Source organism: Escherichia sp. KCJ4928, assembly GCF_004352695.1.
GTDB lineage: Bacteria > Pseudomonadota > Gammaproteobacteria > Enterobacterales > Enterobacteriaceae > ECMA0423.
In genome coordinates this window covers 1-56,833 of record NZ_SJWV01000007.1, presented here as the reverse complement: position 1 = coordinate 56,833, position 56,833 = coordinate 1, and the positions used below count along the sequence as shown (strand labels likewise).

The 56,833-nt window shown below is 51.6% G+C and carries 59 protein-coding genes; 40 read left to right on the top strand and 19 right to left on the bottom strand.

Translation table 11 applies throughout. The features are described from left to right. Positions 1–318 precede the first annotated feature (318 nt). The 3 genes from mdoG (at position 319) to E0D98_RS02380 (ending at position 4,790) form a co-directional block, all read left to right on the top strand. A complete protein-coding gene (mdoG, locus tag E0D98_RS02390; protein ID WP_001300662.1) occupies positions 319–1,854 on the top strand; it encodes a glucans biosynthesis protein MdoG in 1,536 nt (511 codons plus the stop codon). Next, a complete protein-coding gene (gene mdoH / locus E0D98_RS02385; protein WP_001295445.1) occupies positions 1,847–4,390 on the top strand; it encodes a glucans biosynthesis glucosyltransferase MdoH in 2,544 nt (847 codons plus the stop codon). The genes mdoG and mdoH overlap by 8 nt, the downstream gene beginning before the upstream one ends. Positions 4,391–4,562: 172 nt before the next feature. Next, positions 4,563–4,790 (top strand): YceK/YidQ family lipoprotein, encoded by a 228-nt coding sequence (locus E0D98_RS02380; RefSeq protein ID WP_001237206.1) that lies wholly within the window; start codon positions 4,563–4,565, stop codon positions 4,788–4,790. On the opposite strand, the gene E0D98_RS02375 is transcribed toward E0D98_RS02380, so the two are convergent. From E0D98_RS02375 to lpxL, 3 genes are all read right to left on the bottom strand, one after another. Further along, entirely contained in the window at positions 4,791–5,165 is a 375-nt protein-coding gene (locus tag E0D98_RS02375; protein ID WP_000180056.1) for an acidic protein MsyB, read from the bottom strand. It abuts the gene before it with no gap. A gap of 82 nt (positions 5,166–5,247) precedes the next feature. After that, a complete protein-coding gene (gene mdtG, locus E0D98_RS02370) occupies positions 5,248–6,474 on the bottom strand; it encodes a multidrug efflux MFS transporter MdtG (RefSeq protein WP_000074172.1) in 1,227 nt (408 codons plus the stop codon). Between the two features lie 171 nt (positions 6,475–6,645). Next, positions 6,646–7,566 (bottom strand): kdo(2)-lipid IV(A) lauroyltransferase, encoded by a 921-nt coding sequence (gene lpxL / locus E0D98_RS02365; RefSeq protein ID WP_050877173.1) that lies wholly within the window; start codon positions 7,564–7,566, stop codon positions 6,646–6,648. Between the two features lie 224 nt (positions 7,567–7,790). On the opposite strand from lpxL, the gene E0D98_RS02360 reads away from it, so the two are divergent. Beyond that, on the top strand, positions 7,791–8,843 hold the full coding sequence (locus tag E0D98_RS02360; protein WP_001144616.1) for a rhodanese-related sulfurtransferase: 1,053 nt from the start codon (positions 7,791–7,793) through the stop codon (positions 8,841–8,843). Positions 8,844–8,884: 41 nt separating this feature from the next. On the opposite strand, the gene E0D98_RS02355 is transcribed toward E0D98_RS02360, so the two are convergent. The 10 genes from E0D98_RS02355 to mdtH all read right to left on the bottom strand — a co-directional run bounded on the left by E0D98_RS02355 (position 8,885) and on the right by mdtH (position 16,313). Beyond that, positions 8,885–9,460, bottom strand: a complete 576-nt coding sequence (locus E0D98_RS02355; protein ID WP_000749261.1) for a YceI family protein — start codon at positions 9,458–9,460, stop codon at positions 8,885–8,887. A gap of 3 nt (positions 9,461–9,463) precedes the next feature. Further along, positions 9,464–10,030 carry a cytochrome b gene (locus tag E0D98_RS02350; protein WP_000011108.1) on the bottom strand — a complete coding sequence of 189 codons (567 nt, stop codon included), beginning with the start codon at positions 10,028–10,030 and terminating at the stop codon, positions 9,464–9,466. A 260-nt stretch (positions 10,031–10,290) separates the two neighbouring features. Beyond that, positions 10,291–10,404: a YceO family protein gene (locus tag E0D98_RS02345; protein ID WP_001253418.1), complete on the bottom strand. Its 114-nt coding sequence runs from the start codon at positions 10,402–10,404 to the stop codon at positions 10,291–10,293. A 47-nt stretch (positions 10,405–10,451) separates the two neighbouring features. Beyond that, positions 10,452–11,570 (bottom strand): N-methyl-L-tryptophan oxidase, encoded by a 1,119-nt coding sequence (solA, locus tag E0D98_RS02340; RefSeq protein ID WP_000872815.1) that lies wholly within the window; start codon positions 11,568–11,570, stop codon positions 10,452–10,454. Positions 11,571–11,684: 114 nt separating this feature from the next. Next, positions 11,685–11,939 (bottom strand): biofilm formation regulator BssS, encoded by a 255-nt coding sequence (bssS, locus tag E0D98_RS02335; RefSeq protein WP_000414437.1) that lies wholly within the window; start codon positions 11,937–11,939, stop codon positions 11,685–11,687. Between the two features lie 289 nt (positions 11,940–12,228). After that, positions 12,229–12,474 carry a DNA damage-inducible protein I gene (gene dinI / locus E0D98_RS02330; protein ID WP_001217754.1) on the bottom strand — a complete coding sequence of 82 codons (246 nt, stop codon included), beginning with the start codon at positions 12,472–12,474 and terminating at the stop codon, positions 12,229–12,231. 73 nt (positions 12,475–12,547) lie between these two features. After that, complete coding sequence (pyrC, locus tag E0D98_RS02325) at positions 12,548–13,594, bottom strand: dihydroorotase (protein ID WP_000126567.1); 1,047 nt, start codon at positions 13,592–13,594, stop codon at positions 12,548–12,550. A gap of 105 nt (positions 13,595–13,699) precedes the next feature. Beyond that, a complete protein-coding gene (locus E0D98_RS02320; protein ID WP_001295443.1) occupies positions 13,700–14,260 on the bottom strand; it encodes a lipoprotein in 561 nt (186 codons plus the stop codon). A gap of 133 nt (positions 14,261–14,393) precedes the next feature. Beyond that, the gene (gene grxB / locus E0D98_RS02315) at positions 14,394–15,041 is read right to left on the bottom strand and encodes a glutaredoxin 2 (protein WP_000780919.1); all 648 of its coding nucleotides are present in this window, start codon (positions 15,039–15,041) and stop codon (positions 14,394–14,396) included. Positions 15,042–15,104: 63 nt separating this feature from the next. After that, on the bottom strand, positions 15,105–16,313 hold the full coding sequence (gene mdtH, locus E0D98_RS02310) for a multidrug efflux MFS transporter MdtH (RefSeq protein WP_000092194.1): 1,209 nt from the start codon (positions 16,311–16,313) through the stop codon (positions 15,105–15,107). A 235-nt stretch (positions 16,314–16,548) separates the two neighbouring features. On the opposite strand from mdtH, the gene rimJ reads away from it, so the two are divergent. The 4 genes from rimJ to murJ all read left to right on the top strand — a co-directional run bounded on the left by rimJ (position 16,549) and on the right by murJ (position 20,361). Beyond that, entirely contained in the window at positions 16,549–17,133 is a 585-nt protein-coding gene (gene rimJ, locus E0D98_RS02305; RefSeq protein ID WP_000468186.1) for a ribosomal protein S5-alanine N-acetyltransferase, read from the top strand. Positions 17,134–17,143: 10 nt separating this feature from the next. Next, on the top strand, positions 17,144–17,791 hold the full coding sequence (locus E0D98_RS02300; protein ID WP_000877116.1) for a YceH family protein: 648 nt from the start codon (positions 17,144–17,146) through the stop codon (positions 17,789–17,791). Position 17,792: 1 nt separating this feature from the next. Continuing rightward, positions 17,793–18,716, top strand: a complete 924-nt coding sequence (locus E0D98_RS02295; protein ID WP_000736158.1) for a Gfo/Idh/MocA family oxidoreductase — start codon at positions 17,793–17,795, stop codon at positions 18,714–18,716. A gap of 109 nt (positions 18,717–18,825) precedes the next feature. Beyond that, positions 18,826–20,361, top strand: coding sequence for a murein biosynthesis integral membrane protein MurJ (gene murJ, locus E0D98_RS02290; protein WP_001050672.1), 1,536 nt, complete (start codon positions 18,826–18,828; stop codon positions 20,359–20,361). A gap of 39 nt (positions 20,362–20,400) precedes the next feature. Here the strand turns inward: murJ and flgN are convergent, their stop codons facing one another. The 3 genes from flgN to flgA all read right to left on the bottom strand — a co-directional run bounded on the left by flgN (position 20,401) and on the right by flgA (position 21,850). After that, positions 20,401–20,817 carry a flagella biosynthesis chaperone FlgN gene (gene flgN, locus E0D98_RS02285; protein WP_000197369.1) on the bottom strand — a complete coding sequence of 139 codons (417 nt, stop codon included), beginning with the start codon at positions 20,815–20,817 and terminating at the stop codon, positions 20,401–20,403. A 4-nt stretch (positions 20,818–20,821) separates the two neighbouring features. Beyond that, complete coding sequence (gene flgM / locus E0D98_RS02280) at positions 20,822–21,115, bottom strand: flagellar biosynthesis anti-sigma factor FlgM (protein ID WP_000020880.1); 294 nt, start codon at positions 21,113–21,115, stop codon at positions 20,822–20,824. Between the two features lie 75 nt (positions 21,116–21,190). Further along, positions 21,191–21,850 (bottom strand): flagellar basal body P-ring formation chaperone FlgA, encoded by a 660-nt coding sequence (gene flgA, locus E0D98_RS02275; RefSeq protein WP_000955720.1) that lies wholly within the window; start codon positions 21,848–21,850, stop codon positions 21,191–21,193. A gap of 154 nt (positions 21,851–22,004) precedes the next feature. Between flgA and flgB the strand changes: the two genes are divergently transcribed. From flgB to flgL, 11 genes are all read left to right on the top strand, one after another. Further along, entirely contained in the window at positions 22,005–22,421 is a 417-nt protein-coding gene (gene flgB / locus E0D98_RS02270) for a flagellar basal body rod protein FlgB (protein WP_000884702.1), read from the top strand. Between the two features lie 3 nt (positions 22,422–22,424). Beyond that, positions 22,425–22,829, top strand: coding sequence for a flagellar basal body rod protein FlgC (gene flgC / locus E0D98_RS02265; RefSeq protein WP_001196460.1), 405 nt, complete (start codon positions 22,425–22,427; stop codon positions 22,827–22,829). 11 nt (positions 22,830–22,840) lie between these two features. Further along, positions 22,841–23,536, top strand: coding sequence for a flagellar hook assembly protein FlgD (flgD, locus tag E0D98_RS27495; RefSeq protein ID WP_000020486.1), 696 nt, complete (start codon positions 22,841–22,843; stop codon positions 23,534–23,536). A gap of 24 nt (positions 23,537–23,560) precedes the next feature. Beyond that, positions 23,561–24,766 carry a flagellar hook protein FlgE gene (gene flgE, locus E0D98_RS27490; protein ID WP_047086633.1) on the top strand — a complete coding sequence of 402 codons (1,206 nt, stop codon included), beginning with the start codon at positions 23,561–23,563 and terminating at the stop codon, positions 24,764–24,766. A 19-nt stretch (positions 24,767–24,785) separates the two neighbouring features. Continuing rightward, positions 24,786–25,541, top strand: a complete 756-nt coding sequence (gene flgF / locus E0D98_RS02250; RefSeq protein ID WP_000349309.1) for a flagellar basal-body rod protein FlgF — start codon at positions 24,786–24,788, stop codon at positions 25,539–25,541. Between the two features lie 137 nt (positions 25,542–25,678). Beyond that, on the top strand, positions 25,679–26,461 hold the full coding sequence (gene flgG / locus E0D98_RS02245; protein WP_000625837.1) for a flagellar basal-body rod protein FlgG: 783 nt from the start codon (positions 25,679–25,681) through the stop codon (positions 26,459–26,461). 52 nt (positions 26,462–26,513) lie between these two features. Beyond that, a complete protein-coding gene (flgH, locus tag E0D98_RS02240) occupies positions 26,514–27,212 on the top strand; it encodes a flagellar basal body L-ring protein FlgH (RefSeq protein ID WP_001295442.1) in 699 nt (232 codons plus the stop codon). A gap of 11 nt (positions 27,213–27,223) precedes the next feature. After that, the gene (gene flgI, locus E0D98_RS02235; RefSeq protein ID WP_000589326.1) at positions 27,224–28,321 is read left to right on the top strand and encodes a flagellar basal body P-ring protein FlgI; all 1,098 of its coding nucleotides are present in this window, start codon (positions 27,224–27,226) and stop codon (positions 28,319–28,321) included. Then, the gene (gene flgJ, locus E0D98_RS02230) at positions 28,321–29,262 is read left to right on the top strand and encodes a flagellar assembly peptidoglycan hydrolase FlgJ (protein WP_001295441.1); all 942 of its coding nucleotides are present in this window, start codon (positions 28,321–28,323) and stop codon (positions 29,260–29,262) included. Before flgI ends, flgJ begins: the two co-directional genes overlap by 1 nt. A 65-nt stretch (positions 29,263–29,327) precedes the next feature. After that, positions 29,328–30,971 carry a flagellar hook-associated protein FlgK gene (flgK, locus tag E0D98_RS02225; protein WP_000096464.1) on the top strand — a complete coding sequence of 548 codons (1,644 nt, stop codon included), beginning with the start codon at positions 29,328–29,330 and terminating at the stop codon, positions 30,969–30,971. A gap of 11 nt (positions 30,972–30,982) precedes the next feature. Next, positions 30,983–31,936, top strand: a complete 954-nt coding sequence (gene flgL / locus E0D98_RS02220) for a flagellar hook-associated protein FlgL (RefSeq protein WP_001212781.1) — start codon at positions 30,983–30,985, stop codon at positions 31,934–31,936. 195 nt (positions 31,937–32,131) lie between these two features. Here the strand turns inward: flgL and rne are convergent, their stop codons facing one another. Next, on the bottom strand, positions 32,132–35,317 hold the full coding sequence (gene rne / locus E0D98_RS02215; RefSeq protein ID WP_000827387.1) for a ribonuclease E: 3,186 nt from the start codon (positions 35,315–35,317) through the stop codon (positions 32,132–32,134). Positions 35,318–35,889: 572 nt separating this feature from the next. On the opposite strand from rne, the gene rluC reads away from it, so the two are divergent. After that, complete coding sequence (gene rluC / locus E0D98_RS02205; protein WP_000846343.1) at positions 35,890–36,849, top strand: 23S rRNA pseudouridine(955/2504/2580) synthase RluC; 960 nt, start codon at positions 35,890–35,892, stop codon at positions 36,847–36,849. Positions 36,850–36,960: 111 nt separating this feature from the next. On the opposite strand, the gene yceF is transcribed toward rluC, so the two are convergent. After that, positions 36,961–37,545, bottom strand: a complete 585-nt coding sequence (gene yceF, locus E0D98_RS02200; RefSeq protein WP_001125202.1) for a 7-methyl-GTP pyrophosphatase — start codon at positions 37,543–37,545, stop codon at positions 36,961–36,963. Positions 37,546–37,743: 198 nt separating this feature from the next. On the opposite strand from yceF, the gene yceD reads away from it, so the two are divergent. The 14 genes from yceD (at position 37,744) to ptsG (ending at position 50,252) form a co-directional block, all read left to right on the top strand. Next, positions 37,744–38,265, top strand: a complete 522-nt coding sequence (yceD, locus tag E0D98_RS02195) for a 23S rRNA accumulation protein YceD (RefSeq protein WP_001174481.1) — start codon at positions 37,744–37,746, stop codon at positions 38,263–38,265. Positions 38,266–38,316: 51 nt separating this feature from the next. Then, positions 38,317–38,490 (top strand): 50S ribosomal protein L32, encoded by a 174-nt coding sequence (gene rpmF / locus E0D98_RS02190; protein WP_000290727.1) that lies wholly within the window; start codon positions 38,317–38,319, stop codon positions 38,488–38,490. A gap of 80 nt (positions 38,491–38,570) precedes the next feature. Continuing rightward, entirely contained in the window at positions 38,571–39,641 is a 1,071-nt protein-coding gene (gene plsX, locus E0D98_RS02185; protein WP_000197585.1) for a phosphate acyltransferase PlsX, read from the top strand. A gap of 67 nt (positions 39,642–39,708) precedes the next feature. Then, entirely contained in the window at positions 39,709–40,662 is a 954-nt protein-coding gene (gene fabH / locus E0D98_RS02180; protein WP_000288132.1) for a beta-ketoacyl-ACP synthase III, read from the top strand. A 15-nt stretch (positions 40,663–40,677) separates the two neighbouring features. After that, positions 40,678–41,607, top strand: coding sequence for an ACP S-malonyltransferase (gene fabD / locus E0D98_RS02175; protein WP_000191372.1), 930 nt, complete (start codon positions 40,678–40,680; stop codon positions 41,605–41,607). A gap of 12 nt (positions 41,608–41,619) precedes the next feature. Next, on the top strand, positions 41,620–42,354 hold the full coding sequence (fabG, locus tag E0D98_RS02170) for a 3-oxoacyl-ACP reductase FabG (protein WP_001008535.1): 735 nt from the start codon (positions 41,620–41,622) through the stop codon (positions 42,352–42,354). 210 nt (positions 42,355–42,564) lie between these two features. Further along, positions 42,565–42,801: an acyl carrier protein gene (gene acpP / locus E0D98_RS02165; protein WP_000103754.1), complete on the top strand. Its 237-nt coding sequence runs from the start codon at positions 42,565–42,567 to the stop codon at positions 42,799–42,801. 87 nt (positions 42,802–42,888) lie between these two features. Continuing rightward, positions 42,889–44,130 carry a beta-ketoacyl-ACP synthase II gene (gene fabF, locus E0D98_RS02160; RefSeq protein ID WP_000044679.1) on the top strand — a complete coding sequence of 414 codons (1,242 nt, stop codon included), beginning with the start codon at positions 42,889–42,891 and terminating at the stop codon, positions 44,128–44,130. 119 nt (positions 44,131–44,249) lie between these two features. Next, positions 44,250–45,059: an aminodeoxychorismate lyase gene (gene pabC / locus E0D98_RS02155; RefSeq protein ID WP_000478703.1), complete on the top strand. Its 810-nt coding sequence runs from the start codon at positions 44,250–44,252 to the stop codon at positions 45,057–45,059. 2 nt (positions 45,060–45,061) lie between these two features. After that, positions 45,062–46,084 carry a cell division protein YceG gene (gene yceG, locus E0D98_RS02150; RefSeq protein WP_097412134.1) on the top strand — a complete coding sequence of 341 codons (1,023 nt, stop codon included), beginning with the start codon at positions 45,062–45,064 and terminating at the stop codon, positions 46,082–46,084. Next, complete coding sequence (gene tmk, locus E0D98_RS02145) at positions 46,074–46,715, top strand: dTMP kinase (protein ID WP_001257000.1); 642 nt, start codon at positions 46,074–46,076, stop codon at positions 46,713–46,715. Before yceG ends, tmk begins: the two co-directional genes overlap by 11 nt. Further along, positions 46,712–47,716: a DNA polymerase III subunit delta' gene (gene holB / locus E0D98_RS02140; RefSeq protein ID WP_131890480.1), complete on the top strand. Its 1,005-nt coding sequence runs from the start codon at positions 46,712–46,714 to the stop codon at positions 47,714–47,716. The genes tmk and holB overlap by 4 nt, the downstream gene beginning before the upstream one ends. 10 nt (positions 47,717–47,726) lie before the next feature. Next, positions 47,727–48,524, top strand: coding sequence for a metal-dependent hydrolase (locus E0D98_RS02135; protein ID WP_000480245.1), 798 nt, complete (start codon positions 47,727–47,729; stop codon positions 48,522–48,524). A gap of 294 nt (positions 48,525–48,818) precedes the next feature. After that, positions 48,819–50,252, top strand: coding sequence for a PTS glucose transporter subunit IIBC (gene ptsG / locus E0D98_RS02130; RefSeq protein ID WP_000475719.1), 1,434 nt, complete (start codon positions 48,819–48,821; stop codon positions 50,250–50,252). A 59-nt stretch (positions 50,253–50,311) separates the two neighbouring features. Here the strand turns inward: ptsG and fhuE are convergent, their stop codons facing one another. Further along, on the bottom strand, positions 50,312–52,501 hold the full coding sequence (gene fhuE, locus E0D98_RS02125; RefSeq protein WP_000953489.1) for a ferric-rhodotorulic acid/ferric-coprogen receptor FhuE: 2,190 nt from the start codon (positions 52,499–52,501) through the stop codon (positions 50,312–50,314). Between the two features lie 333 nt (positions 52,502–52,834). On the opposite strand from fhuE, the gene hinT reads away from it, so the two are divergent. The 6 genes from hinT to ycfP are packed head-to-tail and all read left to right on the top strand — an operon-like array spanning position 52,835 to position 56,635. Further along, entirely contained in the window at positions 52,835–53,194 is a 360-nt protein-coding gene (gene hinT, locus E0D98_RS02120) for a purine nucleoside phosphoramidase (protein WP_000807125.1), read from the top strand. Between the two features lie 2 nt (positions 53,195–53,196). Then, on the top strand, positions 53,197–53,574 hold the full coding sequence (locus E0D98_RS02115; RefSeq protein WP_001225281.1) for a YcfL family protein: 378 nt from the start codon (positions 53,197–53,199) through the stop codon (positions 53,572–53,574). A gap of 13 nt (positions 53,575–53,587) precedes the next feature. Next, positions 53,588–54,229, top strand: a complete 642-nt coding sequence (lpoB, locus tag E0D98_RS02110; protein ID WP_000164439.1) for a penicillin-binding protein activator LpoB — start codon at positions 53,588–53,590, stop codon at positions 54,227–54,229. After that, the gene (thiK, locus tag E0D98_RS02105; protein WP_001116556.1) at positions 54,210–55,034 is read left to right on the top strand and encodes a thiamine kinase; all 825 of its coding nucleotides are present in this window, start codon (positions 54,210–54,212) and stop codon (positions 55,032–55,034) included. The genes lpoB and thiK overlap by 20 nt, the downstream gene beginning before the upstream one ends. Positions 55,035–55,044: 10 nt before the next feature. Next, positions 55,045–56,070, top strand: coding sequence for a beta-N-acetylhexosaminidase (gene nagZ, locus E0D98_RS02100; RefSeq protein WP_000529316.1), 1,026 nt, complete (start codon positions 55,045–55,047; stop codon positions 56,068–56,070). 22 nt (positions 56,071–56,092) lie between these two features. Then, complete coding sequence (gene ycfP, locus E0D98_RS02095; RefSeq protein WP_000587930.1) at positions 56,093–56,635, top strand: alpha/beta hydrolase YcfP; 543 nt, start codon at positions 56,093–56,095, stop codon at positions 56,633–56,635. Positions 56,636–56,833 lie beyond the last annotated feature (198 nt).

Here is a 56,833-nt window from a genome sequence, read left to right as displayed (position 1 = left end):
CCGACCTGACCGCGCCAGGCGCAGGCTTCAAGGTTTTTATGCATAGCATCATCGCTACCACTAACCAGAATGGAAGCGTCTGTAAGACGGTTGATAAATAAAATTGCTGGCAAACCCTACACGAAGTCGATGCTTCTGTCTTTAGGAGAAGCACGGAAAGTGAAAACGGTTGCAATCAGGTGCTTAATCCATGAGCCAGCGTGCTGAACGATACCGGGATTCTGTTGTCGGAATGGCTGGTTATCCATTAAAATAGATCGGATCGATATAAGCACACAAAGGGGGAAGTGCTTACTAATTATGAAACATAAACTACAAATGATGAAAATGCGTTGGTTGAGTGCTGCAGTAATGTTAACCCTGTATACATCTTCAAGCTGGGCTTTCAGTATTGATGATGTCGCAAAGCAAGCTCAATCCTTAGCCGGGAAAGGCTATGAGGCGCCCAAAAGCAACTTGCCCTCCGTTTTCCGCGATATGAAATACGCGGACTATCAGCAGATCCAGTTTAATCATGACAAAGCGTACTGGAACAATCTGAAGACCCCATTCAAACTCGAGTTCTACCATCAGGGTATGTACTTCGATACCCCGGTCAAAATAAATGAAGTGACTGCCACCGCAGTCAAACGAATCAAATACAGCCCGGATTATTTCACTTTCGGCGATGTTCAGCATGACAAAGACACGGTAAAAGACCTTGGTTTTGCCGGTTTTAAAGTGCTTTACCCGATCAACAGCAAAGATAAAAACGATGAAATCGTCAGCATGCTCGGGGCCAGCTATTTCCGCGTGATTGGTGCAGGTCAGGTTTATGGCCTTTCTGCCCGCGGCCTGGCAATTGATACCGCCTTGCCATCGGGTGAAGAATTTCCACGCTTCAAAGAGTTCTGGATCGAGCGTCCAAAACCGACTGATAAACGTTTAACCATTTATGCATTGCTTGACTCGCCGCGCGCGACAGGTGCTTACAAATTCGTGGTTATGCCAGGGCGTGACACGGTTGTGGATGTGCAGTCGAAAATCTATCTGCGCGATAAAGTCGGCAAACTGGGGGTTGCACCGTTAACCAGTATGTTCCTGTTTGGGCCGAACCAACCGTCGCCTGCAAATAACTATCGTCCGGAGTTGCACGACTCTAACGGTCTGTCTATCCATGCCGGTAATGGCGAATGGATCTGGCGTCCGTTGAATAACCCGAAACATTTAGCGGTCAGCAGCTTCTCGATGGAGAACCCGCAAGGCTTCGGTCTGTTGCAGCGCGGTCGTGATTTCTCCCGCTTTGAAGATCTCGATGATCGTTACGATCTTCGTCCAAGCGCATGGGTGACTCCGAAAGGGGAGTGGGGTAAAGGCAGCGTTGAGCTGGTGGAAATTCCAACCAACGATGAAACCAACGATAACATCGTCGCTTACTGGACGCCGGATCAGCTGCCGGAGCCGGGTAAAGAGATGAACTTTAAATACACCATCACCTTCAGCCGTGATGAAGACAAACTGCATGCGCCAGATAACGCATGGGTGCAACAAACGCGTCGTTCAACGGGGGATGTGAAGCAGTCGAACCTGATTCGCCAGCCTGACGGTACTATCGCCTTTGTGGTCGATTTTACCGGCGCAGAGATGAAAAAACTGCCAGAGGATACCCCGGTCACAGCGCAAACCAGCATTGGTGATAATGGTGAGATAGTTGAAAGCACGGTGCGCTATAACCCGGTTACCAAAGGCTGGCGTCTGGTGATGCGTGTGAAAGTGAAAGATGCCAAGAAAACCACTGAAATGCGTGCTGCGCTGGTGAATGCCGATCAGACGTTGAGTGAAACCTGGAGCTACCAGTTACCTGCCAATGAATAAGACAACTGAGTACATTGACGCAATGCCCATCGCCGCAAGCGAGAAAGCGGCATTGCCGAAGACTGATATCCGCGCCGTTCATCAGGCGCTGGATGCCGAACACCGCACCTGGGCGCGGGAGGATGATTCCCCGCAAGGCTCGGTAAAGGCGCGTCTGGAACAAGCCTGGCCAGATTCACTTGCTGATGGACAGTTAATTAAAGACGACGAAGGGCGCGATCAGCTGAAGGCGATGCCAGAAGCAAAACGCTCCTCGATGTTTCCCGACCCGTGGCGTACCAACCCGGTAGGCCGTTTCTGGGATCGCCTGCGTGGACGCGATGTCACGCCGCGCTATCTGGCTCGTTTGACCAAAGAAGAGCAGGAGAGCGAGCAAAAGTGGCGTACCGTCGGTACCATCCGCCGTTACATTCTGTTGATCCTGACGCTCGCGCAAACTGTCGTCGCGACCTGGTATATGAAGACCATTCTTCCTTATCAGGGTTGGGCGCTGATTAATCCTATGGATATGGTTGGTCAGGATTTGTGGGTTTCCTTTATGCAGCTTCTGCCTTATATGCTGCAAACCGGTATCCTGATCCTCTTTGCGGTACTGTTCTGTTGGGTGTCCGCCGGATTCTGGACGGCGTTAATGGGCTTCCTGCAACTGCTTATTGGTCGCGATAAATACAGTATATCTGCGTCAACAGTTGGCGATGAACCATTAAACCCGGAGCATCGCACGGCGTTGATCATGCCTATCTGTAACGAAGACGTGAACCGTGTTTTTGCTGGCCTGCGTGCAACGTGGGAATCAGTAAAAGCCACCGGGAATGCCAAACACTTTGATGTCTACATTCTTAGTGACAGTTATAACCCGGATATCTGCGTCGCAGAGCAAAAAGCCTGGATGGAGCTTATCGCTGAAGTCGGTGGCGAAGGTCAGATTTTCTATCGCCGCCGCCGTCGCCGCGTGAAGCGTAAAAGCGGTAATATCGATGACTTCTGCCGTCGCTGGGGCAGCCAGTACAGCTACATGGTGGTGCTGGATGCTGACTCGGTAATGACCGGTGATTGTTTGTGCGGGCTGGTGCGCCTGATGGAAGCCAACCCGAACGCCGGGATCATTCAGTCGTCGCCGAAAGCGTCCGGTATGGATACGCTGTATGCGCGCTGTCAGCAGTTCGCGACCCGCGTGTATGGGCCACTGTTTACAGCCGGTTTGCACTTCTGGCAACTTGGCGAGTCGCACTATTGGGGACATAACGCGATTATCCGCGTGAAACCGTTTATCGAGCACTGCGCACTGGCTCCGCTGCCGGGCGAAGGTTCCTTTGCCGGTTCAATCCTGTCACATGACTTTGTAGAAGCGGCGTTGATGCGCCGTGCAGGTTGGGGGGTCTGGATTGCTTACGATCTCCCGGGTTCTTATGAAGAATTACCGCCTAACTTGCTTGATGAGCTAAAACGTGACCGCCGCTGGTGCCACGGTAACCTGATGAACTTCCGTCTGTTCCTGGTTAAGGGTATGCACCCGGTTCACCGTGCGGTGTTCCTGACGGGCGTGATGTCTTATCTCTCCGCTCCGCTGTGGTTTATGTTCCTCGCGCTCTCTACTGCATTGCAGGTAGTACATGCGTTGACCGAACCGCAATACTTCCTGCAACCACGGCAGTTGTTCCCGGTGTGGCCGCAGTGGCGTCCTGAGCTGGCGATTGCACTTTTTGCTTCGACTATGGTGCTGTTGTTCCTGCCGAAGTTATTGAGCATTTTGCTTATCTGGTGCAAAGGAACGAAAGAATACGGCGGCTTCTGGCGCGTTACATTATCGTTGCTGCTGGAAGTGCTTTTTTCCGTGCTGCTGGCTCCGGTACGCATGCTGTTCCATACGGTCTTCGTTGTCAGCGCGTTCCTTGGCTGGGAAGTGGTGTGGAATTCACCGCAGCGTGATGATGACTCCACTTCCTGGGGTGAAGCGTTCAAACGCCACGGCTCACAGCTGCTGTTAGGGTTAGTGTGGGCTGTTGGGATGGCGTGGCTGGATCTGCGTTTCCTGTTCTGGCTGGCACCGATTGTCTTCTCGTTGATCCTGTCACCGTTTGTTTCGGTGATTTCCAGCCGTGCCACCGTTGGTCTGCGCACCAAACGCTGGAAATTGTTCCTGATCCCGGAAGAGTATTCGCCGCCGCAGGTGCTGGTTGATACCGATCGGTTCCTTGAGATGAATCGTCAACGCTCCCTTGATGATGGCTTTATGCACGCAGTGTTTAACCCGTCATTTAACGCTCTGGCAACCGCAATGGCGACCGCGCGTCACCGCGCCAGTAAGGTGCTGGAAATCGCCCGTGACCGCCACGTTGAACAGGCGCTGAACGAGACGCCAGAGAAGCTGAATCGCGATCGTCGCCTGGTGCTGCTAAGCGATCCAGTGACGATGGCCCGTCTGCATTTCCGCGTCTGGAATTCCCCGGAGAGATATTCTTCATGGGTGAGTTATTACGAAGGGATAAAGCTCAATCCACTGGCATTGCGTAAACCGGATGCGGCTTCGCAATAAAAACGTAGTTGCCTGATGCGCTACGCTTATCAGGCCTACATCGTTCCTGCAATTTATTGATTTTGCAAGATTTTGTGGGTCGGATAAGGCGTTCACGCCGCATCCGGCAAAAACAACGAGCCAATAAAAATACCGGCGTTATGCCGGTATTTTTTTACGAAAGAGGTATCAAATGCGTTTAATTGTGGTGAGCATCATGGTGACCTTGCTGAGTGGCTGTGGCAGCATTATTAGTCGCACTATACCGGGGCAGGGGCATGGCAACCAATATTATCCCGGTGTGCAATGGGATGTGCGTGACTCCGCCTGGCGTTATGTCACGATCCTTGATCTGCCATTCTCTCTGGTTTTTGATACTTTACTGCTGCCGATCGACACTCATCATGGCCCGTATGAGTGATTAACGTTCATCCCACTCATCAGCTGCTGCGCGTCCTTCCTCGGTATCCAGCGGTGGCTCAAGCTGAAATTCCCCCTCGTCCCATTCATGTAATGTATTCTCTTCCTGCCACTCCTGGCGTATCTCTATCTCATCATAGTCGCCATCAAAAACACTTTGCGCGGCTTCACCGCTAAGCATAGGTAAACATTCACCTTCTTCCCCTTCGTCGGCAAAAAACTCAACTTGCCACATGATGTCGCCGTCCTGCAAAACGTATTTTTGGGCATTGAACTGTTGCACATTCGCATCTTCGGCGTCGATGCCGGGGTTGTCTGCAAGAAATTCTTCGCGTGCAGCGTCAATGGCTTCTTCAAGCGTTGCGTACATGGTCATCACGATTCTCCCTTTGAGTTGATGAGGTTTCAGGGAAAAGGATAGCTGATTCTCCGCTTTTGCAAGTATGAAAGGCGAAAAATCAGTTCGATACCTGGGGTATTCGACGACGACGTAGACTGTTCCATGAATAGACTGCGTTGAATAACACTACGCCAGCGGTGACGAGAAATACCGCTCTGAAACCGTAGTTCGCTGAAATCGCTGCTCCCATCAATGGTCCGGTAACGTTGCCAATATCACGAAACGATTGGTTATAGCTGAAGATACGCCCGGCGATCTGGTTGCTCGAGTTGTAAACCAACAGTGTCTGTACGGCGGGGAGTAGTGCACCATCGGCGGCACCGAGCAAAAAACGTAAAATCCCAAGTTGCAATGGCGTCTGAACGTAAGACATTGGGATCAACAGCAGTACAGAAAAGATCAGCGCTGTAATCAGGATCTTTTCGGGTCCGATTCGATCGCCAAGTTTGCCGAGTCGTGGTGCGCTTAGCAGAGCCGCCACGCCTGGCACCGAGGCGATCATGCCACTGATAAAGGCGACGTTACTGACGTTACCCGCCAGTTCGCGGACATACAGCGTCAGAATGGGGGCAATTGAGCCTGTCGCCACCTGGATGATTAACGTGGTGACAAACAGGCTGAGTACCAGTTTCGGGTTTTTAAGTGATGTCACCACTTCCCGCATGTGCAGCATCTCTTTTTTGCTGACCGGCTGGAATTTTTCTCTGATGCAGAACAGGGTGACGAAAAAGCAGAGTATGAGCACACTGGCGGTAATAAAGAATACCGGACGTAAGCCGTAGCTATCGGCGAGCAGGCCGCCAGCCATTGGGCCGAGCAACGCACCACTAACGCCGCCTGTGGAGAGCGTACCCAGCGCCCAGCCGCTTTTATTACGCGGTACTTGTGTGGCGATAAGAGCATTAGCGTTGGGGACAAATCCGCCAAGTAACCCAAGAAGCGCCCGTAGGATCAAAAACTGCCAGATATTTTGTGCCAGTCCCATCAACACCATCACGATGCCCATGCCGAGGGCAGAGCGTAATAGCATGAGTTTTCGGCCTTTACGGTCGGCGAGTCCACCCCAAAACGGTGAGGCGATGGCCGAAAATAAAAATGTAATGCTGAAGACAATACCGGACCACATATTCAGGGCGGAGTGACCGGTAACGCCAAGCTGCTCAACGTAGAGGGGTAAGAAGGGCATTACCAGACTGAAGGCGGCCCCGGTAAGAAAACAGCCTAGCCAGGCGACGATCAGGTTTCGTTTCCAGTTTATAGGGGTGTCATTTTCACAGGGTGACATAGCAATCCGCTGTTGGTGCGCCAGGCGCGGTGAACATAAGAAGAAAAGATAAGCACACTAATTATGCGCCCGACTTCCAGGGGGCGCAATCCAGAGAGCTTTTATCGCTAAATCAGGGGGATTTGCTGTGGTAATGCCGGATGCCATTCTGAAGCATCCGGCATGGGAGATTTAATAGCGTGAAGGAACGCCTTCCGGGCGTGTTTTAAAGCGACGGTGTAACCACATATACTGCTCTGGTGCCATCATGATGCATTTTTCGACCACTTTGTTCATCCACGCGGCGGTAGTTTCGGCATCATCCAGTGGCGGAGAACACTCTGGCGGCAGCATAATCAATTGATACCCTTTGCCATCTGGCTTACGGCGTGGAACGAAGGGCACCAGACATGCGCCGGACATCCGTGCCAGCATCCAGGTTCCGGTCGTGGTCGCAGCCTGCTCAACGGCAAATAACGGGACGAAAACGCTTGAGCGCGGGCCGTAATCATGATCCGGTGCGTACCAGACCACTTCGCCTTTTTTCAGGGCTTTAATCATGCCTTTTAAATCTTTGCGGTCGAGCATCGATTTATTTGAGCGCAAACGGCCCCAGGTTTGTAGCCAGTCAATCAGTGGATTATCGTTCGGGCGGTAAACGCCAATCCCCGGTTCCTGCATACCAAACTGCCGCGCACCCAGCTCCAGTGTCAGAAAATGGATGCCAACTAACAGGATGCCGCGTTTTTGCGCCTGCACGTCACGAATGTGTTCCATGCCGATCACTTCCGTCCAGCGGGCGATTCGGCGGTCCGGCCAGAACCACGCCATGCCGGTTTCCATCAGGCCCATGCCAACGGATTCGAAATTCTTCACCACCATTTTACGGCGTTCTTGTTCGCTCATTTCCGGGAAGCACAGTTCCAGGTTGCGATGCACAATTTTTGCGCGTCGTTTCATAAAACGTAACGCCAGTTCTCCTAATCCACAACCGAGGCGGTAGATAACCGGGTAGGGCAATTGCACGACTAACCAAAGTACGCCAATACCCAACCAGGTTAACCAATAACGCGGATGAAGCAGTGCGGTGGAGAACTTGGGTAGATTCGTCATATCAATCCTGTTTTTCAACCTATTCGGGCAATTGTATGTATTGTCGCATTTTTTCGCCCGCAACCAAAATTTGTGGCTGAAGACTGGGCGAAATTGCCGCGCTTGTAAATAACAAATAATTTTTAATGCGCAAATGTAGCGTAAAATGTGTGGATGTTAATTATCGATAATTGCTATATCATGCCGCGGATTTTTACTTTCCCATCTCGCAGGAACCGTACACCATGCCAGTGTTACACAACCGCATTTCCAACGACGCGCTAAAAGCCAAAATGTTGGCTGAGAGCGAACCGCGAACCACCATTTCGTTTTACAAGTATTTCCACATCGCCGATCCTAAGGCGACCCGTGACGCTTTATATCAGCTGTTTACCGCGCTGAATGTTTTTGGGCGAGTGTATCTGGCGCATGAGGGCATTAACGCGCAAATCAGCGTACCTGCGAGCAATGTTGAAACATTTCGCGCGCAGCTCTATGCCTTCGACCCGGCTTTAGAGGGTTTACGCCTGAATATCGCGTTGGATGATGACGGGAAATCCTTCTGGGTACTGCGCATGAAGGTACGCGATCGCATTGTTGCCGACGGTATTGACGATCCTCACTTTGATGCCAGCAATGTTGGTGAGTATCTGCAAGCGGCGGAAGTGAACGCCATGCTTGACGATCCCGATGCACTATTTATCGACATGCGTAACCACTATGAGTATGAAGTGGGGCACTTTGAAAACGCGCTCGAAATTCCGGCAGATACCTTCCGTGAGCAGCTGCCAAAAGCAGTCGAGATGATGCAGGCACATAAAGATAAAAAAATCGTCATGTACTGCACCGGCGGCATTCGTTGTGAAAAGGCCAGTGCCTGGATGAAACATAACGGATTCAACAAAGTCTGGCATATCGAGGGCGGAATTATTGAATACGCCCGTAAGGCGCGCGAGCAGGGCTTGCCGGTGCGTTTTATTGGCAAAAATTTTGTTTTTGACGAGCGGATGGGCGAACGTATATCGGATGAGATTATCGCGCATTGCCACCAGTGCGGCGCGCCGTGCGACAGCCATACCAACTGTAAAAATGATGGCTGCCACCTGCTGTTTATTCAGTGTCCAGTATGTGCGGAAAAATACAAAGGTTGTTGTAGTGAGATTTGCTGCGAAGAAAGCGCGTTACCGCCAGAAGAACAGCGACGCCGTCGGGCAGGACGTGAAAATGGCAATAAGATCTTTAATAAGTCTCGTGGACGTCTGAATACAACACTGGGCATTCCTGATCCAACGGAATAAATATCATTGCCGGATGCGTGCCATCCGGCAACATTTCACTCTTACTTCTGCTGTACGCCTTCCACTGAAATAATCAGATCCACTTCCTGAGAAGCTGGACCTAAATCTGTCTTGATATTGAAGTCCTTGAGCTTAATTTTGCCTTCGGCCTCGAAGCCTGCACGTTTACCACCCCATGGGTCGTCGCCCTGACCAATTAATTTCGCTTCCAGCGTGACGGGTTTGGTTACGCCATTCAGCGTCAGATCGCCGGTAATATCCAGTTCGTCACCGTCTTTCTTCACGCTGGTGGAGGTGAATGTTGCCTGTGGATATTTTGCGGTATTGAGGAAATCTGCACTGCGAAGATGTTTATCGCGTTCGGCGTGATTAGTATCGACGCTGGTGGTGTTAATTGTCACATTCACTTTATCGGCAGCCGGATTTTTTTCGTCAAAGGTAAAAGTACCGTCGAAATCTTTAAAGGTGCCGTATAACCAGCTATAGCCAAGGTGCTGGATGCGGAAATTAACAAAGGCGTGCTGACCTTCTTTGTCAATTTTGTAATCGGCGGCAACCGCTGAACCGGCAGAGAACATCAGGGACGCGAAGGTTAAACCAAGCAGGCTTTTTTTCATTTTTTATACTCCATAGTCAGATGACGACTTTCCCAGCATGCGCTTCAGAGTGTCGTCTTTATCGATGAAATGATGCTTCAGGGCCATAAATCCGTGCATAACGGACAGTACTACGACGCTCCACGCGAGCCAAAAATGCAGGGCACCGGCAAAGTCTGCCTGTGCGCCAGCGTCGGCAAGGGTCGCGGGGACGTCAAACCAGCCAAAAACGCTGATCGGTTTACCATCGGCAGTTGAGATCAGATAGCCGCTGATGCCGATGGCGAACAGCAATAGGTACAATGCGAGATGTCCAGCCTTTGCGGCAAGACGAGTCATGGGCGAATAACTCGGCAGCGGACCCGGCGGTGGAGATATGACACGCCACAGAACGCGAATAACCAGCCCCATCATTAACAAAATACCGATGCTTTTATGCAGTTCGGGTGCTTTGTGATACCAGCCATCGTAATAACTGAGCGTGACCATCCACAGACCTAAAGCAAACATGCCGTAGACAATAATTGCGCTTAGCCAATGGAAGGCCGCAGATATAACACCATAGCGTTCAGGGGTATTTGTGAATGACATAAGTGCATCCAATGCGAATTTGCGAGAGAAAGAAAATGGCGTGTCGGAGAATGAATTGCAACACAAAAATAACAAATTGAATGATATTTATTTTTATTTCAATAATTTTGAATTAATAATGAAAGAATCTTCATAAGTTTAGTGGGTTCAGCATCAGAGATGTCTGGTGAGTGCTGTAGAAGCAGGAATAATCTCATTCAATTTTTCACGCTAAATGAAAGGGAGATTAAATATTTGTCAGTTTATGTCAGTGCGGAAAACTAAAAATAAAACACATAGATCAGATCCATAATTGCCAACAATCCCCAGAGAAAAAGATAAAGCATCAGATGCTCGCGAATATTATTGATGAGATAGTGCAACAGCCGACGCATTAAATACTCCTGTAAAAACGGCCTCATTCTGGAGGCCGTAATGATGATTATTGGAAGCGGGAAAGCCTGAATGGCGTCAAATCAAAATCGCTTTTTTTGTCTTGCGCAAAATCGGCAGCTATTTCCCCTAAAACTGACGCAAATTTAAAACCGTGCCCACTCAGGCCGGTAATGAGCAGTGTATTATCGTGGCCGGGTAGGGTATCGATAATAAAATCTTCGTCAGGCGAATTATCATAGGTGCAGGCAGCGCCGTACAGGCAGCAACCGATACCCGGCAATACATTGCGCAAGAACGGGAAGGCTTCCGAACCATCGCTGACCACTTCCGCAAACGGAACACGTTCATCCGCTGAATGGATAACCTGGCCTCCGTTATGTTTGCCAATCTTCAACGCGTCGTTTTCTGCCGGAAAACCATAATATTGATCGCCATTGGGCAGTTCACCGGTAAACGCCGGGAATTTATTCTTCACGCTATAGCGGCCATCGGCCTGATACCAGGCAAATACTTTACGTACGGGCTGGACAGGCAGCTCCGGGAGCAGGTCTTTTACCCATGTTCCCGCGCAGACAATCGCTTTTTTCGCCTGATACTCACCGTCAACGGTTTCAATAGTTACGCCATCATCGTCATGACGAATTGCGGTGACCGGGCAGTTGAACAGTTGCGCACAGCCCGCTTCCTTCGCCAGTTGGATCCAGGTTTTAATCGCCAGTTCGCTGCGCAAAAAACCGGAATCAGTCTCAAATAAGCCGATGTAGTTGTCCGGGACGCGTATTTCTGGCCAGCGGGCCATAATCCCTTGCGCATCGAGCTTTTCAACGTTGAGTTGCCACTGTTCGGCGCTGTGGGCGACGTTGGCGAGAAATGCGGAGTCAGCCGGGCCGAGGTTAATGACACCAGAGCGTACAAAAATGGGATCATCTTCGTTGTGGCGGGAAAGTTCATCCCACAGCGTTTGCGCGCGGAGGACCAGCGGGACATACTTTTCGCCTTCACCATAAGCATGGCGAATTAATCGCGTATCGCCATGGTGGCTGCCGTGTTGATGCGGTGGCATATGGGCGTCGGTCATTAGCACGTTTAAACCGGCGCGGGTTGCATAATACCCGGCGGCAGCGCCTACGGAACCGCTGCCAATAATGATGAGATCGTATTTCATTTTTTTCTCTCTGCTCTCATGGTTTAAGCAGAGTAATTAACTGAATGCAGATATACAACCCAGAAATGGTAAAGGCACCGGTGAGGTGCCTTTTGGGTGGATGGTCATGTCATGTTAATGACGCCGATACTCGTTTACCGGGAAATCACCGGATTCAATTTTGGCGATTCCTGCTTCTAATATCGAAATAAATTGTCTGGCAACATCAGTGGTTAACCAGAGCGTCTGACCAACTTCAGTCCCTTCCTGCTCGGACTTATTTGGGGTCTGGTAGTGCAAACGCAACATCAGCGCATCATAGCTATCAACGGTGCTGATGTCCCACCCTACGAGCGGATGAGTCTGAATGACTTCATTATTTTTTTCCATCATGGCCCCCTAATTCGTGTTACTAGACAACGTTATTCGAGGTTCAATGCGTTTTTATCTGAAGCAACTTCAGTATACCAATAAGTAAGGGTATTCACCGAATTTTTAAAGGGGGGAACAGATAAATTTCTGCTTTTAAGATTTATATGAACAATAAAACAGCATGTCATTCATATTTTTTTAGCATATTGTGCAATTATTTTGAGGAAGTGTAGAAATTTTGTACTCAAAATTTGTAAGTAAAATAAAAAAGCCGGGGCGACCCGGCAAAAACAAAAATCACTGCATATTATTCGCTGACAAACCAGTCATCGGCGCTTTCCCACGTTTCCTGGAGAATTTCGCTAATGCGCTGTTTATCTTCTTTTGTTGCGCCAATAACCGATAAATTATTCGCTGCGGCATAACGTACCGATACGTGGCCTTCATTATCAGGAAACGCATACTGAATACGGCGGGAAAGTTCGCCAGCCAGGGCGTCAATAGCCCCAGCTGGCAATGGAGAAGTTTTCGCTATGGTGACTTCAATTCGCATAATAGCCCCCTGTTGAATATACTGGTTATTTATACAGGTAAAATAACCTAATGACAACAGGAAGCTACGATTTTTATTGTTTAACGGACCAGCGTACCGTTTCCCCGGCGAGGAATGGCACCAGGGTGTCATCAGTCAGTGCGATGCTTTCAGCAACCTGTTGCTCTTCACGTACCAGTTCGATGAATGTGTCGTTGACCGGCAAGCCATAGAACTGCGGGCCGTTTACAGAACAGAATGCTTCAAAGTGCTGCAGAGCATTCATCTCTTCAAAGACGGTAGCGTAACTGCCCAGCGCGGTTGGGGCGTTGAAGCAGCCCGCGCAGCCGCAACTGCTCTCTTTGCGATGACGTGCATGTGGCGCAGAATCCGTACCGAGGAATACTCGATTAAAACCGCTGGCGACCAGTTCACGCAATGCCTGTTGGTGAATATTGCGTTTGAGGATGGGTAAACAATACAGGTGCGGACGCACGCCACCAACCAGCATATGGTTGCGGTTAAACATCAGATGCTGCGGAGTGATGGTGGCAGCCAGCCGTTCATTTCCGTCACGGACATAGTCGGCAGCATCTTTGGTGGTGATGTGCTCAAAAACGACTTTCAGCGCAGTCAGGCGCTGGCGCAGAGGTTCCATCACGCTTTCTATAAAGCGCGCTTCACGATCAAAAATGTCGATATCTGCATGTGTCACTTCACCATGCACCAGTAGCGGCATACCGATTTTTTCCATGCGCTCAAGTACCGGCATGATTGCGTCAATTGACGTCACGCCGTGGCTGGAGTTAGTGGTTGCGTTTGCCGGATAAAGTTTTGCAGCGGTGAACACGCCTTCGTTAAATCCGCGCTCCAGCTCATTAGGATCCAGCGAATCTGTTAAATAACAGGTCATCAATGGGGTGAAATTGTGCCCGGCAGGTACGGCATCAAGAATACGCTGGCGATACGCCACGGTAGCCTCAACAGTGGTCACGGGCGGAGCCAGATTGGGCATTACAATAGCCCGTCCATAAATTTCGCTGGTATACGGCACGACAGTTTTTAACATGTCGCCATCGCGGAGGTGAAGGTGCCAGTCGTCTGGGCGGCGGATCTTTAATACCTGGGATGGTGCAGTCATTAATCTCTATGCTCCGGCTGAAGGGATGTTTTTGCCGGACACAAAGGATAAGCGGAAACGTTTTCCTTTGCACGAAAAATAAAGGGCGCGAATGCGCCCTCGTCATTAATCCGTAAACGGAATGACAATTTCGCCTGGCTTCACTTCAATGCCTTTCGCCAGTTTTTTCGCCATTGCTTCGCCCTGACTGCCATCTTCGCGCAGGACGTAAGCAGGTTGCTGGTTAAAGTAATTGCGTAATGCCTGGTTCAAATAGGGAAGCAACGTTTGCATCACCGTTTGCATTTTTTCCGGTTGTACCGTCGCATCGACCACTTCCATCTCTTTCAGGAAGATCGCACCTTTTTCTTTATCAAACACGGGCAGCGCTTTCAGCTTCAGTTTCATGGTCGCTTTCTGACTACCGAACAGGGAGTTCATGTCCAGATTGGCGTCTCCGGTTAGGGTAACCTTATTCGGCTCTTCGCGACCAATTTGGCTGGTCAAGTTTGTCAGAACAATATGGGCGTCAGCCACGCCGGGTAAACCGATATCTTTTGAGAAATTATTATGTTTCGCAAGCGACTGGTTAATTTCTTGTTCGGTGATGGTGTATTGGGTGAGTTGATTACAGCCAACGAGCAGGCCACTGACGATCAATGCAGCGGCAAATAAAAACTTGTTCATGGTAGTCCTCGACATGAAATCTGCGTCAATATCCTGACACAACGCAGCATGTGTCACCAGCGATAAACTCGCCAGCAGAAAAAACTGAAAACGGCGGCAACCCGCGAATACAGGCTGCCGCGGCGGGTCAGGATTAAATCGCCATTGATGATAACAAATTGATTTGTGTCTGTTTCGCCATATTATCGCGGTAATCAGCAACGCGGCTTGGCCAGTTGATTCCGGCTACCAGCGTCAGATTACGCAGTAGCGGAAATAGCTGAATATCATCTTCCGAAAGTTCGCCATTCACGGCGTTCGGTTTGACGATCAGTTTGTCCAGCGCACGCAAATCATCGCTGATATTCTTAATCAGACCGTCAGAGTGGGCCAGCAGGTCGGCTAAATTACCCGCGCTGGCCTCTTTCTTGTCGACGAAATATTTGCGCGCGGCGGGAGTAGAAAACTCATCAAATGCCGATTTGGCAAAACGCGGCAACAGCAGTTTGTTTGCGTAGCCATTGACCTTGCGCAGCCACTCTTCAATGGCAGGGGAACGTTTGCCGGTCAGTAACGGTTTGCCGTCGAGTTTATCGACATAGTGAACGATGTCCATGCTTTCTGGCATATAGCGGCTGTCATCTTTTTGCAGAATGGGAACCTGTTTTTGACCGACCATCCGGGTGGGTGTTTCTGCGTCGTCGTTGAGCAGAACATGTAATTCGACGGGGATATTTTTCAGGCCGAAAATCATGCGGGCTTTGAGGCAGTAAGGGCAGTGATCGTAAATGTATAGCTTCACGTGACTCCTCCATTTGGCTGTCAGTTCACTTTCAGTATGGAGGAGTCAGGGGGGAGTATCAAATCAGGCGTCGCGTTCAAGCAAACGACGCGCGGCGCGTTTCTGGCTAAACTGCCAACCCAGCGCAAGGAAAGTGAAGATGCCAATAATGCCCAGCATCATCCACGGAAGCTCTGGCTGGTGCGCCGATTTGCCCAGGTCAAACAGCCAGCCACCACCGATATAACCAATAGCGCCGCCAATCGCCAGACCCAGACGGCTAAACCCCATATAGCTGCCGCGAGCTCTTGCGTCCGCCAGCGAAGCACTTAAGGTTTCACGCGCAGGCTCGGCAATGATCGACCCGATATAAAACAGACAAATCAGGGTGAAAAGTTGTTGCAGGCCGCTGACCATGCCCACCGGCATCATGCTTAATGACATTATCAACAGCCCAGCCATCAACCGGTGTTCCAGACGAAAATGCTTTTCACTCCAGCGGGCGATAGGGTAGAGCAACGTTAACGACAGACACGCTTCAATGGCATACATCCATTTAACGGCAGAGGGTGCGCCAGCCACGTCGTTGACCATAATTGGCAGCATCAGCATCACTTGTACAGCCAGCATGTAGTAACCCGCCAGCGTCAGGACATAGGTGACAAAACGCTTGTCACGCATCACGCGGGTCATGCCTTCGCGAACGGGCGTGTGTACGGTGGAGAGTTTCCATGCCGGTAACAACCACGCATTGAACGCCGCACACAGCACAAACAAAACGGCCCCTGTGGCGCAGACCAGGCGAAAGTCGTATTGCAACAGCCAGCTCCCCAACAATGCGCCAATGACCGCACCGGCACTGTCCTGCATCATCAACAGCGAGAAAAAACGACCACGTTGTTGTGGACGGATTAGTTTCACCACCAGCGCCGAACGCGGCGGATCAAACAACGTGCCGCCGAGTCCCGAGAGCAGGCATGAAAACCACAATAGCCACGGTTCGTGGGCGATACCCATTGTGGCGAATCCGGCGGCGCGCATCAGCATACCGGTAACAATCATCGGTTTGGCACCAAAGCGGTCGGCAATTGCGCCGCCGAAAATACCCAGACCTTGCTGAATAAACTGGCGTAGACCGAGAGCAATACCGACCATGACGGCGGCCCAGCCCATTTGATCAACGAAGCGGATAGAGATCAGCGGGAAGACAACAAAGAACCCCAGCACGACCAGCATATTATCGATGAGCAGGAAATATTTACCCAGGTTCCTCGCCTGCGATACGCGGGACATTTCCCCTCCCGGGAAATAAAAGATGAGCACTTTCTATTCTGCATTGCCGCTAAGACTTTTCCCATCACTTCGGGGACAATATTTTTTTATCAAAACGTCGCTTTGATAGAGAGTTTTTATCAAATATGTGAATAATGCAGAAAATGGCATTTTGGACTTTTCACAGGGTCTGGTTGCGCAGGTATAGTAATACTTACAGCGTATTAAAGACGTTACGGGAAGGAGTAGGTATAGAATGTTTGGCTATCGCAGTAACGTGCCAAAAGTGCGCTTAACCACAGACCGACTGGTCGTGCGTCTGGTGCATGATCGTGATGCCTGGCGTCTTGCGGATTATTACGCAGAGAATCGCCATTTCCTCAAGCCCTGGGAGCCAGTGCGCGACGAAAGCCACTGTTATCCATCAGGCTGGCAGGCCAGGCTGGGGATGATTAACGAATTTCATAAACAAGGTTCAGCTTTCTACTTTGGCTTATTCGACCCGGACGAAAAAGAGATTATTGGCGTTGCCAATTTTTCCAATGTTGTTCGTGGCTCTTTTCATGCCTGCTATCTCGGTTATTCGATTGGGCAAAAATGGCAGGGCAAAGGACTCATGTTTGAAGCCCTGACCGCAGCCATTCGTTATATGCAGCGCACCCAACATATTCATCGCATTATGGCTAATTATATGCCGCACAATAAACGCAGCGGTGATTTACTGGCGCGACTGGGTTTTGAAAAAGAAGGCTATGCGAAAGACTATCTGTTGATTGATGGACAATGGCGCGATCACGTACTGACGGCATTAACTACCCCAGACTGGACGCCCGGCCGCTAAGGAGAATCTCATGAAATATCAACTTACTGCCCTTGAAGCTCGCGTGATTGGTTGCTTGCTGGAAAAGCAGGTGACCACGCCGGAGCAATACCCGCTCTCAGTCAATGGTGTAGTCACGGCCTGTAATCAGAAAACGAACCGTGAACCGGTCATGAATCTGAGTGAATCCGAAGTGCAGGAACAGCTGGATAATCTGGTCAAACGTCATTATCTACGCACAGTGAGCGGTTTTGGTAATCGGGTCACCAAATATGAGCAACGTTTTTGTAATTCAGAATTTGGCGATCTGAAACTGAGCGCAGCGGAAGTGGCGTTAATCACCACGTTGTTATTGCGTGGTGCCCAGACGCCAGGTGAACTGCGCAGCCGCGCCGCGCGAATGTATGAATTCAGCGATATGGCGGAAGTGGAGTCGACGCTGGAACAACTGGCAAATCGCGAAGATGGTCCTTTTGTGGTGCGTCTGGCCCGCGAACCGGGTAAACGCGAAAGCCGCTACATGCATCTTTTCAGTGGTGAGGTTGAAGATCAGCCGGCGGTGACGGATATGTCGAACGCGGTTGATGGTGATTTACAGGCCCGCGTCGAAGCCCTGGAAATCGAAGTGGCAGAACTGAAACAGCGTCTTGATTCGTTGCTGGCCCATCTGGGAGATTAAAGTGAAAAAATTACGTATCGGCGTAGTGGGATTAGGTGGCATTGCGCAAAAAGCGTGGTTACCGGTGCTGGCGGCAGCGTCTGACTGGACGTTACAAGGAGCCTGGTCGCCTACGCGCGCGAAAGCCCTGCCAATTTGTGAAAGCTGGCGCATTCCTTATGCCGATTCGTTATCCAGCCTTGCCGCCAGTTGCGATGCGGTTTTTGTGCATTCCAGCACCGCCAGCCACTTTGACGTGGTCAGTACGTTACTCAATGCGGGTGTACATGTCTGTGTCGATAAACCGCTGGCAGAAAATCTGCGCGATGCTGAACGGCTGGTGGAACTGGCGGCGCGTAAAAAACTGACGTTGATGGTCGGTTTTAACCGTCGTTTCGCACCACTCTACGGTGAGTTAAAAACGCAACTCGCTACCGCAGCTTCGCTAAGAATGGATAAACATCGTAGCAATAGTGTCGGGCCACACGATCTTTATTTCACGTTGCTGGATGATTATCTGCATGTGGTGGATACCGCGCTGTGGTTGTCGGGCGGCAAAGCCTCTCTGGATGGCGGTACGCTACTGACTAACGACGCTGGCGAAATGCTGTTTGCCGAGCACCATTTTTCGGCCGGTCCTTTGCAGATCACCACCTGTATGCATCGCCGTGCCGGAAGTCAGCGTGAAACCGTGCAGGCCGTGACTGACGGTGCGCTCATCGACATTACGGATATGCGCGAATGGCGTGAGGAGCGCGGGCAGGGCGTAGTGCATAAACCGATTCCTGGTTGGCAGAGCACTCTTGAACAACGTGGATTTGTCGGCTGTGCGCGGCACTTCATTGAATGTGTGCAAAATCAGACAGTTCCGCAAACCGCCGGCGAACAGGCCGTGCTGGCGCAACGTATCGTTGACAAGATCTGGCGCGATGCGATGAGTGAATAAACCCTGTAACATCTGGCGGTAGCAATTCACCATAATCCAGGTAGACTATTCGCCTCTTTCAGCGCCTGCCTTGCAGGCGTTTTGCCCGTGGGTCTGGATTAGAACACCGATGAATTTATTAAAATCGCTGGCCGCCGTCAGCTCGATGACCATGTTTTCGCGTGTGCTTGGCTTCGCACGAGACGCAATTGTCGCCAGAATCTTTGGCGCAGGGATGGCAACCGACGCCTTTTTCGTCGCTTTTAAACTTCCTAACTTGTTACGCCGTATCTTTGCCGAAGGGGCATTTTCCCAGGCATTTGTACCGATTCTGGCGGAATATAAAAGTAAGCAGGGTGAAGACGCCACGCGGGTCTTTGTCTCTTATGTTTCTGGCCTGCTGACACTCGCGCTGGCGGTTGTGACGGTCGCTGGCATGCTCGCCGCACCGTGGGTGATCATGGTGACCGCGCCAGGCTTCGCTGACACAGCTGACAAATTTGCCCTGACCAGCCAGCTACTAAAGATTACCTTTCCCTATATCTTGCTGATCTCCCTGGCGTCGCTGGTGGGAGCGATTCTGAATACGTGGAACCGCTTCTCGATTCCGGCGTTTGCGCCAACACTGCTTAACATCAGCATGATTGGTTTCGCGCTGTTTGCCGCACCGTACTTTAACCCACCGGTGCTGGCGCTGGCGTGGGCTGTTACGGTCGGCGGCATCCTGCAGCTGGTGTATCAGCTACCGCACCTGAAGAAGATCGGCATGCTGGTCCTGCCGCGCATTAACTTCCACGATGCCGGAGCAATGCGCGTGGTGAAACAGATGGGACCGGCGATCCTTGGCGTCTCTGTGAGCCAGATCTCCTTAATCATCAACACCATTTTTGCCTCGTTTCTTGCTTCCGGTTCGGTGTCTTGGATGTATTACGCCGACCGCTTAATGGAGTTTCCGTCCGGTGTGCTGGGCGTGGCGCTTGGCACCATTTTGCTGCCGTCGCTGTCGAAAAGTTTTGCCAGTGGCAATCATGATGAATACAACCGTTTGATGGACTGGGGGTTGCGTCTTTGTTTCCTGTTGGCGCTGCCGAGTGCGGTTGCGTTGGGCATTCTTTCAGGTCCGTTAACCGTTTCGCTGTTCCAGTACGGTAAATTTACCGCGTTTGATGCGCTGATGACCCAGCGGGCGTTAATTGCCTACTCGGTGGGTTTGATTGGCCTGATTGTAGTGAAAGTGTTGGCTCCTGGCTTTTATTCCCGCCAGGACATTAAAACGCCAGTGAAAATTGCCATCGTTACGCTGATTTTAACGCAATTGATGAACCTGGCGTTTATTGGTCCGTTGAAACATGCCGGGCTGTCACTTTCTATTGGTCTGGCGGCGTGTCTGAATGCTTCGCTGCTTTACTGGCAGTTGCGTAAGCAGAAAATCTTTACTCCGCAACCCGGCTGGATGGCGTTTCTGTTGCGTCTGGTGGTGGCGGTACTGGTGATGTCTGGCGTGCTTTTAGGTATGTTACATATCATGCCGGAGTGGTCATTGGGTACCATGCCCTGGCGCTTACTGCGTTTAATGGCGGTCGTGCTGGCGGGGATTGCCGCGTACTTCGCTGCACTGGCGGTACTGGGCTTCAAAGTTAAAGAATTTGCCCGCCGGACGGTGTAACAATGCATTCCGGCCTGCAGTGCAGGCCGGAGATAATATTCAGATCGAAATCTTTTTACCGCCGCGATGGGTTGTTGAGGTCTGACCGTTCGCCCCATATAGCGTCGGTTCCTGATGCGGTTTCAACATTTCCAGCGCCTGTTGATTGCGCTCAATCTGTCCTTCCAGTAACCAGCCGTTATGTTGATTCATTTGGCGTAGTTGCTGCGTTTTCACAGTAATTTCCTGCCAGCGTTGACTAATATCAACGCTATTTGCTGTATTGGGTTCTTTCTTGCGTAACTGTTCGAGGTAATCCAGCGTCGCCAGCAGTGAGCTTTTTTGTTCTGTAATCCATTGCAACTGGCTGCCGTTGATCTGCCCCATAGAGAGATGTTGCTGCTCTTGAACCATTACCGTTTTGAGATCGTTAAGCACAGCGGACATCTGGTCGAGGATCTCTGCAAGACGTGTCATACGATCAGTTACTCTGCAAGTCTTGCTGCGCTTCGTTGATCAGCGCATCGGCAATTTTGCCGGTGTCCATTTTTAGTTCACCGTTACGAATCGCCAGTTTTAACGCTTCGACACGTTCAAGATTGATATCACTGCTGCCGGGTTGCATCAGTTTTGCTTGCGCGTCGCTTAACGTCACACTGGTGCTGGTGGAGGCGGTTGTTTTTGCCGCCCGGCTGTTCGTTACCGGCGCGTCAGTGGTTTCGCGCGGTTGAACGGTGCTTACAGGCTTCAGAGGCGAAGTGCGATCAATACTCATGGTTTATTCCTCATTGAGGGCGCTTTTATCATGTGTTGCTTATTTATCGGCAAGGGACGGGTAATCTTTAACAGCTTACAGGTTTATAAGAATATTCCCATCTGCATCAACAACGCCGCTGACTACCTGTCCCGATACCATGCGCACCCGCGCATTCTGTGCGACGGCTGCATTGTTCAGCGCCTGACCTTCTGCGTTGGCGCTAAACCCATCACCGCTGGCGATCACATTGACGCGTTGTCCCGCTTTTACCCGCCATGCCTGGCGAAACTGGGTTAACTGGATAGGTTGATCGGGTGATAGATCGCGCAGGCTAATGGCATCAACAAGTTGATTGATATCCAGCACCGTACGCGGTGGCAGGGTATCCAGCCGTCCGCGTTTTAGTTTGACATTGCCAGCTTCCAGCTTTCCTCCCCGCACAATGGGCATCGCGGCAACCACATAATTTCCTGTGGCCTGCACATTAACCTGTAAATATCGTTTGTCGTTACCGCAGCGTGCCAACACATTCACATTGCCCCACAGGCGGGAATTATTGCTCATCGAAAGCAATGGCTGCTCGCATGGCGGTAGTAGATTGGGCGCTGTACGAATAGAAACACGAACCTCATCACTTACCCCCGCGAGTTGGGCGCTAAAAAAGTTGTGCAATTGCGATGTGAGATTGCTCGCCGTACTTAACGGACTGAACAGTATCGCGATGATCGCCACGCTACGTTTTATTGTCAGCATTTTCGCCCCCAGCCATTTCTACAACGTGAATTGTACCTGTCCGCAATGACCATCAACGGCATAAATAGCGACCCATTTTGCGTTTATTCCGCCGATAACGCGCGCGTAAAGGCATTTAAGCTGATGGCAGAATTTTGATACCTGCGGAGGAGATATGCTCGATAAGCTCGACGCCGCCTTACGTTTTCAACAAGAGGCGCTCAATCTGCGCGCCCAGCGTCAGGAAGTGCTGGCAGCAAACATCGCCAATGCCGATACCCCTGGTTATCAGGCGCGCGATATCGATTTTGCCAGTGAACTTAAAAAAGTCATGCAACGTGGACGGGATGCAACCAGTGTGGTTGCACTGACGATGACCTCAACGCAACACATCCCGGCGCAGGCGCTGACGCCTCCTACCGCAGAACTGCAATACCGTATTCCGGACCAGCCTTCGCTTGACGGTAATACCGTCGATATGGATCGCGAACGCACCCAGTTTGCCGATAACAGCCTGCAATACCAGATGAGCCTTAGCGCGTTGAGCGGGCAAATCAAAGGCATGATGAACGTTTTACAGAGCGGAAATTAACGGATGGCACTGCTGAATATTTTTGATATCGCCGGGTCGGCGTTAACTGCCCAGTCCCAGCGCCTGAACGTGGCGGCCAGTAATCTGGCAAATGCTGATAGCGTGACCGGTCCCGATGGACAGCCATATCGGGCAAAACAGGTGGTATTCCAGGTTAACGCTGCACCAGGTGCTGCGACAGGCGGCGTAAAGGTTGCCGATGTTATAGAAAGTCAGGCCCCGGACAAACTGGTTTATGAACCGGGTAATCCGCTGGCGGATGCAAAGGGCTACGTAAAAATGCCGAACGTTGATGTCGTCGGGGAGATGGTTAACACCATGTCGGCGTCACGCAGCTATCAGGCCAATGTTGAAGTGCTCAACACGGTGAAAAGTATGATGCTGAAAACCCTTACGCTCGGTCAATAAAGGAGAAAGCTATGTCCATTGCGGTAACCACCACCGATCCGACAAATACCGGCGTCAGTACCACCAGCAGTAGTTCGCTCACGGGCAGCAACGCCGCAGATTTACAAAGCAGTTTTCTGACTTTGCTGGTGGCGCAGCTGAAAAACCAGGACCCGACCAATCCAATGGAAAACAACGAGCTGACGTCGCAATTGGCACAAATCAGCACGGTCAGCGGGATTGAAAAACTCAATACCACGCTCGGATCTATTTCCGGACAGATTGATAACAGCCAGTCGTTACAGGCCAGTAACCTGATCGGTCACGGCGTGATGATCCCCGGCACAACTGTTCTTGCGGGAACCGGCAGTGAAGAAGGGGCTGTGACCACGACCACGCCGTTTGGTGTTGAGCTGCAACAGGCGGCAGACAAAGTTACGGCCACCATCACCGATAAAAATGGCGCGGTTGTGCGCACCATTGATATTGGTGAACTGACCGCCGGAGTTCACAGTTTCACCTGGGACGGTACGTTGACTGATGGCAGCACTGCGCCGAACGGTTCTTACAATGTAGCGATTAGCGCCAGTAACGGTGGTACACAACTGGTTGCCCAGCCGCTGCAGTTTGCTCTGGTGCAGGGTGTGATCCGCGGCAACAGCGGTAATACGCTGGATCTCGGCACTTACGGCACCACCACCCTCGACGAAGTACGGCAGATAATTTAAGCCTTCACATTTCAGGAGTCAGTCATGGCCTTTTCTCAAGCGGTTAGCGGATTAAACGCTGCCGCCACTAACCTCGATGTTATTGGCAACAATATCGCCAACTCCGCCACCTACGGCTTTAAATCAGGCACGGCCTCTTTTGCCGATATGTTTGCCGGTTCGAAAGTGGGACTGGGGGTAAAAGTTGCCGGTATCACTCAGGACTTTACAGATGGCACGACCACCAACACCGGGCGCGGTCTGGACGTTGCTATCAGCCAGAACGGTTTTTTCCGTCTGGTAGATAGCAACGGTTCGGTGTTCTACAGCCGTAACGGACAATTTAAGCTGGATGAAAACCGTAACCTGGTGAATATGCAAGGTTTACAGCTGACGGGTTACCCGGCAACCGGTACGCCGCCGACTATTCAGCAAGGGGCGAATCCGACTAATATTTCGATCCCGAATACCCTGATGGCAGCGAAAACTACCAACACGGCATCGATGCAGATCAACCTGAATTCCAGCGATCCGCTTCCTACTGTTACGCCATTCAGCGCCAGCAATGCGGATAGCTATAACAAAAAAGGTTCGGTGACTGTTTTCGACAGTCAGGGTAATGCTCATGACATGAGCGTCTACTTTGTGAAGACCGGGGATAATAACTGGCAGGTCTACACCCAGGATAGCAGTGATCCAACAGGTACAGCCGAGCCTGCAATGAAGCTGGTGTTTAATGCCAATGGCGTTCTGACCTCAAATCCAACAGAGAATATTACCACTGGCGCAATTAACGGCGCAGATCCCGCCACGTTTAGCCTGAGCTTCCTCAACTCCATGCAGCAAAATACCGGCGCTAACAATATTGTGGCAACCACCCAGAATGGCTACAAACCGGGCGATCTGGTGAGTTATCAAATCAATGATGACGGTACGGTTGTCGGCAACTATTCCAACGAACAAACACAACTGCTGGGGCAGATTGTACTGGCGAACTTTGCCAACAACGAAGGTCTGGCATCCGAAGGCGACAACGTCTGGTCTGCGACGCAATCTTCTGGCGTGGCGCTGTTGGGGACAGCCGGGACGGGCAACTTTGGCACCCTGACCAACGGTGCGTTGGAAGCGTCCAACGTCGATCTCAGTAAAGAACTGGTCAATATGATCGTTGCCCAGCGTAACTATCAGTCTAACGCCCAGACCATCAAAACCCAGGACCAGATCCTCAACACGCTGGTTAACTTACGCTAATCGCTGACGGGATAGCTCAATGGATCACGCAATTTATACCGCGATGGGAGCAGCCAGCCAGACGCTGAATCAACAGGCGGTAACCGCCAGTAATCTGGCCAATGCCTCAACGCCCGGTTTTCGCGCACAGTTAAACGCCTTGCGTGCAGTGCCGGTGGAAGGGCTTTCACTGCCTACGCGCACGCTGGTAACGGCGTCAACACCGGGTGCAGACATGACGCCCGGCAAGATGGATTACACCTCGCGCCCGCTGGACGTTGCGTTGCAGCAGGATGGCTGGCTGGCCGTGCAGACCGCTGACGGCAGCGAAGGGTATACGCGTAATGGCAGCATTCAGGTTGATCCCACCGGGCAACTGACAATTCAGGGGCATCCGGTGATAGGCGAGGCGGGGCCAATTGCTGTGCCGGAAGGGGCGGAAATCACTATTGCTGCCGATGGCACAATCTCGGCGCTCAATCCGGGCGATCCGGCAAATACGGTTGCGCCAGTGGGGCGTCTGAAACTGGTGAAAGCCACGGGCAGCGAAGTGCAACGCGGTGACGACGGCATTTTTCGTTTAAGCGCAGAAAGCCAGGCCACGCGTGGGCCGATACTGCAGGCAGATCCAACCTTGCGTGTGATGTCGGGGGTTCTGGAAGGCAGTAACGTCAATGCCGTTGCGGCAATGAGCGACATGATTGCCAGCGCGCGGCGTTTTGAAATGCAGATGAAGGTGATCAGCAGCGTCGATGATAACGCAGGCCGTGCCAACCAACTGCTGTCGATGAGTTAATTGAACGATTGATGACATTGCAATAAAAGCGCGCGGACTATTCCCTCGCCCCTTTGGGGAGAGGGTTAGGGTGAGGGGAAATTCACACTGTCGCGTGCTTCTGCTCTGCTTGTCACTAATCCACTACAGGACATTTTATGATCAGTTCATTATGGATCGCCAAAACGGGCCTTGACGCCCAGCAAACCAATATGGACGTCATTGCCAACAACCTGGCAAACGTCAGTACTAACGGTTTTAAGCGTCAGCGCGCGGTGTTTGAAGATCTGCTTTATCAAACCATTCGCCAGCCGGGGGCACAGTCTTCCGAACAAACCACCTTACCCTCCGGATTACAAATCGGCACGGGGGTACGCCCGGTCGCCACTGAACGCTTACACAGCCAGGGAAACCTGTCGCAGACCAACAACAGCAAAGATGTCGCGATTAAAGGGCAGGGCTTTTTCCAGGTGATGTTGCCAGATGGTTCATCAGCCTATACCCGTGACGGCTCTTTCCAGGTGGATCAGAACGGGCAGCTGGTGACGGCTGGTGGTTTTCAGGTGCAGCCAGCGATCACCATTCCGGCGAATGCGTTAAGTATCACCATCGGTCGTGATGGCGTGGTCAGCGTAACCCAACAAGGCCAGGCAGCTCCGGTTCAGGTTGGGCAGCTCAATCTCACCACCTTTATGAATGACACCGGGCTGGAGAGCATTGGCGAAAACCTCTACACCGAAACGCAATCCTCTGGTGCACCGAACGAAAGCACGCCGGGCCTGAACGGCGCGGGACTGCTGTATCAAGGGTATGTTGAAACGTCTAACGTCAACGTGGCGGAAGAACTGGTCAATATGATTCAGGTGCAACGCGCTTACGAAATCAACAGTAAAGCGGTGTCCACCACCGATCAGATGCTGCAAAAACTGACGCAACTCTAAGGCTTAACCGGTGGCAGGTTCACCGGTTTACTGATTTTTGAAGATGATAGCCATGCAAAAAAACGCTGCGCATACTTATGCCATTTCCAGCTTGTTGGTGCTTTCACTAACCGGCTGCGCCTGGATACCCTCCACGCCGCTGGTGCAGGGGGCGACCAGTGCACAACCGGTTCCCGGTCCGACGCCCGTCGCCAACGGTTCTATTTTCCAGTCTGCTCAGCCGATTAACTATGGCTATCAACCGCTGTTTGAAGATCGTCGACCACGCAATATTGGCGATACGCTGACCATCGTGTTGCAGGAGAACGTCAGCGCCAGCAAAAGCTCCTCTGCGAATGCCAGCCGTGACGGTAAAACTAATTTTGGCTTTGATACTGTGCCGCGCTATTTGCAGGGGCTGTTTGGTAACGCTCGTGCCGATGTCGAAGCCTCCGGTGGTAACACGTTCAACGGAAAGGGCGGGGCCAATGCCAGCAATACCTTTAGCGGCACGTTGACGGTGACGGTTGACCAGGTACTGGTCAACGGCAACCTGCATGTGGTGGGTGAAAAACAGATTGCCATTAATCAGGGTACCGAATTTATTCGCTTCTCTGGCGTGGTTAATCCACGCACTATCAGCGGCAGCAATACCGTACCGTCTACTCAGGTGGCGGATGCGCGCATTGAATACGTAGGCAATGGCTACATTAACGAAGCGCAAAATATGGGCTGGTTGCAGCGTTTCTTCCTTAACCTGTCGCCAATGTAAGTGAGGCTGTGGTGATTAAATTTCTCTCTGCATTAATTCTTCTACTGGTCACGACGGCGGCTCAGGCTGAGCGTATTCGCGATCTCACCAGTGTTCAGGGGGTAAGGCAAAACTCACTGATTGGCTATGGTCTGGTGGTGGGGCTGGATGGCACCGGTGACCAGACAACCCAGACGCCGTTTACCACACAAACGCTTAATAACATGCTCTCACAGCTGGGAATTACCGTTCCGACGGGCACCAATATGCAGCTAAAAAACGTCGCTGCGGTAATGGTGACAGCGTCACTTCCTCCGTTTGGACGTCAGGGGCAAACCATCGATGTGGTGGTTTCTTCCATGGGAAATGCCAAAAGCTTGCGTGGAGGTACGTTGTTGATGACGCCGCTTAAGGGCGTTGACAGTCAGGTGTATGCGCTGGCGCAGGGCAATATTCTGGTTGGCGGCGCAGGAGCCTCCGCTGGCGGTAGCAGTGTTCAGGTGAACCAACTGAACGGTGGACGGATCACCAATGGTGCGGTTATTGAACGTGAATTGCCCAGCCAGTTTGGCGTCGGGAATACCCTTAATTTGCAACTTAACGACGAAGATTTCAGCATGGCGCAGCAAATCGCTGACACCATCAACCGCGTGCGTGGATATGGCAGCGCCACCGCGTTAGATGCGCGGACTATTCAGGTGCGCGTACCAAGTGGCAACAGTTCCCAGGTCCGTTTCCTTGCAGATATCCAGAATATGCAGGTTAATGTCACCCCGCAGGACGCTAAAGTAGTGATTAACTCGCGCACCGGTTCGGTGGTGATGAATCGCGAAGTGACCCTCGACAGCTGCGCGGTAGCGCAGGGAAATCTCTCAGTAACAGTCAATCGTCAGGCCAATGTCAGCCAGCCAGATACACCGTTTGGTGGTGGACAGACTGTGGTTACTCCACAAACGCAGATCGATTTACGCCAGAGCGGCGGTTCGCTGCAAAGCGTACGTTCCAGCGCCAGCCTCAATAACGTGGTGCGCGCGCTCAATGCGCTGGGCGCTACGCCGATGGATCTGATGTCTATTTTGCAATCAATGCAAAGTGCGGGATGTCTGCGGGCAAAACTGGAAATCATCTGATGATCAGCGACAGCAAACTACTGGCAAGTGCGGCCTGGGATGCGCAATCACTCAACGAACTAAAGGCGAAAGCGGGCGAAGATCCGGCGGCAAATATCCGTCCGGTGGCCCGCCAGGTGGAAGGGATGTTCGTGCAGATGATGTTGAAAAGCATGCGCGACGCTTTACCAAAAGATGGCCTGTTCAGCAGCGAGCACACTCGTCTGTATACCAGTATGTATGACCAGCAAATTGCCCAACAGATGACGGCGGGCAAAGGTCTGGGGCTTGCAGAGATGATGGTTAAACAGATGACGCCAGAACAACCATTGCCAGAGGAGTCCACGCCAGCAGCACCGATGAAATTCCCGCTCGAAACTGTGGTGCGTTATCAAAATCAGGCGCTTTCGCAGCTGGTGCAAAAGGCCGTGCCACGTAACTACGATGATTCGCTGCCGGGTGACAGTAAAGCATTCCTCGCGCAACTCTCGCTGCCCGCCCAACTGGCAAGCCAGCAAAGCGGTGTGCCACATCATTTGATCCTCGCTCAGGCGGCACTGGAATCTGGTTGGGGGCAACGGCAAATCCGCCGCGAAAACGGCGAGCCGAGCTATAACCTGTTTGGTGTCAAAGCCTCTGGCAACTGGAAAGGGCCAGTTACTGAAATCACCACGACTGAATATGAAAACGGCGAAGCGAAGAAAGTAAAAGCGAAGTTTCGCGTCTACAGCTCGTATCTGGAAGCCTTGTCGGATTACGTTGGGCTGTTAACGCGTAACCCGCGCTACGCCGCCGTGACGACCGCCGCGAGTGCGGAACAGGGGGCGCAGGCCCTACAGGACGCGGGCTATGCCACCGATCCTCACTATGCCCGCAAACTCACCAACATGATTCAGCAGATGAAATCGATAAGCGACAAGGTGAGCAAAACCTACAGTATGAACATTGATAATCTGTTCTGAATAACTCAAGTCCGGCGGGTCGCTGCCGATAATACTCTGTAATTGAAGGCTTATAAGGAACCTCCATGTCCAGCTTGATTAATAACGCCATGAGCGGACTGAACGCGGCCCAGGCGGCGTTAAATACGGCAAGTAATAATATCTCCAGCTATAACGTTGCCGGATATACCCGCCAAACCACTATTATGGCGCAGGCCAATAGCACGTTGGGCGCTGGCGGCTGGGTTGGCAATGGCGTCTACGTTTCTGGTGTGCAGCGTGAGTATGATGCGTTTATTACCAACCAGTTACGTGCTGCGCAGACGCAAAGTAGCGGCCTGACTGCCCGCTATGAGCAGATGTCGAAAATCGACAATATGCTCTCCACCAGTACCTCTTCGCTGGCAACACAGATGCAGGATTTCTTCACCAGCCTGCAAACGCTGGTGAGTAACGCGGAAGACCCGGCAGCGCGCCAGGCGCTGATTGGGAAATCAGAAGGGTTGGTGAATCAGTTTAAAACCACCGATCAATATCTGCGCGACCAGGACAAACAGGTCAATATCGCGATAGGTGCCAGCGTTGATCAGATCAACAATTACGCTAAACAAATCGCCAGCCTGAACGATCAAATCTCCCGCCTGACAGGCGTGGGGGCAGGGGCGTCACCTAACAATCTGCTGGATCAACGCGATCAACTGGTGAGCGAATTAAACCAGATTGTTGGTGTAGAAGTCAGCGTTCAGGATGGCGGCACTTATAACATCACGATGGCCAATGGTTACTCACTGGTTCAGGGAAGTACGGCTCGGCAACTGGCGGCAGTTCCTTCCAGCGCTGACCCTTCTCGTACGACTGTCGCTTACGTTGATGGGACGGCAGGCAATATTGAGATCCCGGAGAAATTGCTGAATACCGGGTCGCTGGGCGGCATTCTGACATTCCGTTCTCAGGATCTGGACCAGACGCGTAATACGCTTGGACAACTGGCGCTGGCATTTGCTGAGGCTTTCAACAGCCAACACAAAGCCGGATTTGATGCCAACGGCGATGCGGGTGAAGATTTCTTTGCTATCGGTAAGCCCGCGGTTCTGCAAAACACGAAAAACAAAGGTAACGTTGCGATCGGTGCCACGGTAACTGATGCCTCCGCGGTACTGGCGACAGATTACAAAATCTCGTTCGATAATAATCAGTGGCAGGTCACCCGCCTTGCCAGCAATACCACTTTTACGGTGACACCAGATGCCAACGGTAAAGTGGCATTTGATGGTCTGGAGTTGACGTTTACAGGAACGCCTGCCGTTAACGACAGCTTCACGCTGAAACCAGTAAGTGACGCCATCGTCAACATGGATGTATTAATCACCGACGAAGCGAAAATAGCGATGGCGAGCGAAGAAGATGCGGGTGATAGCGACAACCGCAACGGTCAGGCCCTGCTGGATCTGCAAAGCAACAGTAAAACGGTGGGCGGAGCGAAATCCTTTAACGACGCTTATGCCTCGTTAGTGAGTGATATCGGTAATAAAACCGCGACGTTGAAAACCAGTAGCACCACGCAAGGTAATGTGGTGACGCAGCTTTCCAATCAGCAGCAGTCGATTTCCGGTGTCAATCTCGATGAGGAGTATGGAAATCTGCAACGTTTTCAGCAGTATTACCTGGCGAATGCGCAGGTTCTGCAGACGGCAAACGCGATTTTTGATGCACTGATTAACATTCGCTAAGGGGAGATAAAATGCGTTTCAGTACCCAGATGATGTACCAGCAAAACATGCGCGGCATCACCAATTCTCAGGCAGAATGGATGAAGTACGGCGAGCAGATGTCGACGGGTAAGCGAGTCGTTAACCCTTCAGACGATCCCATTGCTGCATCACAAGCTGTTGTTCTCTCCCAGGCACAGGCGCAAAACAGCCAGTACACGCTGGCGCGTACTTTCGCCACTCAAAAAGTGTCACTGGAAGAGAGTGTACTTAGCCAGGTCACCACTGCTATCCAGAATGCTCAGGAAAAAATTGTCTACGCCAGCAATGGCACCTTGAGTGACGATGACCGGGCCTCGCTGGCTACGGATATTCAGGGGCTTCGTGACCAGTTGCTGAATCTGGCGAACACCACTGACGGTAATGGGCGCTACATTTTTGCCGGTTATAAAACAGAGACTGCGCCGTTTAGCGAAGAGAAAGGGAAATACGTCGGTGGAGCAGAAAGTATTAAGCAACAGGTCGATGCTTCGCGTTCGATGGTGATAGGGCACACGGGTGACAAAATTTTCGACAGTATTACCAGCAACGCAGTTGCGGAGCCAGACGGTAGCGCTTCTGAAACCAATCTTTTTGCCATGCTGGATAGCGCCATCGCAGCCCTGAAAACGCCGGTCGCGGATAGCGAAGCGGATAAAGAAACCGCCGCTGCGGCGTTAGATAAAACCAACCGCGGACTGAAAAACTCGCTGAACAATGTCCTGACCGTTCGCGCGGAATTAGGCACGCAGCTGAACGAACTGGAGTCGCTGGATTCATTAGGTAGCGATCGCGCTTTAGGGCAAACGCAGCAGATGAGCGATCTGGTTGATGTGGACTGGAATGCAACTATTTCATCTTACATCATGCAGCAAACGGCATTGCAGGCATCGTATAAAGCATTTACCGATATGCAGGGATTGTCGCTCTTCCAGCTCAACAAATAAGCTCGCTTTAAAACATATCATGAAACTGGGTATGTTTTGTCTGCCTGCTCTGGGATCGCCGGGGCGGGCATTTTTTTTGCCTATTTTGCATTGTTGGTTAGCAAGGATACCATTTGATGAATTTTAATATGTTGATTCAAACATGAAATAAAAAAGCCCTGGCAGTTACCAGGGCTTGATTACTTGAGCTAATTATTACTCAACAGGTTGCGGACGTGCAGGAGCGGCAGAGGCATGATGCGTTGCCGTATGACCACCTGCGGCACCTTTGCCTTCGAAGGCAAAAGTAGGGCGCTGCCAGTCACTGTGACGCGGTGCCTCCGGAACATATTCCGGTGCTGGAGCGCGCGTCATTGGCGCGGTAGCGTGGTTATGCTCAACGGTGACCTCAGGTTCGACCGCAGCTACCGTTTCAACTTCTGCTGCGACTTCAGCGACTACTGGCGCGGCAGGTTGAGCAACAACTTCAGGTTCAGCAACTACAACCTCAGCAGTTTCGACAACTTCTTCAATATCTGCCGTCTCTTCCTGCGGTTCAACCACCGGTTCTGCTTGTTCTGCAACTTCCTGGGCTACGGCAACATCAGACTCGGTAATCACCTGCGGCTGTTCAGTTACCGCGGCAGCGATCACTTCAGGATGCGTCGTTTCAACCACTTCCGGTTGCGGTTCGGCAACCTGAACGGGGGCTTCTACGACACCGGCCACTTCTTCAACAACTGGCGCGCTAACAACCGGTTCGATAGCGGCGGCGACAGGGACCTCAGTCACCATCGGCTGCACTTGTACTTCTTCCTGTTCGCGCTGCTCTTCAACCTGTACATCTTGCGGACGTACAATTGGATAGCGGATCCAGACTTTGCCAGAGGCCAGTTCCGGAGACGCGCACGCTACGGTCAACGGCATTGGCGACTGGGTTGGATAACGCTCGTCACGATAGCGACGACGACGCTGACCACTTACGCGCAGGTGACGAGGCGAGCGGCGAGAACGACGCGGCATGCCACCGTTGTCACGGTTATCAGCATTGTTCTCTTCTTGCTGTTCTGGTGCAGTTTGCGCTACGACTGGCAGCGGGACTTTCACCAGTTCTGTGCGTGGAGCTGGCGCTTCCTGAACAATTGGTTCGGCAGCGACAGTTTCTTCAACCACCGGTGCGACTACCGCTTCTTCGGCTACGCTTTGCTCGTAACGCACTTTCTGATTGAGCTGACGCTGTTTACGACGCGGCTGAACCGGACGTACACGTTCTTCCTGTTCGGTTTCCTGAACAGATTGCTCTTCAACATTCAGCGCCTTCGCTTCTTGTTGCGCCTGACGTTTATCATCATTACGGCGGCGGCTACGTTCACGACGCGGCGCTTGCTGCTCGTCGGTGGTACGCGCTTTTTCCGTTACCTCAGCTTGCTGACGGCTCTCACGCGTCTCGGCAGTCTGCTGCTGTGCCTGGCGACGATTACGACGGTTTTCTTCGCGATTATCGCTGCCTTCAGTACGTTCACTACGGGTGTCGCGGCGCTCATTACGGTCACGGCGGTTGTTCTGACGAGGCTTGCGACGATCCTGTTGACGTTCCGGTTTCGCTTCTGCTTTCGGTGCTGGTTGCTCGGTCGGTTTGGTTTCTTCACTACCGCTGAACAGCGCTTTCAGTGCGCCGAAGAAGCGGCTCAACAGCCCTGGTTGTGCAGGAGTTGCTGGTGTTGCCGGTGCAGCTTTCGGTGCTGGGGCTACAACAGGCGCGGCAGGTTCAGCTGGCGTTGGCGCTGGCGGCACATCCGGCATGGCAAAGGTTGCCAGCGCAGGTTGTTCCGGACGCTTACGTTCAGCGAACTCTTCTTCAGACGGCAGCGCCATCGCTTCTTCATGCAGCTTCGGCAGCATGTAGCTTAAGGTTGGGGTTTCTTCCCCTTTACGCACGCGCAGCACGTGGTAGTGCGGGGTTTCCATCTGATCGTTTGGCACAATTACACAGCGCACACCGTCCTGACGAGTTTCAATGGCATTTACCGCAGAACGTTTTTCATTCAGCAGGTAAGAAGCGATTGGCACAGGAACAATGGCGTGAACTTCCTGGGTGTTCTCTTTCAGCGCTTCTTCTTCGATCAGACGCAGAATAGAGAGCGACAGCGATTCGTTGTCACGCACGGTGCCAGTACCAGAACAACGCGGACAAACGTGATGACTGGATTCACCCAGTGATGGGCTAAGGCGCTGACGGGACATTTCCAGCAGGCCAAAGCGAGAAATATGGCTGATTTGAATACGCGCACGGTCCTGACGCACCGCTTCACGCAGACGGTTTTCTACCGCACGCTGGTGGCGTACAGGCGTCATGTCGATGAAGTCGATAACAATCAGGCCGCCGAGGTCACGCAGGCGCAGCTGACGAGCAATCTCATCGGCAGCTTCGAGGTTGGTGTTAAACGCGGTTTCTTCGATATCGCCGCCGCGGGTCGCGCGTGCGGAGTTGATGTCGATGGCCGTTAACGCTTCGGTGCTGTCGATAACAATGGAACCACCGGATGGCAGACGGACTTCACGCTGGAAGGCGGACTCGATCTGCGACTCGATCTGGTAGTGGCTGAACAGCGGGATCTCGCCGGTGTATAGTTTGATTTTGCTGCTGAAATCCGGGCGACCTAATGCAGCGATATGCTGACGTGCCAGTTCGAGCACTTTCGGGTTATCGATAAGGATTTCGCCGATGTCCTGACGTAAGTAATCGCGGAATGCGCGAACGATTACGTTGCTCTCCTGATGAATCAGGAACGGGGCCGGGCGGCTTTCAGCGGCTTTTTTGATGGCTTCCCAGTGTTTCAGACGGAAGCTTAAATCCCATTGCAGCGCCTCAGCAGATTTGCCGACGCCAGCGGTGCGCACGATAAGCCCCATGCCTTCCGGCAGTTCAAGGCTTGCCAGTGCTTCTTTTAATTCGGTACGGTCGTCGCCTTCGATACGGCGAGAAATGCCACCCGCGCGCGGGTTGTTCGGCATCAGAACCAGATAGCTACCCGCCAGACTGATAAAGGTGGTTAATGCCGCGCCTTTGTTGCCGCGCTCTTCTTTATCGATCTGAACAATGACTTCCTGACCTTCACGCAACACATCTTTAATGTTGGGACGACCATGAGCACTGTAGTTAGCAGGGAAATATTCGCGGGCAATTTCTTTTAGTGGGAGGAAACCGTGACGTTCAGCGCCGTAATCAACAAAAGCAGCTTCCAGACTCGGTTCAATGCGGGTGATTTTACCTTTGTAGATGTTTGCCTTTTTCTGCTCGTGCCCTGGACTTTCGATATCCAGGTCATACAGACGCTGCCCATCTACAAGGGCAACGCGCAACTCTTCCTGCTGAGTTGCGTTGATTAACATTCTTTTCATCGTAACTTACTCATTATTCTTACATTGACGACTAAGCTGCGGGCAAAGTAACGCCTTTCCGGGTGTGAACCGATGGCCTCGTGTCTAGTCGCGTCGCCAACCTCACGGTTATCGTCAGCTCAAAGAGGCGCAGAGTGTCGGTTGCCCGTTTTTCATGCGGAAAAACAGCGCAATTATCAAAGAAACAGACTGGGTATTACTCTCCAGAAATATTTCCATCTACCGGTAAGGACTGCAACCCGCAGCCCGCTAACTGCCTGAAAGATCAATACGTCTTACGCCATTGCTGCGTGGATGATCGGTCGGGCAAAATGGGTTATTCCGTAAAATTTCTTGTTTTAACAAGGATGGACACGGAAACGGCCTCATTATTCCACTGCAAGCCTTGTTATAGCAAGATGACTTTTACCATTTATCACCCGCTTACTCACAGTTTTTTCACTTCTTGCTGGTGATTGGTTTAATAACCATCAATAAAGTGATCACGTAGTGAAGTAATAAGGTGTAAAACTAAATATAAGCATAGAAAAATGAGTGGCGCGAATCCTGTTGGCTAATTAGAATCGCCCACCATGAAAACAGAGACTCCATCCGTAAAAATTGTTGCTATCACCGCTGACGAAGCGGGGCAACGTATCGATAACTTTTTGCGTACCCAATTGAAAGGCGTACCAAAAAGTATGATTTACCGTATTTTGCGTAAAGGTGAAGTGCGGGTGAACAAAAAACGTATTAAGCCTGAATATAAACTCGAAGCGGGTGATGAGGTGCGTATCCCACCGGTTCGCGTTGCTGAGCGGGAAGAAGAGGCGGTTTCGCCACATCTGCAAAAGGTGGCGGCGCTGGCGGACGTCATCTTATATGAAGATGATCATATCCTGGTGCTGAATAAACCTTCCGGTACGGCGGTACATGGCGGCAGTGGTTTAAGCTTCGGCGTTATCGAAGGTTTGCGGGCGTTGCGCCCGGAAGCGCGGTTCCTTGAACTGGTTCATCGTCTCGACCGGGACACTTCAGGTGTGTTGCTGGTAGCGAAAAAACGCTCGGCGTTGCGTTCTCTGCATGAGCAATTACGTGAAAAAGGAATGCAAAAAGATTACCTGGCGCTGGTGCGCGGTCAGTGGCAGTCGCATGTGAAGAGCGTTCAAGCGCCGTTATTGAAAAATATTCTGCAAAGCGGCGAACGTATCGTGCGTGTCAGTCAGGAAGGCAAACCGTCGGAAACACGCTTTAAAGTGGAAGAACGCTATGCATTTGCCACCCTGGTGCGTTGTAGCCCGGTAACCGGACGTACTCATCAGATCCGTGTGCATACACAGTATGCGGGTCATCCGATTGCCTTTGACGATCGCTACGGTGACCGTGAATTTGACAGACAGCTCACTGAAGCAGGCACGGGATTAAATCGTCTGTTCCTGCACGCCGCAGCGTTGAAGTTTACCCATCCGGGGACCGGTGAGGTGATGCGCATCGAAGCGCCGATGGATGAAGGTTTGAAGCGTTGTTTGCAAAAGCTGCGTAACGCGCGCTAATACAAGCATATAAGCCTGATAATGGGCGGTTGGCCTGATAAGGCGTTTACGCCGCATCAGGCCGCCAGCACCGATTGCCGGATGCGACGTAACCGCATCCGGCGCAAAAAACTATCCCATCAGCGGATTTTTCCCTTCCCGACGTAACATCTGACACAGCGCAATTAGCGGTAAACCAACCAGTGTGTTAGGGTCGCGCCCCTCTAAACGCTCAAACAGCGTAATGCCAAATCCTTCACTCTTAAAGCTACCCGCGCAGTGCAGGGGATGCTCCTTACGCACGTAATTATCAATCTCCGCCTCGCTCAGGTGACGGAAATGGACGTCAAAAGGCTCCACTTCTGTTTGCAGATGCCCATTCGCCGAATTAAACAACGCCAGTCCAGTATAGAAGGTGACGATATTGCCGCTGGCTTTGCGTAATTGCAGACGGGCATTTTCTTCCGTTAACGGTTTTCCGGTGATTTCGCCATCAAGAACACATACCTGGTCTGAACCAATAATTAAATGATCCGGATAACGTGACGCCAGAGATTGTGCTTTTTCTTGTGCCAGTCGAAGCACCAACTGTCGCGGTGATTCGTCGCTGCGTGGGGTTTCGTCGACCTCTGGTGCTGCACATTCAAAAGAGATTTGCAGTTTTTCCAGAAGAGCGCGACGCCATGGCGAGGTGGAGGCTAAAATAAGTTTAGGCATATTTTTTTCCATCAGATATAGCGTATTGATGATAGCCATTTTAAACTATGCGCTTCGTTTTGCAGGTTGATGTTCGTTATCAGCACTGAACGAAAATAAAGCAGTAACCCGCAATGTGTGCGAATTATTGGCAAAAGGCAACCACAGGCTGCCTTTTTCTTTGACTCTATGACGTTACAAAGTTAATATGCGCGCCCTATGCAAAAGGTAAAATTACCCCTGACTCTCGATCCGGTTCGTACGGCTCAAAAACGCCTTGATTACCAGGGTATCTATACCCCTGATCAGGTTGAGCGCGTCGCCGAATCCGTAGTCAGTGTGGACAGTGATGTGGAATGCTCCATGTCGTTCGCTATCGATAACCAACGTCTCGCAGTGTTAAACGGCGATGCGAAGGTGACGGTAACGCTCGAGTGTCAGCGTTGCGGGAAGCCGTTTACTCATCAGGTCTACACAACGTATTGTTTTAGTCCTGTGCGTTCAGACGAACAGGCTGAAGCACTGCCGGAAGCGTATGAACCGATTGAGGTTAACGAATTCGGTGAAATCGATCTGCTTGCAATGGTTGAAGATGAAATCATCCTCGCCTTGCCGGTAGTTCCGGTGCATGATTCTGAACACTGTGAAGTGTCCGAAGCGGACATGGTCTTTGGTGAACTGCCTGAAGAAGCGCAAAAGCCAAACCCATTTGCCGTATTAGCCAGCTTAAAGCGTAAGTAATTGGTGCTCCCCGTTGGATCGGGGATAAACCGTAATTGAGGAGTAAGGTCCATGGCCGTACAACAGAATAAACCAACCCGTTCCAAACGTGGCATGCGTCGTTCCCATGACGCGCTGACCGCAGTCACCAGCCTGTCTGTAGACAAAACTTCTGGTGAAAAACACCTGCGTCACCACATCACTGCCGACGGTTACTACCGCGGCCGCAAGGTCATCGCTAAGTAATCACGCGTCTGCGTGATGAAGCTTAGTGAGGATTTTCCCCAGGCAACTGGGGAAAGACCAAACCGGGCGGCGACGATACCTTGACACGTCTAACCCTGGCGTTAGATGTCATGGGAGGGGATTTTGGCCCTTCCGTGACAGTGCCTGCAGCATTGCAGGCACTGAATTCTAATTCGCAACTCACTCTTCTTTTAGTCGGCAATCCCGACGCCATCACGCCATTACTTGCTAAAGCTGACTTTGAACAACGTTCGCGTCTGCAGATTATTCCTGCGCAGTCAGTTATCGCCAGTGATGTCCGGCCTTCGCAAGCTATCCGCGCCAGTCGTGGGAGTTCAATGCGCGTGGCCCTGGAGTTGGTGAAAGAAGGTCGAGCGCAAGCCTGTGTCAGTGCCGGTAATACCGGGGCACTGATGGGGCTGGCAAAATTATTACTCAAGCCCCTGGAGGGGATTGAGCGTCCGGCGCTGGTGACGGTATTGCCGCATCAGCAAAAGGGCAAAACGGTGGTTCTCGATTTAGGGGCCAACGTCGATTGTGACAGCACAATGTTGGTGCAATTTGCCATTATGGGCTCAGTCCTGGCTGAAGAGGTGGTGGAAATTCCCAATCCTCGCGTGGCGTTGCTCAATATTGGTGAAGAAGAAGTAAAGGGTCTCGACAGTATTCGGGATGCCTCAGCGGTGCTTAAAACAATCCCTTCTATCAATTATATCGGCTATCTTGAAGCCAATGAGTTGTTAACTGGCAAGACAGATGTGCTGGTTTGTGACGGCTTTACAGGAAATGTCACGTTAAAGACGATGGAAGGTGTTGTCAGGATGTTCCTTTCTCTGCTGAAATCTCAGGGTGAAGGGAAAAAACGGTCGTGGTGGCTACTGTTATTAAAGCGTTGGCTACAAAAGAGCCTGACGAGGCGATTCAGTCACCTCAACCCCGACCAGTATAACGGCGCCTGTCTGTTAGGATTGCGCGGCACGGTGATAAAAAGTCATGGTGCAGCCAATCAGCGAGCTTTTGCGGTCGCGATTGAACAGGCAGTGCAGGCGGTGCAGCGACAAGTTCCTCAGCGAATTGCCGCTCGCCTGGAATCTGTATACCCAGCTGGTTTTGAGCTGCTGGACGGTGGCAAAAGCGGAACTCTGCGGTAGCAGGACGCTGCCAGCGAACTCGCAGTTTGCAAGTGACGGTATATAACCGAAAAGTGACTGAGCGTACATGTATACGAAGATTATTGGTACTGGCAGCTATCTGCCCGAACAAGTGCGGACAAACGCCGATTTGGAAAAAATGGTGGACACCTCTGACGAGTGGATTGTCACTCGTACCGGTATCCGCGAACGCCACATTGCCGCGCCAAACGAAACCGTTTCAACCATGGGCTTTGAAGCGGCGACACGCGCAATTGAGATGGCGGGCATTGAGAAAGACCAGATTGGCCTGATCGTTGTGGCAACGACTTCTGCTACGCACGCTTTCCCGAGCGCAGCTTGTCAGATTCAAAGCATGCTGGGCATTAAAGGTTGCCCGGCATTTGACGTTGCAGCAGCCTGCGCAGGTTTCACCTATGCATTAAGCGTAGCCGATCAATACGTGAAATCTGGGGCGGTGAAGTATGCTCTGGTCGTCGGTTCCGATGTACTGGCGCGCACCTGCGATCCAACCGATCGTGGGACTATTATTATTTTTGGCGATGGCGCGGGCGCTGCGGTGCTGGCTGCCTCTGAAGAGCCGGGAATCATCTCCACCCATCTGCATGCCGACGGTAGCTATGGTGAGTTGCTGACGCTGCCTAATGCTGACCGTGTGAATCCAGAGAATTCAATTCATCTGACGATGGCGGGCAACGAAGTCTTCAAGGTTGCGGTAACGGAACTGGCGCACATCGTTGATGAGACGCTGGCGGCAAATAATCTTGACCGTTCTCAACTGGACTGGCTGGTTCCGCATCAGGCTAACCTGCGTATTATCAGTGCAACGGCGAAAAAACTCGGTATGTCTATGGACAATGTCGTGGTGACGCTGGATCGCCACGGTAATACCTCTGCGGCCTCTGTCCCGTGCGCGCTGGATGAAGCTGTACGCGACGGGCGCATTAAGCCGGGGCAGTTGGTTCTGCTTGAAGCCTTTGGCGGTGGATTCACCTGGGGCTCCGCGCTGGTTCGTTTCTAGGATAAGGATTAAAACATGACGCAATTTGCATTTGTGTTCCCTGGACAGGGTTCTCAAACCGTTGGAATGCTGGCTGATATGGCGGCGAGCTATCCAATTGTCGAAGAAACGTTTGCTGAAGCTTCTGCGGCGCTGGGCTACGACCTGTGGGCGCTGACCCAGCAGGGGCCAGCTGAAGAACTGAATAAAACCTGGCAAACCCAGCCAGCGCTGTTGACTGCATCTGTTGCGCTGTATCGCGTATGGCAGCAGCAGGGCGGTAAAGCACCGGCAATGATGGCCGGTCACAGCCTGGGGGAATACTCCGCGCTGGTTTGCGCTGGCGTGATTGATTTCGCTGATGCGGTGCGTCTGGTTGAGATGCGCGGTAAGTTCATGCAAGAAGCCGTACCGGAAGGCACTGGCGCTATGGCGGCAATCATCGGTCTGGATGATGCGTCTATTGCGAAAGCGTGTGAAGAAGCTGCAGAAGGTCAGGTCGTTTCTCCGGTAAACTTTAACTCTCCGGGACAGGTGGTTATTGCCGGTCATAAAGAAGCGGTTGAGCGTGCTGGCGCTGCCTGTAAAGCTGCGGGCGCAAAACGCGCGCTGCCGTTACCAGTGAGCGTACCGTCTCACTGTGCGCTGATGAAACCAGCAGCCGACAAACTGGCAGTAGAATTAGCGAAAATCACCTTTAACGCACCAACAGTTCCTGTTGTGAATAACGTTGATGTGAAATGCGAAACCAATGGTGATGCCATTCGTGACGCACTGGTACGTCAGTTGTATAACCCGGTTCAGTGGACGAAGTCTGTTGAGTACATGGCAGCGCAAGGCGTAGAACATCTCTATGAAGTCGGCCCGGGCAAAGTGCTAACTGGCCTGACGAAACGCATTGTCGACACCCTGACCGCCTCGGCGCTGAACGAACCTTCAGCGATGGCAGCGGCGCTCGAGCTTTAAAAGAGGAAAATCATGAATTTTGAAGGAAAAATCGCACTGGTAACCGGTGCAAGCCGCGGAATTGGCCGCGCAATTGCTGAAACGCTCGCAGCCCGTGGCGCGAAAGTTATTGGCACTGCGACCAGTGAAAATGGCGCTCAGGCGATCAGTGATTATTTAGGTGCTAACGGCAAAGGTCTGATGTTGAATGTGACCGACCCGGCATCTATCGAATCTGTTCTGGAAAAAATTCGCGCAGAATTTGGTGAAGTGGATATCCTGGTCAATAATGCCGGTATCACTCGTGATAACCTGTTAATGCGAATGAAAGATGAAGAGTGGAACGATATTATCGAAACCAACCTTTCATCTGTTTTCCGTCTGTCAAAAGCGGTAATGCGCGCTATGATGAAAAAGCGTCATGGTCGTATTATCACTATCGGTTCTGTGGTTGGTACCATGGGAAATGGCGGTCAGGCCAACTACGCTGCGGCGAAAGCGGGCTTGATCGGCTTCAGTAAATCACTGGCGCGCGAAGTTGCGTCACGCGGTATTACTGTAAACGTTGTTGCTCCGGGCTTTATTGAAACGGACATGACACGTGCGCTGAGCGATGACCAGCGTGCGGGTATCCTGGCGCAGGTTCCTGCGGGTCGCCTCGGCGGCGCACAGGAAATCGCCAACGCGGTTGCATTCCTGGCATCCGACGAAGCAGCTTACATCACGGGTGAAACTTTGCATGTGAACGGCGGGATGTACATGGTCTGACCGCGATTTGCACAAAATGCTCATGTTGCGCGCAGTCTGCGTGGTTATGAGTAATAATTAGTGCAAAATGATTTGCGTTATTGGGGGGTAAGGCCTCAAAATAACGTAAAATCGTGGTAAGACCTGCCGGGATTTAGTTGCAAATTTTTCAACATTTTATACACTACGAAAACCATCGCGAAAGCGAGTTTTGATAGGAAATTTAAGAGTATGAGCACTATCGAAGAACGCGTTAAGAAAATTATCGGCGAACAGCTGGGCGTTAAGCAGGAAGAAGTTACCAACAATGCTTCTTTCGTTGAAGACCTGGGCGCGGATTCTCTTGACACCGTTGAGCTGGTAATGGCTCTGGAAGAAGAGTTTGATACTGAGATTCCGGACGAAGAAGCTGAGAAAATCACCACCGTTCAGGCTGCCATTGATTACATCAACGGCCACCAGGCGTAAGTGAACATCTCCAGGCGGTCGTTCGACCGCCTGAGTTTTATCTTTTTGTCCCACTAGAATCATTTTTTCCCTCCCTGGAGGACAAACGTGTCTAAGCGTCGTGTAGTTGTGACCGGACTGGGCATGTTGTCTCCTGTCGGCAATACCGTAGAGTCTACCTGGAAAGCTCTGCTTGCCGGTCAGAGTGGCATCAGCCTAATCGACCATTTCGATACTAGCGCCTATGCAACGAAATTTGCTGGCTTAGTAAAGGATTTTAACTGTGAGGACATTATCTCGCGCAAAGAACAGCGCAAGATGGATGCCTTCATTCAATATGGAATTGTCGCTGGCGTTCAGGCCATGCAGGATTCTGGCCTTGAAATAACGGAAGAGAACGCAACCCGCATTGGTGCCGCAATTGGCTCCGGGATTGGCGGCCTCGGACTGATCGAAGAAAACCACACATCTCTGATGAACGGTGGTCCACGTAAGATCAGCCCATTCTTCGTTCCGTCAACGATTGTGAACATGGTGGCAGGTCATCTGACTATCATGTATGGCCTGCGTGGCCCAAGCATCTCTATCGCGACCGCCTGTACTTCCGGCGTGCACAACATTGGTCATGCTGCGCGTATTATCGCGTATGGCGATGCTGACGTGATGGTTGCAGGTGGCGCAGAGAAAGCCAGTACGCCGCTGGGCGTTGGTGGTTTTGGCGCGGCACGTGCATTATCTACCCGCAATGATAACCCGCAAGCGGCGAGCCGCCCGTGGGATAAAGAGCGTGATGGCTTCGTACTGGGCGATGGTGCCGGTATGCTGGTACTAGAAGAGTACGAACACGCGAAAAAACGCGGTGCGAAAATTTACGCTGAACTCGTCGGCTTTGGTATGAGCAGCGATGCTTATCATATGACGTCACCGCCAGAAAATGGCGCAGGCGCAGCTCTGGCAATGGCAAATGCTCTGCGTGATGCAGGCATTGAAGCGAGTCAGATTGGCTACGTTAACGCGCACGGTACTTCTACGCCGGCTGGCGATAAAGCTGAAGCGCAGGCGGTGAAAACCATCTTCGGTGAAGCTGCAAGCCGTGTGTTGGTAAGCTCCACGAAATCTATGACCGGTCACCTGTTAGGTGCGGCGGGTGCAGTAGAATCTATCTACTCCATCCTGGCGCTGCGCGATCAGGCTGTTCCGCCAACCATCAACCTGGATAACCCGGATGAAGGTTGCGATCTGGATTTCGTACCGCATGAAGCACGTCAGGTCAGCGGAATGGAATACACGCTGTGTAACTCCTTCGGCTTCGGTGGCACTAATGGTTCTTTGATCTTTAAAAAGATCTAAGTTGTCATTTTCCACCCATATAAAAGGTCCGCTTGCGGGCCTTTTTTCTTAGCTTTTATTCCGACTTGTTCCGTAGTGAACATGCTGCCACACTAACAATTCTCTGATAAGGAGCCGGTATGTTCTTAATTAACGGTTATAAGCAGGAATCGCTGGCAGTAAGCGATCGGGCAACGCAGTTTGGTGATGGTTGTTTTACCACCGCCAGAGTTATCGACGGTAAAGTCAGTTTGTTATCGGCGCATATCCAGCGACTACAGGATGCTTGTCAGCGGTTGATGATTTTCTGTGACTTCTGGCCTCAGCTTGAACAAGAGATGAAAACGCTGGCAGCAGAACAGCAAAATGGTGTGCTGAAAGTCGTGATCAGTCGCGGTAGTGGCGGGCGAGGGTACAGCACATTGAACAGTGGACCGGCAACGCGGATTCTCTCCGTTACGGTTTATCCTGCACATTACGACCGTTTGCGTAACGAAGGGATGACGTTGGCGCTAAGCCCGGTGCGGCTGGGGCGCAATCCTCATCTTGCAGGTATTAAACATCTTAATCGGCTTGAGCAAGTATTGATCCGCTCTCATCTTGAGCAGACAAACGCTGATGAGGCGCTGGTCCTTGACAGCGAAGGGTGGGTTACGGAATGCTGTGCGGCTAATTTGTTCTGGCGGAAGGGCAATGTAGTTTATACGCCGCGACTGGATCAGGCAGGTGTTAACGGCATTATGCGACAATTCTGTATCCGTTTGCTGGCACAATCCTCTTATCAGCTTGTCGAAGTGCAAGCCTCTCTGGAAGAGGCGTTGCAGGCAGATGAGATGGTTATTTGTAATGCGTTAATGCCAGTGATGCCCGTACGTGCCTGTGGCGATGTCTCCTTTTCGTCAGCAACGTTATATGAATATTTAGCCCCACTTTGTGAGCGCCCGAATTAGTCATGAAAAAAGTGTTATTGATTATCTTGTTATTGCTGGTGGTACTGGGTATCGCCGCTGGTGTGGGCGTCTGGAAGGTTCGCCATCTTGCCGACAGCAAATTGCTTATCAAAGAAGAGACGATATTTACCCTGAAGCCAGGGACCGGACGTCTGGCGCTCGGTGAACAGCTTTATGCCGATAAGATCATCAATCGTCCACGGGTTTTTCAATGGCTGCTGCGTATCGAACCGGATCTTTCTCACTTTAAAGCCGGGACTTACCGCTTTACACCGCAGATGACCGTGTGCGAGATGCTGAAGTTGCTGGAAAGCGGTAAAGAAGCACAGTTCCCTCTGCGACTGGTAGAAGGGATGCGTCTGAGCGATTACCTCAAGCAATTGCGTGAGGCCCCGTATATCAAGCATACGCTGAGCGACGATAAGTACGCCACCGTAGCGCAGGCACTTGAACTGGAAAACCCGGAGTGGATTGAAGGTTGGTTCTGGCCAGACACCTGGATGTATACCGCCAATACCACCGATGTCGCGTTACTCAAGCGAGCGCACAAGAAAATGGTGAAAGCGGTCGATAGCGCCTGGGAAGGGCGTGCGGACGGTCTGCCTTATAAAGATAAAAATCAGCTGGTGACGATGGCATCAATTATCGAAAAAGAAACCGCCGTTGCCAGTGAACGCGATCAGGTTGCCTCGGTATTTATCAACCGTTTACGCATTGGTATGCGCCTGCAGACCGACCCAACCGTGATTTACGGGATGGGAGAGCGTTATAATGGCAAACTTTCTCGTGCAGACCTGGAAACGCCGACAGCGTATAACACCTATACCATTACCGGTTTGCCGCCGGGTGCGATAGCTACGCCGGGGGCGGATTCGCTGAAGGCTGCTGCGCATCCGGCAAAAACGCCGTATCTCTATTTTGTGGCCGATGGTAAAGGTGGTCACACGTTTAATACCAATCTTGCCAGCCATAACAAGTCTGTGCAGGATTATCTGAAAGTGCTTAAGGAAAAAAATGCGCAGTAAGTATATCGTCATTGAGGGGCTGGAAGGCGCAGGCAAAACTACCGCGCGTAATGTGGTGGTTGAGACGCTTGAGCAACTGGGTATCCGCGACATGGTTTTCACTCGGGAACCTGGCGGTACGCAACTTGCCGAAAAGTTAAGAAGCCTGGTGCTGGATATCAAATCGGTAGGCGATGAAGTCATTACCGATAAAGCCGAAGTTCTGATGTTTTATGCCGCGCGCGTTCAACTGGTAGAAACGGTCATCAAACCAGCTCTGGCTAACGGCACCTGGGTGATTGGCGATCGCCACGATCTCTCCACTCAGGCGTATCAGGGCGGAGGACGTGGTATTGACCAACATATGCTGGCAACACTGCGTGATGCTGTTCTCGGGGATTTTCGCCCCGACTTAACGCTCTATCTCGATGTTACCCCGGAAGTTGGCTTAAAACGCGCGCGTGCGCGCGGCGAGCTGGATCGTATTGAGCAAGAGTCTTTCGATTTCTTTAATCGCACCCGCGCCCGCTATCTGGAACTGGCTGCACAAGATAAAAGTATTCATACCATTGATGCCACCCAGCCGCTGGAGGCCGTGATGGATGCAATCCGCACTACCGTGACCCACTGGGTTAAGGAGTTGGACGCATGAGATGGTATCCATGGTTACGACCTGATTTCGAAAAACTGGTAGCCAGCTATCAGGCCGGAAGAGGTCACCATGCGCTACTCATTCAGGCGTTACCGGGCATGGGCGATGATGCTTTAATCTACGCCCTGAGCCGTTATTTACTCTGCCAACAACCGCAGGGCCACAAAAGTTGCGGTCACTGTCGTGGATGTCAGTTGATGCAGGCTGGCACGCATCCCGATTACTACACCCTGGCTCCCGAAAAAGGGAAAAATATGCTGGGCATTGATGCGGTACGTGAGGTCACCGAAAAGCTGAATGAGCACGCACGCCTAGGTGGTGCGAAAGTTGTCTGGGTAACCGATGCTGCCTTACTAACCGACGCCGCGGCTAACGCATTGCTGAAAACGCTTGAAGAGCCACCAGCAGAAACCTGGTTTTTCCTGGCTACCCGCGAGCCTGAACGTTTACTGGCAACATTACGTAGTCGTTGTCGGTTACATTACCTTGCGCCGCCGCCGGAACAGTACGCCGTGACCTGGCTTTCACGCGAAGTGACAATGTCACAGGATGCATTACTTGCCGCATTGCGCTTAAGCGCCGGTTCGCCTGGCGCGGCACTGGCGTTGTTTCAGGGAGATAACTGGCAGGCTCGTGAAACATTGTGTCAGGCGTTGGCATATAGCGTGCCATCGGGCGACTGGTATTCGCTGCTAGCGGCCCTTAATCATGAACAAGCTCCGGCGCGTTTACACTGGCTGGCAACGTTGCTGATGGATGCGCTAAAAGGCCATCATGGTGCTGCGCAGGTGACCAATGTTGATGTGCCGGGCCTGGTCGCCGAACTGGCAAACCATCTTTCTCCCTCGCGCCTGCAGGCTATACTGGGGGATGTTTGCCACATTCGTGAACAGTTAATGTCTGTTACAGGCATCAACCGCGAGCTTCTCATCACCGATCTTTTACTGCGTATTGAGCATTACCTGCAACCGGGCGTTGTGCTACCGGTTCCTCATCTTTAAGAGAGACATCATGTTTTTAGTCGACTCACACTGCCATCTCGATGGTCTGGATTATGAATCTTTGCATAAGGACGTGGATGACGTTCTGGCGAAAGCCGCCGCACGCGATGTGAAATTTTGTCTGGCAGTCGCCACAACGTTACCGGGTTATTTACACATGCGGGATCTGGTAGGCGAACGTGACAACGTCGTATTTTCTTGTGGCGTGCATCCACTCAACCAGAATGATCCCTACGATGTAGAAGATTTACGCCGTCTGGCGGCAGAAGAGGGTGTGGTTGCGCTGGGTGAAACTGGGCTGGATTATTATTACACGCCGGAAACTAAAGTACGTCAGCAAGAGTCCTTCATCCATCATATCCAGATTGGTCGTGAACTGAACAAGCCGGTTATCGTCCATACCCGTGACGCCCGCGCCGATACGCTGGCAATTCTGCGCGAAGAAAAAGTGACGGATTGCGGTGGCGTACTACACTGTTTTACAGAGGACAGAGAAACGGCGGGTAAATTACTGGATCTCGGATTTTACATCTCCTTTTCCGGCATTGTGACCTTCCGTAATGCGGAGCAACTGCGCGATGCTGCGCGTTATGTCCCCCTGGATCGATTACTGGTGGAAACTGACTCACCTTACCTTGCGCCGGTACCGCATCGAGGAAAAGAGAATCAACCTGCGATGGTTCGTGACGTTGCAGAATACATGGCTGTGTTGAAAGGTGTTGCCGTTGAAGAACTGGCGCAGGTAACCACCGATAACTTCGCCCGTCTGTTTCACATCGACGCTTCCCGCCTTCAATCCATCCGTTGAATGAGTTTTTTTAAAGCTCGTAATTAATGGCTAAAACGAGTAAAGTTCACCGCCGAAAATTGGGCGGTGAATAACCGCGTTTGAAATATTGTGACATATGTTTTGTCAAAATGTGCAACTTCTCCAATGATCTGAAGTTGAAACGTGATAGCCGTCAAACAAATTGGCACTGAATTATTTTACTCTGTGTAATAAATAAAGGGCGCTTAGATGCCCTGTACACGGCGAGGCTCTCCCCCCTTGCCACGCGTGAGAACGTAAAAAAAGCACCCATACTCAGGAGCACTCTCAATTATGTTTAAGAATGCATTTGCTAACCTGCAAAAGGTCGGTAAATCGCTGATGCTGCCGGTATCCGTACTGCCTATCGCAGGTATTCTGCTGGGCGTCGGTTCCGCGAATTTCAGCTGGCTGCCCGCCGTTGTATCGCATGTTATGGCAGAAGCAGGCGGTTCCGTCTTTGCAAACATGCCACTGATTTTTGCGATCGGTGTCGCCCTCGGCTTTACCAATAACGATGGCGTATCCGCGCTGGCCGCAGTTGTTGCCTATGGCATCATGGTTAAAACCATGGCCGTGGTTGCGCCACTGGTACTGCATTTACCTGCTGAAGAAATCGCCTCTAAACACCTGGCGGATACTGGCGTACTCGGAGGGATTATCTCCGGTGCGATCGCAGCGTACATGTTTAACCGTTTCTACCGTATTAAGCTGCCTGAGTATCTTGGCTTCTTTGCCGGTAAACGCTTTGTGCCGATCATTTCTGGCCTGGCTGCCATCTTTACTGGCGTTGTGCTGTCCTTCATTTGGCCGCCGATTGGTTCTGCAATCCAGACCTTCTCTCAGTGGGCTGCTTACCAGAACCCGGTAGTTGCGTTTGGCATTTACGGTTTCATCGAACGTTGCCTGGTACCGTTTGGTCTGCACCACATCTGGAACGTACCTTTCCAGATGCAGATTGGTGAATACACCAACGCAGCAGGTCAGGTTTTCCACGGCGACATTCCGCGTTATATGGCGGGTGACCCGACTGCGGGTAAACTGTCTGGTGGCTTCCTGTTCAAAATGTACGGTCTGCCAGCTGCCGCAATTGCTATCTGGCACTCTGCTAAACCAGAAAACCGCGCGAAAGTGGGCGGTATTATGATTTCCGCGGCGCTGACCTCGTTCCTGACCGGTATCACCGAGCCGATCGAGTTCTCCTTCATGTTCGTTGCGCCGATCCTGTACATCATCCACGCGATTCTGGCAGGCCTGGCATTCCCAATCTGTATTCTTCTGGGGATGCGTGACGGTACGTCGTTCTCGCACGGTCTGATCGACTTCATCGTTCTGTCTGGTAACAGCAGCAAACTGTGGCTGTTCCCGATCGTCGGTATCGGTTATGCGATTGTTTACTACACCATCTTCCGCGTGCTGATTAAAGCACTGGATCTGAAAACGCCGGGTCGTGAAGACGCGACTGAAGATGCAAAAGCGACAGGTACCAGCGAAATGGCACCGGCTCTGGTTGCTGCATTTGGTGGTAAAGAAAACATTACTAACCTCGACGCATGTATTACCCGTCTGCGCGTCAGCGTTGCTGATGTGTCTAAAGTGGATCAGGCCGGCCTGAAGAAACTGGGCGCAGCGGGCGTAGTGGTTGCTGGTTCTGGTGTTCAGGCGATTTTCGGTACTAAATCCGATAACCTGAAAACCGAGATGGATGAGTACATCCGTAACCACTAATCCGTAAGACGTTGGGGAGACTAAGGCAGCCAGATGGCTGCCTTTTTTACAGGTGTTATTCAGAATTGATACGTGCTGGTAATGCTGAAATTACGCGGTGTGCCGTAGACGATAGAACCTTCCACGTTGGTATCGTAGGTTTTGTCGAACAGGTTATTGACGTTCCCCTGTAACGAGAAGTTTTTCGTCACCTGGTAGCGGGTGAAGAGATCCACCAGCGCGTAGCTACCTTGCTCGGCGCGGAAGGTGCCATACGGTGTCACGGTGTCGGTATACACGCGATTTTGCCAGTTAACACCACCGCCGACTGTCAACTCTGGCATGACAGGCAACCGATAGCTGGTGAACATTTTAACCGTGGTGCGTGGCAGATTAGGATTAACGGCGTTTCCTTCGTTATCCTCTGCAATATAGCGCGTTGCGCCAAATGTCAGCTGCCAGTTGTCGGTAATTGCGCCGTTGAGTTCAAATTCCACCCCTTTACTGACTGTCCCATCCACCGCTTTATAGGCGGTTTCGCCGTTGCTGCCGGGGATAGGTGTACCGGTGGACTGAGCGACATTATCCTGCTCAATACGGAAGATGGCTAATGTGGTGGTCAGACGGCTATTCATCCAGTCCGATTTCAGACCCAGCTCGTAGTTGTTACCGGTGATTGGAGCCAGATATTTGCCTGAACTGTCACGATCATTTTGCGGCTGGAAAATAGAGGTATAGCTGGCGTAGGTCGACCAGTTGTCATTGATGTCAAACACCAGACCAGCGTAAGGCGTGGTGTGGTTTTTCTCCATGCTGTAAGTCAGCGTATCAACCCGCCAGTTGGTATAACGTGCGCCGAGGATCAGATGCAGCGGATCGGCAAGGGTGACACGAGTGGCAGCATATAACGATTTCATATGTGTGGTATCGTCCTGCGCCAGGCTCTGTGGTGACCAGTCGGTTTGTGGGAAATTGCCATTAAAGTTGTAGAAACTGCCAATTTCATCCGGGAAGATGTTGGCCCATGAACTGAAGTAACGATTGTTTTGTTTGCTGTAACTGCCACCAAACATTAGATTGTGCTGACGACCAAACAATTCATAACTACCGTCAGCGAACAAATCCAGCGCATCAACTTTACGTTTGCCACTGTTCCAACCGGTGCCGCCGACATAATCAAAGCCAGGTCCATAATTACTGTATGGCCCAACCAGCATACCATCCGCTTTGTTTACATAGGCATCGACATACATCATTTTGCTGTCAAATTCGACTTCAGAGTGGGTGGCATTCAGCGTCGCTTGCCAGGTATCAGCAAACCGCTGCTTCAGGGTCATAAAGACCTTGTTGATCTCTTTATCGTTGTACGCCCAGTCAGGTGCGGTACTGCGTGCACGATCGTAACTGTTGCTGCTGCCATCAGTATTCCAGCGCGGTAAACCGCCCCAGGTAGGGCTATTAACATCAATGCGCTGATATTCGTAACCGGCTGAAAGCGTCGTAAGATCGCCTAAATCAGCATCGACAATGCCGGAGAAGAAGGTCTTTTCACTGTTGTAGCGGTCCAGCCATGAGTCGTTATTCTGGTAGCCGCCGACAATTCGCGCGCGGATTTTACCGTCTTCGGTGAGTGGGCTTTGTAAATCCGCCACATACCGTTCTTTGTTCCAGCTACCGTATTCCGCCGAGACATCGCCTTTAAATTCACGACTGGTCGCGTGTTTTCGAACCATATTAATTGCCGCAGATGGATTACCCGTCCCGGTCATGAGTCCTGTCGCGCCACGCACTACTTCTACGCGTTCAAAGAGTGCCATATCAGAAAGTGCGTCGCCCAGATTCCAGCGCGATTCAAAATAGGTGGGGATACCATCAACCATATAGTTATCGATCTGGAATCCGCGGGAATAATAAAGAGCACGATCGGAATCCGCCTGACTTTTGCTGATCCCCAGCGTGTTTTCCATCACTTCGCCCAGCGTTTGTAACTGCTGATCTTCCATCCGCTGCTGGCTAACAATAGTGACCGACTGAGGAATATCACGTTGAGTCATCTGCATTTTGGTACCCGCAGAGGTAGACGTTACGCTGTAATCATTTTCGCCATCATCTGGAGCTGTGGCTGAACCCTCAACAATCACCGTTTCTTCAGTGGCTGGTGCAGCAAAAGCGGCAGAAGGTAATAGTGCCAGTGCTATGCAACCGGCAAGTAGTGATGGTTTGGTGCTGGCTTGATATTGATTATCCCTGTTAAATTGTGTTGAAAGCATTTGAAATCTCTTGGTTTATGTTGTCGTCAGGCTCATGCCGGAGGAGGGTGATGAGCGGTTATATTTAGTGTGCGAATAATTTTGCATGTAAATGCAAATGAGAAATATACGCATTCATATTTGACGTGTAAACCAAACAGAGAATGTCTTTTCAGCGCATTCGCAGGCAGAAATGGGAATAATGGCGATATATACGGCAGCAAAACGATTTTTTGCTTAAGAAATCGTGAGTTAAGGTTGAAAGAGCAGGTTTAACTCGACCATACTCTATACTCGCAGTGTGGCGCGGCGTAGCATGGCGCAACGCATGGCTATTTGAAAAAGGAAAATGTCGTGGCAGAAGAAACTATATTCAGCAAAATTATTCGTCGTGAGATCCCCTCCGATATCGTCTACCAGGATGATCTGGTAACGGCGTTTCGCGATATTTCGCCGCAAGCGCCAACGCATATTCTGATCATTCCGAATATCCTCATTCCGACTGTGAACGACGTCTCAGCTGAGCATGAGCAGGCGCTGGGACGCATGATCACCGTAGCGGCAAAAATTGCTGAGCAAGAAGGTATTGCCGAAGATGGCTATCGTCTGATCATGAATACCAACCGCCATGGCGGACAAGAGGTTTACCACATCCATATGCACTTGTTGGGTGGCCGTCCGCTGGGACCAATGCTGGCACATAAAGGTCTGTAACGATGAGAAAAGGATGCTTTGGGCTGGTGTCTCTGGCGTTGTTACTGCTGGTGGGCTGTCGTTCACATCCGGAAATTCCGGTGAATGATGAGCAATCGCTGGTGATGGAGTCATCTTTATTGGCTGCGGGCATCAGTGCAGAAAAGCCCGTCCTTTCGACGTCTGATATTCAACCTTCAGCATCCTCAACGCTTTATAACGAAAGGCAAGAACCCGTTACCGTTCATTATCGTTTTTACTGGTATGACGCCAGAGGGCTGGAGATGCATCCTCTGGAAAGGCCACGCAGCGTTACCATTCCCGCACATTCGGCGGTAACGCTGTACGGCAGCGCCAATTTTCTGGGGGCGCACAAAGTCAGACTTTATCTATATTTGTAAGGGGTGAATCTTGATGACAAAAATGAGTCGCTACGCCTTGATTACCGCGCTGGCGATGTTTCTCGCCGGGTGTGTGGGGCAACGTGAACCTGCACCGGTAGAAGAAGTGAAACCAGCGCCGGAACAACCAGCCGAGCCACAACAGCCTGTCCCCACAGTGCCCTCGGTGCCGACGATCCCGCAGCAGCCAGGCCCAATTGAGCACGAAGATCAAACGGCACCGCCTGCGCCGCATATTCGCCATTATGACTGGAATGGCGCAATGCAGCCGATGGTCAGTAAGATGCTTGGGGCTGACGGGGTGACTGCGGGTAGCGTCCTGCTGGTTGATAGCGTTAACAACCGTACTAACGGTTCGCTGAATGCCGCAGAAGCGACCGAAACGCTGCGAAATGCGCTGGCTAATAACGGGAAATTTACCCTGGTTTCCGCCCAGCAGCTGTCGATGGCTAAGCAACAGTTAGGTTTGTCGCCGCAGGACAGTTTAGGTACCCGTAGTAAAGCCATAGGCATTGCCCGCAATGTCGGCGCTCATTACGTGCTGTACTCCAGCGCCTCTGGCAACGTTAACGCTCCGACCCTACAAATGCAGCTGATGCTGGTGCAGACGGGCGAAATTATCTGGTCAGGTAAAGGTGCCGTTTCGCAGCAATAATCCCATCATGCGCGACGAATTGCTGTCGCGCTTTTTCCCGCAGTTTCATCCCGTCACGACGTTTAATAGTGGGCTTAGTGGCGGGAGTTTTCTCATTGAACATCAGGGCCAGCGTTTTGTTGTGCGTCAGCCGCACGATCCTGATGCGCCGCAGTCCGCGTTCTTGCGCCAGTATCGGGCTTTATCACAACTACCCGCAAGCATTGCACCGAAGCCGCATTTATATCTCCGTGACTGGATGGTAGTCGACTATCTGCCCGGCGAGGTAAAAACGTATTTGCCGGATACCAACGAACTGGCAGGCTTGCTGTATTATCTACATCAACAACCACGTTTTGGCTGGCGAATAACGCTGTTGCCGTTACTGGAACTGTACTGGCAGCAAAGCGATCCGGCGCGGCGGACAGTGGGTTGGCTGCGAATGTTAAAACGTCTGCGCAAAGCGCGGGAACCACGGCCTTTACGCTTAAGTCCATTGCATATGGATGTCCACGCCGGAAATTTAGTGCATAGCGCGTCAGGGTTAAAACTCATCGACTGGGAGTATGCCGGAGATGGTGATATCGCGCTGGAACTGGCGGCAGTGTGGGTGGAAAATACTGAACAGCACCGGCAATTGGTCAATGACTATGCCACTCGCGCGAAGATTTATCCGGCGCAATTATGGCGTCAGGTCAGGCGATGGTTTCCCTGGCTGCTGATGCTCAAAGCAGGGTGGTTTGAGTACCGCTGGCGACAAACCGGCGATCAACAATTTATCAGGCTGGCCGATGACACCTGGCGGCAGCTATTAATAAAACAATAAGGAGAGCAGTGTGGGTCCAGTAATGTTGGATGTCGAAGGTTACGAACTGGACGCGGAAGAGCGTGAAATACTTGCGCATCCGCTGGTGGGAGGGCTGATTCTCTTTACGCGTAACTATCATGATCCTGCCCAGTTGCGTGAACTGGTGCGCCAGATCCGCGCAGCTTCGCGCAATCATCTGGTGGTGGCGGTAGATCAGGAAGGTGGACGCGTGCAGCGTTTTCGTGAAGGTTTTACCCGCTTGCCAGCGGCGCAATCATTCGCTGCGCTGTCAGGAATGGAAGAGGGCGGCAAACTGGCGCAAGAGGCGGGTTGGCTGATGGCCAGCGAAATGATCGCTATGGATATTGATATCAGCTTTGCGCCAGTGCTGGATGTCGGGCATATCAGCGCGGCGATTGGCGAGCGTTCTTATCATGCCGATCCACAAAAAGCCCTGGCAATTGCCAGCCGGTTTATTGATGGTATGCATGAAGCCGGAATGAAAACGACCGGGAAACACTTCCCAGGACACGGTGCAGTAACGGCAGACTCACACAAAGAAACACCGTGCGATCCACGTCCACAAGCGGAGATTCGCGCTAAAGATATGTCGGTCTTCAGTTCCTTAATCCGCGAAAATAAACTCGACGCCATTATGCCTGCGCATGTGATCTACAGTGATGTTGATCCGCGTCCGGCGAGCGGTTCTCCCTACTGGCTGAAAACCGTTTTGCGTCAGGAACTGGGTTTTGACGGCGTGATTTTCTCTGACGATTTATCGATGGAAGGTGCCGCGATTATGGGCAGTTATGCCGAACGCGGGCAGGCATCACTGGATGCGGGTTGCGATATGATCCTGGTCTGCAATAATCGTAAAGGGGCCGTCAGCGTGTTAGATAATCTGTCACCGATCAAGGCAGAACGTGTTACACGTTTGTATCATAAAGGTTCATTTTCGCGACAGGAACTGATGGACTCGGCTCGCTGGAAAGCGATCAGCACCCGTCTGAATCAGTTACACGAACGCTGGCAGGAAGAGAAAGCAGGTCACTAACCCTGGCTTATGTGAGGAAGCGATGATTATCTATTTACACGGTTTTGACTCTAACAGTCCGGGTAACCACGAGAAAGTCTTACAATTGCAGTTTATTGACCCGGATGTACGCTTGATAAGCTACAGTACGCGGCATCCGAAACATGATATGCAGCATCTGCTCAAAGAAGTGGACAAAATGTTGCAACTGAACGTTGACGAGCGTCCGCTAATTTGCGGCGTTGGCCTGGGCGGATACTGGGCGGAACGGATTGGTTTTCTTTGCGACATCCGCCAGGTGATCTTCAACCCTAATTTGTTCCCTTATGAGAACATGGAAGGCAAGATTGATCGCCCGGAAGAGTATGCCGATATTGCCACTAAGTGTGTGACCAACTTCCGTGAGAAGAATCGCGATCGTTGCCTGGTGATTTTGTCGCGTAATGATGAAGCGCTTAACAGCCAGCGGACATCTGAAGAGCTGCATCATTATTACGAGATTGTCTGGGACGAAGAGCAGTCGCACAAATTCAAGAATATCTCCCCGCATTTGCAGCGCATTAAAGCGTTCAAAACCCTCGGGTAAATGCCCTCGTCGCATCAGGTAACCTTGCCGGTACCTGATGCACTCCGGATTCTGTGGGTCGGATAAGGCGTTTACGCCGCATCCGACAGTCGAGCATCAATGCCTGATGCGATGCTGCGCATCTTATCAGGACGACCAAACGCCCTCGATATACGCTTCACCCTATATTACTCTTCCGAATATGCTCAAATAATAAAC

What these genes read in the sequence shown, in the direction of transcription:
- mdoG (WP_001300662.1), top strand. Translation starts at nt 319, where the DNA reads ATGATGAAAATGCGTTGGTTGAGTGCTGCAGTAATGTTAACCCTGTAT.
- mdoH (WP_001295445.1), top strand. Translation starts at nt 1,847, where the DNA reads ATGAATAAGACAACTGAGTACATTGACGCAATGCCCATCGCCGCAAGC.
- E0D98_RS02380 (WP_001237206.1), top strand. Translation starts at nt 4,563, where the DNA reads ATGCGTTTAATTGTGGTGAGCATCATGGTGACCTTGCTGAGTGGCTGT.
- E0D98_RS02375 (WP_000180056.1), bottom strand. Translation starts at nt 5,165, where the DNA reads ATGACCATGTACGCAACGCTTGAAGAAGCCATTGACGCTGCACGCGAA.
- mdtG (WP_000074172.1), bottom strand. Translation starts at nt 6,474, where the DNA reads ATGTCACCCTGTGAAAATGACACCCCTATAAACTGGAAACGAAACCTG.
- lpxL (WP_050877173.1), bottom strand. Translation starts at nt 7,566, where the DNA reads ATGACGAATCTACCCAAGTTCTCCACCGCACTGCTTCATCCGCGTTAT.
- E0D98_RS02360 (WP_001144616.1), top strand. Translation starts at nt 7,791, where the DNA reads ATGCCAGTGTTACACAACCGCATTTCCAACGACGCGCTAAAAGCCAAA.
- E0D98_RS02355 (WP_000749261.1), bottom strand. Translation starts at nt 9,460, where the DNA reads ATGAAAAAAAGCCTGCTTGGTTTAACCTTCGCGTCCCTGATGTTCTCT.
- E0D98_RS02350 (WP_000011108.1), bottom strand. Translation starts at nt 10,030, where the DNA reads ATGTCATTCACAAATACCCCTGAACGCTATGGTGTTATATCTGCGGCC.
- E0D98_RS02345 (WP_001253418.1), bottom strand. Translation starts at nt 10,404, where the DNA reads ATGCGTCGGCTGTTGCACTATCTCATCAATAATATTCGCGAGCATCTG.
- solA (WP_000872815.1), bottom strand. Translation starts at nt 11,570, where the DNA reads ATGAAATACGATCTCATCATTATTGGCAGCGGTTCCGTAGGCGCTGCC.
- bssS (WP_000414437.1), bottom strand. Translation starts at nt 11,939, where the DNA reads ATGGAAAAAAATAATGAAGTCATTCAGACTCATCCGCTCGTAGGGTGG.
- dinI (WP_001217754.1), bottom strand. Translation starts at nt 12,474, where the DNA reads ATGCGAATTGAAGTCACCATAGCGAAAACTTCTCCATTGCCAGCTGGG.
- pyrC (WP_000126567.1), bottom strand. Translation starts at nt 13,594, where the DNA reads ATGACTGCACCATCCCAGGTATTAAAGATCCGCCGCCCAGACGACTGG.
- E0D98_RS02320 (WP_001295443.1), bottom strand. Translation starts at nt 14,260, where the DNA reads ATGAACAAGTTTTTATTTGCCGCTGCATTGATCGTCAGTGGCCTGCTC.
- mdtH (WP_000092194.1), bottom strand. Translation starts at nt 16,313, where the DNA reads ATGTCCCGCGTATCGCAGGCGAGGAACCTGGGTAAATATTTCCTGCTC.
- rimJ (WP_000468186.1), top strand. Translation starts at nt 16,549, where the DNA reads ATGTTTGGCTATCGCAGTAACGTGCCAAAAGTGCGCTTAACCACAGAC.
- E0D98_RS02300 (WP_000877116.1), top strand. Translation starts at nt 17,144, where the DNA reads ATGAAATATCAACTTACTGCCCTTGAAGCTCGCGTGATTGGTTGCTTG.
- murJ (WP_001050672.1), top strand. Translation starts at nt 18,826, where the DNA reads ATGAATTTATTAAAATCGCTGGCCGCCGTCAGCTCGATGACCATGTTT.
- flgN (WP_000197369.1), bottom strand. Translation starts at nt 20,817, where the DNA reads ATGACACGTCTTGCAGAGATCCTCGACCAGATGTCCGCTGTGCTTAAC.
- flgM (WP_000020880.1), bottom strand. Translation starts at nt 21,115, where the DNA reads ATGAGTATTGATCGCACTTCGCCTCTGAAGCCTGTAAGCACCGTTCAA.
- flgA (WP_000955720.1), bottom strand. Translation starts at nt 21,850, where the DNA reads ATGCTGACAATAAAACGTAGCGTGGCGATCATCGCGATACTGTTCAGT.
- flgB (WP_000884702.1), top strand. Translation starts at nt 22,005, where the DNA reads ATGCTCGATAAGCTCGACGCCGCCTTACGTTTTCAACAAGAGGCGCTC.
- flgC (WP_001196460.1), top strand. Translation starts at nt 22,425, where the DNA reads ATGGCACTGCTGAATATTTTTGATATCGCCGGGTCGGCGTTAACTGCC.
- flgD (WP_000020486.1), top strand. Translation starts at nt 22,841, where the DNA reads ATGTCCATTGCGGTAACCACCACCGATCCGACAAATACCGGCGTCAGT.
- flgE (WP_047086633.1), top strand. Translation starts at nt 23,561, where the DNA reads ATGGCCTTTTCTCAAGCGGTTAGCGGATTAAACGCTGCCGCCACTAAC.
- flgF (WP_000349309.1), top strand. Translation starts at nt 24,786, where the DNA reads ATGGATCACGCAATTTATACCGCGATGGGAGCAGCCAGCCAGACGCTG.
- flgG (WP_000625837.1), top strand. Translation starts at nt 25,679, where the DNA reads ATGATCAGTTCATTATGGATCGCCAAAACGGGCCTTGACGCCCAGCAA.
- flgH (WP_001295442.1), top strand. Translation starts at nt 26,514, where the DNA reads ATGCAAAAAAACGCTGCGCATACTTATGCCATTTCCAGCTTGTTGGTG.
- flgJ (WP_001295441.1), top strand. Translation starts at nt 28,321, where the DNA reads ATGATCAGCGACAGCAAACTACTGGCAAGTGCGGCCTGGGATGCGCAA.
- flgK (WP_000096464.1), top strand. Translation starts at nt 29,328, where the DNA reads ATGTCCAGCTTGATTAATAACGCCATGAGCGGACTGAACGCGGCCCAG.
- flgL (WP_001212781.1), top strand. Translation starts at nt 30,983, where the DNA reads ATGCGTTTCAGTACCCAGATGATGTACCAGCAAAACATGCGCGGCATC.
- rne (WP_000827387.1), bottom strand. Translation starts at nt 35,317, where the DNA reads ATGAAAAGAATGTTAATCAACGCAACTCAGCAGGAAGAGTTGCGCGTT.
- rluC (WP_000846343.1), top strand. Translation starts at nt 35,890, where the DNA reads ATGAAAACAGAGACTCCATCCGTAAAAATTGTTGCTATCACCGCTGAC.
- yceF (WP_001125202.1), bottom strand. Translation starts at nt 37,545, where the DNA reads ATGCCTAAACTTATTTTAGCCTCCACCTCGCCATGGCGTCGCGCTCTT.
- yceD (WP_001174481.1), top strand. Translation starts at nt 37,744, where the DNA reads ATGCAAAAGGTAAAATTACCCCTGACTCTCGATCCGGTTCGTACGGCT.
- rpmF (WP_000290727.1), top strand. Translation starts at nt 38,317, where the DNA reads ATGGCCGTACAACAGAATAAACCAACCCGTTCCAAACGTGGCATGCGT.
- fabH (WP_000288132.1), top strand. Translation starts at nt 39,709, where the DNA reads ATGTATACGAAGATTATTGGTACTGGCAGCTATCTGCCCGAACAAGTG.
- fabD (WP_000191372.1), top strand. Translation starts at nt 40,678, where the DNA reads ATGACGCAATTTGCATTTGTGTTCCCTGGACAGGGTTCTCAAACCGTT.
- fabG (WP_001008535.1), top strand. Translation starts at nt 41,620, where the DNA reads ATGAATTTTGAAGGAAAAATCGCACTGGTAACCGGTGCAAGCCGCGGA.
- acpP (WP_000103754.1), top strand. Translation starts at nt 42,565, where the DNA reads ATGAGCACTATCGAAGAACGCGTTAAGAAAATTATCGGCGAACAGCTG.
- pabC (WP_000478703.1), top strand. Translation starts at nt 44,250, where the DNA reads ATGTTCTTAATTAACGGTTATAAGCAGGAATCGCTGGCAGTAAGCGAT.
- yceG (WP_097412134.1), top strand. Translation starts at nt 45,062, where the DNA reads ATGAAAAAAGTGTTATTGATTATCTTGTTATTGCTGGTGGTACTGGGT.
- tmk (WP_001257000.1), top strand. Translation starts at nt 46,074, where the DNA reads ATGCGCAGTAAGTATATCGTCATTGAGGGGCTGGAAGGCGCAGGCAAA.
- holB (WP_131890480.1), top strand. Translation starts at nt 46,712, where the DNA reads ATGAGATGGTATCCATGGTTACGACCTGATTTCGAAAAACTGGTAGCC.
- E0D98_RS02135 (WP_000480245.1), top strand. Translation starts at nt 47,727, where the DNA reads ATGTTTTTAGTCGACTCACACTGCCATCTCGATGGTCTGGATTATGAA.
- ptsG (WP_000475719.1), top strand. Translation starts at nt 48,819, where the DNA reads ATGTTTAAGAATGCATTTGCTAACCTGCAAAAGGTCGGTAAATCGCTG.
- fhuE (WP_000953489.1), bottom strand. Translation starts at nt 52,501, where the DNA reads ATGCTTTCAACACAATTTAACAGGGATAATCAATATCAAGCCAGCACC.
- E0D98_RS02115 (WP_001225281.1), top strand. Translation starts at nt 53,197, where the DNA reads ATGAGAAAAGGATGCTTTGGGCTGGTGTCTCTGGCGTTGTTACTGCTG.
- lpoB (WP_000164439.1), top strand. Translation starts at nt 53,588, where the DNA reads ATGACAAAAATGAGTCGCTACGCCTTGATTACCGCGCTGGCGATGTTT.
- ycfP (WP_000587930.1), top strand. Translation starts at nt 56,093, where the DNA reads ATGATTATCTATTTACACGGTTTTGACTCTAACAGTCCGGGTAACCAC.